This window comes from Pseudomonas sp. TMW22090 (assembly GCF_022496665.1).
GTDB classification, from domain to species: Bacteria; Pseudomonadota; Gammaproteobacteria; order Pseudomonadales; family Pseudomonadaceae; genus Aquipseudomonas; species Aquipseudomonas gregormendelii.
On the sequence record NZ_SCFH01000006.1, the window covers coordinates 397626 to 452079 of the forward strand.

Sequence of the window (54454 nt, forward strand, 5' to 3'; positions counted from 1 at the left end):
TCGCCTAGGCCTGATGGCCCTGACACTATGCCTCGGTATCAGCGGCTGCACTTCGGTGGTTAACGCCAGCCGTGAGGCGCCGATTAATGATGACCGCGGGACCCGCACCTTCGGCAGCAAGATCGATGACACCCTGATCGAAACCAAGGTCGGCGTGAACATCGCCAAGGCCGACCCCGCCCTGGACAACGATTCGCACATCGTAGTCACCAGCTTCAACGGCGTGGTATTGCTGGCCGGGCAAACGCCTACCGCAGACCTGAAGGCCAAGGCCGAACAGGCCGCCTCTTCGGTCCAGCGCGTGAAGACAGTGCATAACGAACTGCAGGTACTGCCACCTTCAGGCTTCCTCGCTCGCCAGAACGACACCTGGCTGACCTCCAAGATCAAGACCCAGATGCTGACCGATGCGAGCATTCCGGGCTCGCGCATCAAGGTTGTCACCGAGAATGGCATCGTCTACCTGCTGGGCCTGCTGACCAAGCAGGAAGCGGCCCAGGCGACCAATCTGGTGCAAGGCGTGTCTGGCGTGCAGAAGATTGTCAAATTGTTCGAGTACATCGATTGATGCGCCACGATCTGTAGGAGCTGTCGAGTGAAACGAGGCTGCGATCTTTTGATCTTTGGAAAAATCAAAAGATCGCAGCCTTCGGCAGCTCCTACGGGTTTGAGAGTGGTGAAGTAATAAAAAAGGCGATCCATCCGGATCGCCTTTTTTATTACTTCACCACCTTCAAACTCGGCCTTCCGCTTGGTCGCGGCGGCTCGCTGTCGGGCGGCGGAACATCGTCATCCGGCTCGATCTCTTCCTCGTCTTCCATAGGCGATTCCAGATCAAACACCATGCCCTGACCGTTCTCCCGAGCGTAAATGCCCAGGATCGATGCGATAGGCACGTACAGGGTGTGCGGCACGCCACCGAAGCGCCCTTCGAAGCTGACCGCTTCGTTGTCCATGTGCAAATGCCGCACGGCTGCCGGCGATACGTTCAGGACAATCTGTCCTTCACTGGCAAAACCCTGAGGCACCTGCACCGATGGGTACTCGGAATTGACCAGCATGTGCGGGGTGCAATCGTTATCTACAATCCACTCATAGAGCGCGCGGACCAGATAAGGTCGACTGGAGTTCATAGCGGCTCCTTAAGCCTTAGCGCATATCGCGTTCGACACCAGACAGACTCGCCTGGAAAGCCTCACGCGCAAACGAGCGCTCCATATAATCAAGCAGCGGCTTCGCAGGCCGCGGCAATTCAATACCCAGAATCGGCAAGCGCCAGAGTATTGGTAATAGGCAGCAATCCACCAGACTTTGTTCCTCACTGAGGAAAAACGGCTTGTCCGCGAACAGCGGCGACACGCCTGTCAGGCTCTCGCGCAGCTCCTTGCGGGCCACGACGCGGGCTGCTTCCTTGGTCCGCGAATCCAGGATCAGATCCACCAGGCCACACCAGTCACGCTGGATCAGCAGACGGCTGTTGGCACGCGCCACGGGATAAACCGGCAGTAGCGGCGGGTGCGGGTAACGCTCATCCAGATATTCCATCACTACGGTCGATTCCCACAACGCCAGGTCACGATCAACCAGGGTGGGCAAACTCCCGTAAGGGTTCACTTCGATCAGTTTAGGCGGCTGGCGACCCGCTTCCACATAAATGATCTCGGCGCTGACACCCTTCTCTGCGAGTACGATGCGTACCCGGTGGGAATAGTGGTCGGCGGGGTCGGAGTAACAGGCCAACCGATTGGTCACGCCCATGGCGGTCCTCCTCGCTTGTTGAAATTTCGAAAGCGGAAAAAACGAGCGCGCCCAGAGGGCGCCTCTCCGTAACCTCTGGATAACCAGATACGTTACATCTTCAGAGACGCCCTTGGGCGCGCGCGATTAACAGCAATTGCTTGAAGCGTTATCAGTGCACGTCTTTCCAGTATTCGCGCTTGAGCAGGTAAGCGAATACGAAGAAGAACGCCAGGTACAGCAATACGTACGTACCGATGCGCTGATGTTGCAGCTTAACCGGGTTAGCCGAGTAAGCGAGGAAGGTTACCAGATTCTTGACCTTCTCATCGAACTGCTCTTCAGTCAGCGCCCCACTTTTCGGCACGATGGTCAGTTGATCACATGCTTCATGCGTCAGCGGCGTACCCGTCAGAGGGTCGTATTGCTTCTTGCCGTCCTCGACGATCTGCACCTGCTTGCAGCCGACAACCTGGCGACCTTGCAGGCCGACCAGCACGTTAGGCATGCCGACGTTCGGGAAGACCTTGTTGTTGACGCCCCAAGGGCGCGCAGGATCTTCGTAGAACGACTTCAGGTAACCATAGAGCCAGTCGGTGCCACGCACGCGGGCGACCAGGGTCAGGTCGGGCGGTGCCGCACCGAACCAGGTCTTGGCATCTGCCGGTTGCATGCCGATGCTCATATGGTCGCCGATCTTGGCACCCGTGAACACCAGGTTCGAGAGCATCAAGTCATGCGGGATACCCAGGTCGTCGGCAACTCGCTCGTAACGCTGAAACTTGGCGCTGTGGCAACCCATGCAGTAGTTGGCGAACGTACGCGCGCCGTCTTGCAAGGCAGCCTTGTCGGAAACGTCGATGTCGACCTTTTCCAGCTCTGGACCGCCGTGCTCAGCGGCAAAGGACAGCACAGGCAATGCAGCAAGAATCAGTACAGCAAATAGCTTTTTCATCAGCCAGTCACCCTATCCGGAACCGGTTTGGTCTTCTCGAGCCTGGTGTAGAAAGGCATCAGAATGAAGTAGGCGAAGTACAGGAAGGTACACACCTGCGACAGCAAGGTACGGCCCGGAGTCGGAGCCAGGACACCGAGGATGCCCAGGATCACGAACGACACGCAGAACAACACCAGCCAGATCTTGCTCAGCCAGCCCTTGTAGCGCATCGACTTGACCGGACTGCGATCCAGCCACGGCAGCACGAACAGCACCGCGATGGCCGCACCCATGGCGATTACGCCCAGGAGCTTGTCTGGAACCGCGCGCAAGATCGCGTAGAACGGAGTGAAGTACCAGACCGGAGCAATGTGCTCTGGGGTCTTGAAGGCGTTGGCCACTTCAAAGTTCGGCTTCTCCAGGAAGTAGCCGCCCATTTCCGGGAAGAAGAATACGATCGAGCAGAAGATGAACAGGAACACCACCACGCCGACGATGTCTTTCACGGTGTAGTACGGGTGGAAGGCAATGCCGTCCAGCGGTACGCCGTTTTCGTCTTTGTGTTTCTTGATGTCCACGCCGTCCGGGTTGTTCGACCCGACTTCGTGCAGCGCCAGGACGTGCAGCACCACCAGACCAAGAATCACGATCGGCAAGGCCACGACATGTAGCGCAAAGAAGCGGTTCAGGGTGATGCCGGAAATCAGGTAGTCACCACGGATCCACTGGGTCAGGTCGTCACCGATGACCGGGATCGCACCGAACAGCGAGATGATCACCTGGGCACCCCAGTAGGACATCTGGCCCCAAGGCAGCAGGTAGCCCATGAAGGCCTCAGCCATCAGCGCCAGGTAAATCAGCATGCCGAAGACCCACACCAGCTCCCGCGGCTTCTGATACGAACCGTAGAGCAAGCCACGGAACATGTGCAGGTAGACCACGATGAAGAACATCGAGGCACCCACCGCGTGCAACAGACGCAGGATGGAGCCGTACTCGACGTCACGCATGATGTATTCGACGGAGGCAAAGGCTTCTTCCGCCGACGGGGTGTAGCTCATGGTCAGCCAGACACCGGTGACGATCTGGTTGACCAGAACGAGCAGTGCGAGGGAGCCAAAGAAATAGAAGAAGTTGAAGTTCTTCGGAGCGTAATACTTGCTGAGATGGTCTTCCCACATTTTAGTGGCAGGAAAGCGCGCATCCACCCAATCCATGAACTTGCTCATCACGCGTTCTCCGTATCGACGCCGACGACAATGATCTCATCGGTCTCATAGGAATGCGGGGGAACTGGCAGGTTCAAAGGCGCAGGTTGCGACTTGTAGACGCGGCCAGCCAGGTCGTAGTGGGAACCGTGGCAAGGGCAGAAATAACCACCTACCCAATCCTTGCCCAGATCTGCGGGAGCCACTTCCGGACGGAAAGTCGGCGAGCAACCCAGGTGCGTGCAGATCCCGATCAGCAGCAGTACCTCTGGCTTGATCGAACGCGTTTCCGGGTCGACATAGGTCGGTTGTGTCGAGTTCTTGGAGGTCGGGTCAGACAACTGGCCCTCGATCTTCTTCAGATTCCCCAGGATTTCCTCGGTACGGCGGACGATGAACACCGGCTGACCGCGCCACTCAGCAATCATCTGCTGACCTGGTTCGATTTTGCTGACATTCACTTTCACCGGTGCACCTGCGGCTTTCGCCTTGGCACTGGGAAACCATGACCCCACGAACGGGACCGCAGCCCCCACCGCTCCTGCAGCACCCACCACGGATGTGGCTGCTACCAAGAAGCGACGCCGGCCTGCATTCACGCCGTCATTGCTCATTCAGTCCTCTCCCATCAGCTTTGTGGCCTGTTAAATCAGGCATCTACTAAGTAAATCTATGTACTTATAAAAATTTTGCCGAATGGTAATGAAAAGCCCCAATTCTGACAAGGTAATTACCCAAGAGCTCCACTGCCAAGCCTTGCAGTATAGGGCCTCTGCGGCTGTGGCAAGTTGTCACAGAGCAATTCTTTGATAAATCGCGGCCATAAAAAAACGCCCAGCTCCGTGAGGAACTGGGCGTTCTTTTTTGAACGTGGAAGCGAATTAACGCTTCGAGTACTGCGGACGCTTACGCGCTTTACGCAGACCAACTTTCTTACGTTCAACTTCACGAGCATCGCGAGTCACGAAGCCAGCTTTGCGCAGAGCGCCACGCAGGGTTTCGTCGTACTGCATCAGAGCGCGAGTGATACCGTGGCGGATTGCGCCAGCTTGACCACTTACACCACCGCCGATCACGGTGACGTAGATGTCGAACTTCTCGACAGTCTCAGTCAATTCCAGCGGCTGACGAACTACCATGCGGGCAGTTTCGCGGCCGAAGAAATTATCCAGCGAACGGTTGTTGATGGAGATGTTACCAGTACCCGGACGCAGGAAAACGCGTGCGGTTGCGGTCTTGCGACGGCCAGTGCCGTAATTTTGAGTCGCCGACATAATGAACTATTCCGTTAAAACTTCAGTTCTTGGGGCTGCTGAGCAGTATGAGGGTGTACAGCGCCCGCATAGACTTTCAGCTTACGATACATGTCGCGACCCAGCGGGTTCTTAGGCAGCATGCCTTTGACCGCGGTCTCGATCACGCGCTCAGGGGCTTTAGCGATCAGCTTTTCAAAGTTGATCGACTTGATGCCGCCCGGGAAACCGGAGTGGGAGTAGTAGATTTTGTCGGTGGTTTTAGCACCGGTTACACGAATCTGCTCGGCGTTGATAACGACGATGTAGTCGCCGGTGTCAACGTGAGGAGTGTACTCAGCTTTATGCTTGCCACGCAGACGGCTCGCGATTTCGGTGGCCAGACGACCCAGGGTCTGACCTGCAGCGTCGACGACAAACCAGTCGCGCTGTACTGTTTCCGGTTTAGCAGTAAAAGTTTTCATTCTTTATAGCCTCAGGGGCCGCCCTGTAAATTAGACGGCGGATCTTACTGAATAGTGCGTACTTTGACAAGTCAAAGGCAGCCGGATACAGACGCTTTCGGGGGCTCGGGTCGGCGCGTCCGTTCAACGGCAAGATTCTTCGGCGGCGGCGCATCACTTCCACTGCAGAAAGAGGTGCGCAATTATGCAGATTGCGAAAAATATTTCAACCTGCTTTTATGATTGTTTTGCCCAAGGAGCACCTGATGGACTATCGACAGCTAGGCCGGACCCATCTGAACGTGAGCGCGATCTGCCTCGGAACCATGACCTGGGGCGAGCAAAACAGCGAGGCTGAAGCCTTCGCACAGATCGAACGGGCCAAAGGCGCCGGGATCAATTTCATCGACACCGCGGAGATGTACCCGGTGCCACCCAAAGCCGAAACCTACGCCACCACAGAGCGCTACATAGGGAATTATTTCAAAAGCCGCGGCGATCGCGCCGACTGGATCCTGGCCAGCAAGATCGCCGGCCCCGGCAATACGATCGACTACATCCGCGACAAGAACCTGCGGCACAACCGCCAGCACATCACCGAAGCCGTAGATGCGAGCCTCAAGCGCCTGCAGACCGACTACATCGACCTTTACCAACTGCACTGGCCGGAGCGCAGCACCAACTTCTTCGGCCAGCTGGGCTACAAGCACCAGACCGAAGCCAACCTCACACCCTTGGAAGACACCCTCGAAGCGCTGGACGAGCAGGTCCGGGCCGGCAAGATCCGCCACATTGGCCTGTCCAATGAAACCCCGTGGGGCACCATGCGCTTCCTGGCGCTGGCCGAGGCCCGTGGCTGGCCGCGCGCCGTGTCGATCCAGAACCCCTACAACCTGCTCAACCGCAGTTTCGAGATAGGCCTGGCGGAAATCGCCATCCGCGAACAATGCGGCCTGCTCGCCTATTCGCCGCTGGCGTTCGGTTTCCTGTCGGGCAAGTACGAAGGTGGCGCCCGCCCGCCAAAAGGCCGCCTGAGCCTCTACAGCCGCTTCAGCCGCTATTTCAACCCGCAGTCGGAAGCGGCCTGCAGCCGATACGTGGCATTGGCCCGTGAGCACGGCCTGGACCCTGCGCAAATGGCACTGGCGTTCGTCAACCAACAGCCGTTCGTGACCAGCAACATCATTGGTGCCACAACCCTGGAGCAACTGGAGAGCAACATCGCCAGCTTCGAGCTGAAGCTGTCGGATGAAGTGCTTGAAGGGATTGAGGCGATACACAAGGATCACCCGAATCCTGCACCTTGATTAATCCTTAAAACCAATCGCGGGCAAGCCACGCTCCCACAGGTTCGGTTATTCCTGTGGGAGCGTGGCCTGCCCGCGATGGCGGCCTGACAGTCACCGCAACATCAAAGCGACCGGGCAATGATCTCCTTCATGATCTCGTTGGTTCCGGCATAAATGCGCTGCACTCGCGCATCCGCCCACGCCCGGGCCACCGGGTATTCCCACATGAACCCGTAGCCGCCATGCAACTGCACGCACTCATCGAGCACCTTGCACTGCAGGTCGGTACCCCAATATTTGGCCATCGCCGCCGTCGGCACATCCAGCTTGCCCTGCAAGTGCAATTCCAGGCAGCGATCAACGAAGACCCGGCCAATCTGAATTTCAGTGGCCATTTCCGCCAGCTTGAAACGAGTGTTCTGGAAGTCCGCAATGGCCTTGCCGAATGCCTTGCGCTCACGGGTGTAGTCGAGCGTCCACTGCAGCGCCGCTTCAGCCGAGGCCAGGCCGCCAATAGCCACCGTCAGCCGCTCCTGGGGTAATTCCTGCATCAGATAGACAAAACCCATCCCTGCTTGCCCCAGCAGGTTTTCCTTGGGCACGCGCACGTCCTGAAAGAACAGCTCCGAAGTGTCCTGGGCCTTCATGCCCACTTTCTCCAGGCGCTTGCCCTTGTCGAAGCCAGGCGTATCGGCCTCCACCAGAAACAGACTGGTGCCCTTCGCGCCGGCTTTCGGATCGGTCTTTGCCACGACAATCACCAGGTCAGCCAGAAAGCCGTTGGTGATGAAAGTCTTGGAGCCGTTGATCACATACTCGTCGCCATCCAGCACCGCAGTGGTCTTGACCCCCTGCAAGTCGGAGCCAGCTCCTGGCTCGGTCATGGCAATCGCCGTGACCATTTCCCCAGAGACCAGTTTCGGCAGGTATTTGTGCTTCAACGCCTCGCTGCCGTAGTGCAGGATATATGGCGCAACAATGTCCGAATGGAGAGAAAAACCGATACCGGTCAGCCCGAGCCGACCCACTTCTTCGATGACCACCGCGCTGTATAGGAAGTCCGCCCCCAGCCCGCCATATTCTTCCGGCAGATGCGAGCAGAGCATCCCCGCCTCCCCCGCCTTGTTCCAGAGTTTACGGTCGATGTAGCCCTGTTTCTCCCATTGCGCATGAAACGGTACCGCCTCCTTATCGAGGAACGATCGAACGCTGTCGCGAAAGAGTTCGTGCTCGGAACTGAACAAGGTTCTGGGGATCATGCGGCACCTGTCGTTATTGTTGGAAGGATGGGACCTTCAGAGACTATGCCTCGGCTTCGACACAGGACACTGGACACATCAGACAAAAAATAAGACGATCCAGCCGTCTGGTGACCACTTTCCCTTATAAAAATAAAGTTGAATTATGTCCAACCAAGCCTCCACGCCTCTAAGGCGCGTCAGCATCCTGGCTATCGACCGGGTTTTCGCTTCCACCCTCATGCAAGCCAAGGATTTCTTCCACCTTGCCAGCCTGCGCTATGGCAAACAGCTCGGCCATGGTCTCGTCCCGGCCTTCGAGACTCGTCTGGTCAGCCCGGATGGCAAGCCAGTGAACAGTTTCAGTGATGTCATCATGCCGGTGGACGGCGGCCTGGAAAACGCCGACATCATCGTCCTGCCGGCGTTCTGGGACGACTTCGAGACGCTTTGCCAGCGCTACCCGCAAGTCCTGCCGTGGCTACGCCAGCAACATGCCCGCGGCGCCGTGCTGTGCGGCGAGGCGACCGGCGTATTCTGGCTCGCCGAAGCCGGGCTGCTCGACGGCAAGGAAGCCACGACCTACTGGCGCTTCTTCAACGCCTTCGCCGAACGCTTCCCCAAGGTCCAGCTCAATCAGGACAAGCACCTGACCGACGCCGACAACCTGTACTGCGCCGGCGGCACCACCTCAGCCTGCGACCTGTACATTTATCTGATCGAACGCTTCTGCGGCGCCAACGTGTCACAAGCCGTGGCCCGGGACATCCTTTATGAAGTGCAGCGCAGCTACTCCCCCGGCCGCATCGGCTTCGGCGGACAAAAATTGCATCAGGACGTAATCATCCTGCAGATCCAGCACTGGCTCGAAGAACACTTCGCCGACAAATTCCGCTTCGAAGACGTTGCCCGCGAACACGGCATGAGCATCCGCAACTTCATGCGCCGCTTCCAGACCGCCACCGGCGACAAACCACTGCACTACCTGCAACGCCTGCGCATTGAAACCGCCAAGGGGCTGCTGTCCGGCAGCCGCAAAAGCATCAAGACCATCAGTTACGAGGTGGGCTACGACGATGCAAGCTTCTTCGCCCGCTTGTTTCGCCAACACACGGATCTGTCGCCGAATCAGTATCGGCAGCAGTTTCAGCAGGCAGCGTAGCCCCGAGAAAAATACAAGACCTGTGGGAGCTGGCTTGCCAGCGATAGCGATTTGTCAGCGCAATGAATACTGCCTGACACGACGCCATCGCGGGCACGCTCGCTCCCACAGGGTTTGCAGTGCCTTCGCGTTTTTCTTCAGCACAAAATCAAAAAGGGCCTGCAATTGCAGGCCCTTTTTATAAGCTGAAGATCTGTTTAAGGCTTATGCGCCCTGGACAGGAATTCATGGGACTGCATTTCCAGCAGGCGGCTGAGGGTGCGCTGGAACTCGAAGTTCAGGCGACCGCCGGTGTAGAGGTCTTTGAGCTCGACTTCGGCGGAGATGATCAGCTTCACGTTACGGTCGTAGAATTCGTCGACCATGTTGATGAAGCGCCGGGCGATGTCGTCGGTGGTGACGCTCATCTGCTCGACGCCGCTGAGCAATACCGCGTGGAAGATCTTGCCCAGTTCGATGTAGTCGTTCTGGCTGCGCGGGCCGTCGCAGAGTTCGCGGAAGTCAAACCAGGCCACGTCGTCACAGGTACGCAAGGCGCGGATTTCGCGATTTTCGATCATCAGCACGTCGTTCTCGACCGCTGCGGTGCATTCCGGCGTCAGGGCGCGGAAGCTCTTGCGCAGGCTTTCGTGTGACGCCTCGTCCAGCGGGAAGTGGAACAGCTCCGCTTGCTCGAGGTGGCGCAGGCGATAATCGACGCCACTGTCGACGTTGACGATCTCGGTATTCTGCTTGATCAGCGCGATGGCCGGCAGGAAACGCGCACGCTGCAGGCCGTCCTTGTACAGGCCGTCAGGCACGATGTTCGAGGTCGCGACCAGGGTCACGCCATTCTTGAACAACTCTTCCATCAGCGTGCCAAGGATCATGGCGTCGGTGATGTCGGAGACGAAGAACTCATCGAAACAGATCACCCGGGACTCGTCCGAGAAACGCTTGGCGATGATGGTCAGCGGGTTTTTTTCGCCGCCCAGGGTCTTCATTTCTTCGTGCACGCGCTTCATGAAGCGGTGGAAGTGGGTGCGGGTCTTTTCCTTGAACGGCAGCGCTTCGAAGAAGGTGTCGACCAGGTAAGTCTTGCCACGACCTACGCCGCCCCAGAAATACAGCCCCTTGATCGGGGTCTGGTCTTTCTTGCCGAACAGTTTCCCGAGAAAACCGGGTTTGTTCTGCGAGGCCGCCACCAGATCGTCGTACAGGCGCTGCAAATGACGCACGGCAGTTTCCTGCGCGGCATCATGAAAGAATTCCGGGCGTTTCAGATCAGCTTGATATCGTTCTAGAGGCGTCATAATTCGTTAGCAAGGCAACAAAAACGGGCCGTCACTGTAGCGACGGCCCGTCGGAATGGCAATCAGCCCTTGGTCGGACCGAGCCGTCGATTTATTCCTGAACCGGGGTCAGCGCGATCCGCAACGCATCAATGCCGGCATCGCGAGCGGCGCCGTCAGCGAACGTGGCGCTGTCGGCCACACACTCGCCTTCGAGCCAGACGCTGAAGCTCAGGTCTTCGCTGCGCACGTCCAGAGCCTGGCCCGCTTGCAACTGTTTGGTTACCTGACCTGCGGTTTTACCGTCAGCAAAGTTGCGCGACAGCAGCAACTGCTCACCATCAGCCGCCAGCAGGCGGAATCGGAAGCTGCCGTCGTCTTCGCGGAAGCTGACGAAGCGCGCGGCCTTGGTGGCTTTCTTTTTCGTGGTGGCAGCCACTTGCGTCTGGGCGACGAACGAGCGCAGACCGACCGCTTCACGCAGCTCGTTGAGGAACGGCGTGGCCACGGCACGGGCCTTCTTGGCGCCGATCTGCAGCATGTCTTCCAGGTCTGCCGGGCGTTCGATCAGTTGATGATAACGCTCGCGGGATTCACCCAGTTCGCTGTCCAGCAGCTGGAACAGACGGTTCTTCGCCTCGCCCCATCCCAGGCCCTGCAGCAGTTCACTGCGGAATTCGTCGGACTGCGCCGGGGTGGCGAAGGCCTGGAACAGCGTGAACAGGTGCGAGTTGTCCGGATCTTTCGCTTCGCCCGGTGCTCGGGAGTCGGTCACGATGCGCGAGATCGCGTCCTTCATTTCCTTGGCGCTGCTGAACAACGGGATGGTGTTGTCGTAGCTCTTCGACATCTTGCGACCGTCGAGGCCTGGCAACGTGGCGACGCTTTCTTCGATCAGCGCCTCGGGCATGGTGAAAAATTCCTTGCCCTGGCCAAACAGGTGGTTGAAGCGCTGGCCGATGTCCCGAGCCATTTCCACGTGCTGAATCTGGTCACGACCGACCGGCACCTTGTGCGCGTTGAACATCAGGATGTCCGCGGCCATCAGCACCGGGTAGCTGTACAAGCCCATGGTGATGCCGGCATCCGGGTCTTCACCGCTCTCGACGTTCTTGTCCACCGAGGCCTTGTAGGCGTGCGCACGGTTGAGCAGGCCCTTGGCGGCGACGCAGGTCAGCAGCCAGGTCAGCTCGGGGATTTCCGGGATGTCGGACTGGCGATAGAAGGTCACGCGCTCTACATCCAGGCCACCGGCCAGCCAGGTTGCGGCAATTTCCAGGCGCGAGCGCTGGATGCGCAACGGGTCATCGCATTTGATCAGGGCGTGATAGTCGGCCAGGAAATAGAACGAATCGGCGTTGCTGTCACGGCTGGCGAGGATCGCCGGACGGATGGCGCCGGCGTAGTTGCCCAGGTGTGGCGTGCCGGTGGTGGTGATGCCGGTGAGGATACGGGTACGAGTCGTCATGGGTTATCGCTTGTCAGACTGCAATCAGTTCGAGAGACGCGGCAGGATCAGATCCTTGAGATCGGTCAGCTTGCCATGAAAAAAGTGTCCGCATTCTGCCACTTTCAGCAGCTCATGGGGACGCTGGAGTTTCCCGGACCAGTCGTAGACCAGTTGCGGATCGATGACCTCGTCGGTTTCCGGCTGGATCAGCGTCAGTTCGCCCTGCAGCGGCACCTGATCCTGATCCCCCAGGCGCATGACGGCCGGCGCTACCATGAACAGATGCTTGAGCTGTTCACCCTGGGCTTCCAGGCGCCCGCCGAGACTTGCTGCAACAAAACCACCAAAGGAGAAACCCAGCAGCGTCAGAGGTAGATCAGGATGTTTCGCCCGCAACCAGGCAGCGGCGGCCTGGGCATCATCGACCTCGCCGGTACCCATGTCATGGGAGCCGGCGCTGGCACCTACGCCCCGGTAATTGAAGCGCAGGGTCACCAAACCGGCGTCGCGGGCCGTGCGCTGAAGGGTCGAGACCACTTTGTTGAGCATGGTGCCGCCCTGCACCGGGTTCGGATGGCAGATCAGCGCAATGCCGCGCGGCTGCTCATTATCCAGGTACAAACTTTCCAGTTCACCGACTGGGCCATCAATCACTACAGGGGTTTCGCGCATAAGCAAGGAAGGAACTCCGTGACCTCGAATCGGGTCGACTCGTCTAGCAATTTGTCTGTGCCAATCTATCTGCGAGAGAATCGCGGTATACAGCGCAGGTTCGAGCCGTTAACGTAAAGCAAAGCCGTTTATAGAGGAAGGACTCGTGGAACACTCGCTCTTAGTTTGGTTGTTGCCGACTCTTGCCCTGGTTGTGGGTGTCGCCATTGGTTTCCTGATCGCTCGCCTGGTGCCGAATGCCGCGCCTAACAGCACGCAACGTCAGCTGGATGATATTCAGGAACGTTTCGACAGTTATCAAAACGAGGTGGTCACCCACTTCAACAGCACCGCGACCCTGGTCAAGAAAATGACCCAGAGTTACCAGGAAGTGCAGGATCATCTCGCCGATGGCGCAAACCGTCTTGCCCTGGATGAGCAGACTCGCCAACGCTTGCTCGCCGCCCTGCATGCCGATGCAGCCCAGGCGCCTCGTGAGCGCCTGACTCCGCCGCGCAACCAGGAGCCGCCTCGCGATTACGCGCCCAAAGCGCCAAACGCACCGGGCATGCTCGATGAGCATTACGGCCTGAAGAAGTAATCAGGTTTCGCGCGACATGAAAAAGCCCCCGGATGAGTGATTGTCCGGGGGCTTTTTTCACACCTGATATTCAGCCAAACGCTTATGGGTACTGCTGAACATTACCTTGCTGCTGACCACCATATTGCTGGCCCGGAATCGCCTTCAGGTTGACCTCAACCCGACGGTTCTGCGCCCGACCATTGACGTCAGCGTTGCTGGCTACCGGGTTATCCGGACCGGCGCCACGGGCTGTGAGGTTGGCACTGCTGACGCCTTGGGACGTCAAATAGGTCGCCACGCTCTGAGCGCGCCGCTGGGACAGGTCCATGTTGTGCTGGCGGCTGCCGGTGCTGTCGGTGTAGCCGACGATTTCGATCTGGTTCTGGTTAAACTCCTTCAACGAGCCTGCGAGGTTGTTCAACGGTTGATAGAAGCTCGAGGCGATATTCGCCGAATCGGTGGCGAACGTGATGTTACCCGGCATGATCAGCTTGATCTGATCACCCTGGCGCTGCACTTCCACGCCAGTGTTGGCCATGCTCGCACGCAGCTTCTTCTCCTGCTGATCAGCGTAGTACCCGTAACCGGCAGCGGAAGCACCTACCACGGCGGCGCCGATCAGCGCGCCCTTGCCACGATTGTTGTGGTCAATGGCGGCGCCCGCCAGCGCCCCGGCCAGAGCGCCGAGGCCGCCGTACTTGGCGGTTTTGCTCATGCCCTGGGAACCGCTATCGGCCTGACCCTGGTTGTCATACGGGTTCGGCGAAGCGCAGCCAGACAGCACGGCGATGGCAGTAGCGGCAATAATCAGACGAGGCGTGGTGAACATGAAGAGCTCCTACTTTTTTTGCATTCTGTGGTGCAACGGACTTAAGCATTGAACCTTTGCCGGCGTTGGATCATTTTGCGCGATAAAAATTCCGTCAGGCAGACATCAGGCGCGCACGAACGGGTTCTCCCGCATTTCGTCACCCAGTCGCGTGTCCGGTCCATGCCCGGTGATCACGGTCGCCTCTTCATCGAGGGTATACAGGCGCTGCTTGATCGACCGCACGATGGTGGCCTGATCCCCGCCCCATAAATCCGTGCGCCCTACCCCGCGACGAAACAGGGTGTCACCGGCGATGAGCAGCTTAGCGTCAGCAAACCAGAAACTCATAGAGCCGGGTGTGTGACCGGGTGTGTGCAATGCCACGCCACAGCCGCAAGCCAGTTCTTCATCGTCGGCCAACCAGCGATCTGGCGGGGGTACCGGCGTGTAAGGCACGCCGAACATCTGGCATTGCATCTCCAGGTTGTCCCAGAGGAACTGGTCCTCCTTGTGCAGATGCAGGGTCGCCCCGGTTTTCTCTTTCATCTGACCGGAAGCCAGGAAGTGATCCAGGTGTGCGTGGGTGTGGATGATGCTCACCACCTTGAGCCCGAGGGCGTCGAGTCGCGCCATGATCAACTCAGGGTTGCCACCGGGATCGACGACGATGGCCTTTTTCGTGATCGGATCGCCGATGATCGTGCAGTTGCACTGCAACGGGCCGACGGGGAAGGTTTCGCGGATGAGCGCGGGGCTGGCAGCGACCATGGTGGTTCCTGAAATTAATGGATGGCCTATTCTGGCACAGGCTGGCGGGCCCGACAGCGTCACCCCAATACACCCAACTCCTTCGCCCGCGCCACCGCCTGAGTCCTGCGCTCTACCCCCAGCTTGCTGTTGATATGACTGGCATGCGTCTTCACCGTATGCAGCGAAATAAACAGCTGATCACTGATCTCCTGATTTGAGCACCCTTGGGCAATCAGCTTCAGGACGGCCAGTTCCCGGGCACTCAGTTGCTCGCAGGCGTGGGATGGCTCCGAGGCTATGCGCGGTGGTATGGCGGGCAGATGCTCTGCCAGGGCGGCGCAAACTGCGGTCCTGGCATTGTGCTGGAGTTGCTCGCGCAACCAGGCTGGATGTTTGCTCAGCAAGCCGTCGAAAGGTTGCACCACGCCACCAATCGCAGCATCGAGGGCCTGAGTGAGGCTTTGCCGGGCTTCAGGTTCGCGGTTGCTGGCCAGTAGCAGCTCGGTCTTCTGGGTCAGCACCATGACGCTGAGCATCTGCCGCCCGGTTTGCTGGCCGTTTTCCAGCAGTGCGTTCAACCGCCCCTCGGCCAGCATCAACTGGCCCTGGATGACCTCCAGCAAAGCCTGCTGCAATTCGATATGCAAGGGCAGTTGCGGATGAAATTCCGGCGGCGCAGCGGGGTTTTCGCCGTTGTAGGTCTGGCTCAGACGCGCCAGCCAGGCTTCGGCCAGGTCGGTGCGGCCCTGGGCCAGCCATAGCTCGCATTTGACCAGGGTAATCATCGCCAGGTAATAAATCGGCGGCACGTCCCAGATATGCATCAGGCGCTCGGCTTCGGCGAGTTCGGCGAATGCCTTGGCAAACTCGCCGCTGCTGCCTTCGATTCGGGCAATCACGCAATGGCCGATCAACACGCTGATATCCCGGCAGGCTCGTGCTTCGCTGAGGCCAGCCTGCAGTCGAATGCGCGCAGCCTGTGGCTGCAGGCGCATGGCCAATAGAAATCCTTCGTATAACGTCAGGCGTGCGCGAACGGCATAGAGGCGTTGCGGCGACAGCCCTTGCAGGCGCTGCAGGCCCTGGCGCACCTCATCCAGCGCCCGCAGGATTTCCCCGCGGGCCTGGAGCACTCGGGCACGGTCGTAATGCGCCAGCGCCTCGAACAATGGATTACCCACCCGCTGTGCCAGCTCCAGGGAGTCGCGGTTCAACCCGCGTGCACGCCACAGGTCGCCGTCGGCGATGGCCAGGTTGGACAAGGTCGACAGGCACATCAAGCGTTGGCCATAGCGCTTGGACGGCAGGCTCTCCAGGGCTTCAGTGCAATACAGCAGGGTCAGTTCACGGTTGCCCCGTCCGCGGGCGATAATCCCGCTCAGGGCCAGCCACTGCGCCAGCATGGACTTTTGCGCCGTGGCCGAAGGGGCCGGCAGAAAGCGGCTCAGATGACTGGCCAGTTCTTCGGCAGCGTCCAGTTGGCAGGCCAGCCCCAGGGCCCAGCTGTACAGCACGATCAGGCGCGGCGTACTGATCAGCAGGCTGTCGGGCAAGTCCATCTTCCAGCGCAGCAACATACCGACGTTCTGTTCGGCCAGCAGCTGCTCTTCGGACAGGTTCTGCACCAGATTCGCTGCGACGTCCAGGTGACCGGCACGCAACGCCTGTTCCACCGCTTCATCGAGTAGCCCCTGGGCGTTGAACCAGCGGCATGCGCGCAGGTGCAGGCTCGCTGCCGGCACGATGGCCTGGGCGGTGGGGCGGGTGCGCAGCAGATCGGAAAACAAATGGTGATAACGATACCAGTGGCCCTGCTCGTCCAGGGGCACCAGGAACACCTGGTGAGCCAGCAGGAATCGCAGGATCTCTGCGCTGTCGTGAGCCTCGCGAACGGCGTCGCACAGTTCGCTGCAGAAGCGCTCCTGGGGGGCGGTGTCGTAGAGGAAGGCCTGCACTTCGGCGGGCAGGCAATCGATGACTTCCTCAAGCAGGTAATCGCGGATCAGCCCTTCCCCACCATGCAGGGACTGAGGCAATGCACCGTCACTGCCCGCTTCGGAGGCGGCCAGCAGCCAGAAACGCAGGCCAGCGACCCAGCCTTCGCTGCGCTCTATGAGGTTTTCCAGAGCTTCGCCGCGCAGTGAGGTGCTGTGGCGATCAAGCAGGGTCTGGGCTTCGTCGTGAGTCAGGCGCAAGTCCTGCTCGTGCAGTTCGAGCAATTGCCGGGACAGGCGCAGGCGCGCCAGATGCCAGTCCGGGCGCTGGCGGCTGGTCACCATCACCAGCAGGCCGTCAGGCAAATGATTGAGGAAAAATTGCAGGCAACGGTCGAGCACCGGCCCCTGGGCCAGGTGGTAGTCATCGAGCACCAGCAACAGTGGAGCGGTTGGCAGCAAGTGCACGGCCAGCTCATCGAGCAAGCCGTCCAGCCACTCCTCGAAAGCAAATGGCTGATGGCGCTGGCGCATTTTCAGCAGGCCAAGGGACTGGCTGCCAAGCTTGGGATAAAAATCCTGGAGACCTTCGAGCAGCCGCTCAAGAAACCGCCCAGGGTCGCTGTCACGCGGACTCAGGCCAAGCCACAGACTCTGCCAGTGCGCGGGCAGACCTTGGCAGAATTCCACGGCCAGGGAGCTCTTGCCGAACCCTGCCGGGGCGCTGATCAGCAACAGCCTGCCGCCAAGCCCGGCACTCAGTCGCTCGCACAGACGCGGCCGCAGCACGTGGCCATCAGGCAGCGGCGGGCGAAAAAAACGTCCGTCCAGTGCCGCGACGGCAACGCTTGCAGGGCCCGGGATGGGGGACAGATCAGTCATGGCCGGCTCTTGTTTGATGGCGGGTGGCGGCGTTGCAGATGTCCGCAGACTAGCGGTAAACGAAGAGGTAATGAAGGTTATTGCTACAAATGGCTACAAAAAGGCCATCAAGCTCTACGCCCGAATGCATACAGGCCCTGTAGGAGCGAGCTCGCTCACGATGGTCGTAAACGATGACGCGGGTTGCCTGACTCCCCGCAGAGCCCTCAGGTTTTTCGCGAGCAAGTTCGCTCCTACAGGAGCGATAGGCAAAAAAACGCCCCGAGCCAGTCGGGGCGTTTTCAGAAGGTGAGGCCTCTGTTCAGTACAGCTTAGCGAACACCATCCTGACGCAATGCAGCAGGGGTGAAGTCGCTGGTGGTGGCAGTGAAGCCGAAATCATATGCCGACTTCTCTTCGTTTTTCATGCCCAGCGCCAGATAACGACCCGATTGCAGGTCATACAGGGTTTCCAGGGCGTACCACGGCACTTGTTTGTCGTAGTAGTTCTCGGCGTGGGCTTCCGCAACGCGCCACAGTTGATTACGACCGTCGTAGTGGTCGATCACCGCCGCCTGCCAGGTGTCTTCGTCTATGTAGAAGTCACGCTTGGCGTAGATATGGCGCTGACCTTCCTTCAGGGTTGCAACCACATGCCACACCCGGCGCAGCTCGTATCGAGCCAGGTCCTGGTTGATGTGGCCGGCCTTGATGATGTCGACGTACTTGAGCTTCGGATCGTCGAGCTTGTAGCTGTCGGAGGCGATGTACATCTCTTTCTTGCCTTCGAGTTTCCAGTCGTAGCGATCTGGCGCGCCGTTGTACATGTCCAGGTTGTCAGAGGTACGCAGGCCATCGGCGGCAGTACCCGGCCCGTCATAAGACACTTGCGGGGCGCGACGCACCCGACGCTGACCGGCGTTGTAGACCCACGCCGAACGCGGCTCCTTCACTTGGTCGAGGGTTTCGTGCACCAGCAGTACACCACCGGCCAGACGTGCCGGCGCGGTCACTTTCTGCTTGAAGTAGAACAGGATGTTGCCCGGGTTCGCCGGATCGTAATCCTTCATCTTGTCGCGGAACACGAACTGGTCCTGGAAATACACCAGGCTGAACGAGCCGTTAGGCTGTGGCGTGGCCTGGGTGACCAGGCGAGTCACGCTGCCGCCGCGATAACGGGTGATGTGGTTCCAGATAACCTCAACGCCGGTTTTCGGAATTGGGAACGGGACGGCAGTCTCGAAGTTTTCCAGGCCGTTACCACCGGACACCAGTTTGGTGTTGACGGCGTTTTTCTTGATGGAGGCGAACACTTCATCCGGCACGGTGGCACCGCGATGAGACGGGTAGACCGGCATCTTGAAGGTTTCCGGGTAACGCTTGAACATCGCGTACTGGCCCGGGGCAAGCTTCTCTTTGTACTGATCCACGTTCTGCGCGGTGATGGTGAACAGCGGTTTTTCACTGCCGTACGGGTTGGACAGGAAGCCCTTGCTGTCGACTGTGCCCGCATTTTTGGCCATGGGTTTCCAGGCCGGGATCGAACCGTCGGCGTTACCCGCCATCTCGGCGCCCATCGGTGTCAGGCTCTTGCCCAGCTTGTCCGCCTCGGCAGCGGGAACCGCCGCCATGACGCTGGTCGCCAGCAGCGAAAGTCCCAGAACACCGGCTTGGAACAGACTCTTTGTTATTTTCATATGTGTGTTCGTCCTGAAAATACTGTGCTTAGAAGTTCACGCCGACGCTGAGCGCAACAAAGTCGCGATCGTCCACAGTGGTGTATTTGCCGTCGAAGAAGTTGGTGTACGCCAGGCTCGCGGTGTAGGTGTTCTGGTACTCGGCATCAACACCCAGGCTGACCGCTTTGCGACCTTCCTCGAAGTTACCGCCTGGGCCAGGCGAGTAGCCGCTCACGTCATGGGACCAGGCCACGTTAGGCTTGAGGTTCACGCCGGCGAATACGTCGTTGTATTCCCAGATCGCACGACCGCGGTAGCCCCACGAGGTTGCGGTGGTGAAGCCTTCGTTGGTGCAATTGCGACTGCGGTTGTTCTGCGGCGAACCAGCACCTGCACCGTTGATGGTGCTGGCGTTGAGGATGTTGGCGCAGGTGTCGGTACCGGCAGGGCCAGTCGGTGGCAGTTCACCTGGACCGTAGACCGGATCGCGGCCGTAGCGCACGTCAGAAGAGCTTTCCAGGCCGCCGACGTGAGTCACGCCCACTTCACCTACCAGGGTCAGACGGCTGGCGCCCATCACTTGATCGAAGAAGTGCGTCAGGGTGGTCTGGAACTGGGTGATTTCCTTGCGACGATAACCGTGCAGGTCCTGGCCAGGAACGCCAGTCAGCAGCGAAGCATTGCCCAGGGCGCCGCCCAATGGACGTACACCGGCGAACAGGATGTCGGTGGAGTTGAGCTGCACCGGCGCGTTTGGACGATAGCTGATCTCACCGCTCCACGCCGTACCGGTAGGCAGGGTGGTGGAGAAGCTCAAGCCGTACAGGCGAATGTCTTCGGGGTATTCGATGAAATACTGCGAGTTGCCCGCCACCAGCAAAGGTGCCAGTGCAGCGAATGGACCCGGCAGGCCCGCGGCGGTGTTGTACACCGATTGCGGGGCACCCGTGGCGCTGAAGATCGGCGCACGGCTGTGGTAGTTCATGAAGTAGGCACCGAATTCGGTGTCCAGCGGATCGAACATGTACTTCAGGGACGCGCCCCATTGGCCGCTGTCCCGCGCATCGCGATCGGGGCCGCGACGGACCAGCACACCTTCCTCGTTGACATCTACGCCAGCACCAGCCAACGGGCCCAGGGCAATGGCCGGGATGGTCGAGCGTTTGTTCAACACCCGCAGGTTGCTGTCACAGCCATCGGCAACGATGTCCGGCTGGGAGAAGAAGGTGCCGCAGTTGTCGACGACGGTCTGGTCCCATTCCAGCTGGTAGAACGCTTCAGCCGAGAGATTCTCGGTGAGGCTCTGGGAGACGTAGAACATGTTGACCGGGATCAGGCCTTCCTTGATCTCGGCACCCGGACGACGGAATGCGGATACGTCGATCGGGTTGATCGAGTTGATGCCACCGCCGATGAACGTACTTTCGCCCCAGCTCACTACCTGCTTGCCCAGACGCACGGAGCCCGGCTGATCGGCGATGGAGTAGTTGTGGTAGACGAACGCATCGAGGATCTGGCCGCCGGAGGATTTGGCGCCTTCCTTGCGGTTGTCGTTGCTGACGTTCTTGAATTCAAGGTCTTCGTTTTGCAGTGCGAAGTCGTACCAGTATTTGCCCCGCACGAACACACCGGTGTCGCCGTATTTCAATTCAAGGTCATGGATACCCTTGAAAATCTTCGAGAAGGCCTGGCCGCTCTTGAAGTTCAGGTGACCGTCATCGGAAGTCTGGGACAGCCCGTGGCCGCCGTTGTTGACCCCGATGAGGTTCTTGTTCGGCGACTGGGTGGAAACGCTCATGCCCAGGGAGAGAGAAGAGTCGAACTGACCTTCGATTTCACCAATGTTGAAACTGACGCCGAATGCGGGCCCGGCGAGCGTAGAAGCAAGACTGACCGCCAAAGGCAATTTCGCCCGGCGCCAGAACTGGTTTACTGATGTCATCGACGCTACTCCATGTGCATTATTGTTATGGCAGTGAGTACTTTTAAAAACGTTGTGGCTGACCGGACGCCAGGGCGTTCCGAATTCAATCCAATGTGCATCGCCCCGTTTGTGCGTTTGCGCTCGTTCTTAAAAATCCTTGAGCGGACTATAGCCAGCAGGTAGTAGAGCTTGATCCCTCTAAAGTGTGATTTGCAGCTGCCAGCCACTCTGGAACAGTCCTTTCGCCAGTCCGACAACTGTCGGCACGGGAAGAATGGCTGAAAATTCAGATTTCACAAGCCAAGCGCTTGCTTGGTGGGGCTGGCGTGCCTTTTCGGGCACGCCAGGATCGCTTAAAGCGTCGAGAGGAAGGTGCTGTTGTTGGCCTGCCATTCGGTAATGTCGAGGCGGATTTTTTTCTTGTCCAGCTTGCCGACGCTGGTCTTGGGAATTTCGGTAACAAGAGCAATCTGGCTCGGGATCGCCCACTTGCTCAGGTGTCCCAGTTCCACGAATGGCTTGAGGTGTTCCTTGAGTTCCTTGGCCCCGATTACGTGGCCTTCGCGGATCACCAGCAAGGCGAACGGGCGCTCGCCCCACTGCGGATCGGCGATGCCCACCACTGCTACTTCGCGTACCGCTACATGTCGGCTGATCAGGTCTTCGAGGTCCAGGGAAGAAATCCACTCGCCGCCGGTCTTGATCACGTCCTTGATGCGGTCGCGAATATCGATCACGCCCATGGTGTCCAGGGTCGCCACGTCGCCGGTATGCAACCAGCCGCCCGCCCACAGCTCGGCGCCCTTCTGCGGTTCATTGAAATAGCCTTCGGTGAGCCATGGCGCGCGCAGTACCAGTTCCCCCTGAGTCTCGCCATCGGCCGGCAGGAAATTACCCTCGGCGTCGACGATCGCCGCCTCCACCAGCGGGCCCGGCACACCGGCCTTGATGCGGTAAGTAGTGCGCTCGTCTTCAGTGCCTGCCATCAGTTCGTCGTTGAGGTGCGCACAGGACACCAGCGGGCCGGTTTCCGACATGCCATAGGCTGCGGTCAACTGAATGCCCTTGGCCTTGGCGGCCTCATACAGCGCCCGGTTCAGGGCACTGCCGCCGATGACAATTTTCCAGCCGCCAAAATCGGTGTTCTGCGCGGCCTTGGCATTGAGGACCATCTGCAGGATGGTCGGTACGCAGTGGGAAAAAGTGACCTTCTCCCTGCGCCACAACTCCACCAGAAATTCCGGGTCGTAACGACCGGGGTAAACCTGCTTGAGCCCGAGCATGGTCGCCACGTACGGCAAGCCCCAGGCATGCACGTGGAACATGGGGGTGATCGGCATGTACACATCATTGGTGCCCAGCAGGCGCACGCTGTCGATGGCGCCCATGATGGTCGACACCCCCATGGTGTGCAGTACCAGTTGCCGATGGGTGAAGTACACGCCCTTGGGGTTGCCGGTGGTGCCGGTGGTGTAGAAGGTGGTGGCGACCGAGTTTTCGTCGAAATCCTCGAAATCGTATTGGGCGCTCGCTGCCGCCAGCAGTTGCTCGTATTCCCCCACGAGATTGGGCAGGTCAGCAGTTTTTTCCGGCAAGTCGGTCAGCAGCAGGGTGTTCTCGACGGTGGTCAGGTGACCGGCGATCGCGTTGTACAAGCCCACGAACTCGCTGTTGACCAGCACGAAGCGGTCTTGAGCGTGGTTCATGGTGTAGAGGATCTGTTCCGGTGAAAGACGTACGTTGATGGTGTGGATCACCGCGCCGATCATCGGGATGGCGAACATGCATTCCAGATAGCGATGGCTGTCCCAGTCCATCACCGCCACGGTATCCCCCGGCTTGACGCCGGCGGCGGTCAGTACGTTGGCGAGCCGTGCCACGCGCTCGATCAGGGTCGGGTAGCTGTAGCGCAATTGATCGCGATAGACGATCTCGCGGGTCTTCTCGTAGCGGGCACCCGACATCAGCAGGCGTTTAATCAGCAGCGGGTATTGGTAAGCGCCTTCGGCTGGGGGGATAACGCGAGTCTGCAACATAAGAATCCCTTTTCCTGACTGCACGGTCGTGGCTGAAAGCAGCACTCTAATGCGCCGGCCCGGGCATCAAATCAGCCAAAGGAATGATTTCATCGAAGGGTCAAATGCTAGCTTTGCGCCATCACCCACAGCCTCTGGCGGCCAAGCTTATTGCCTGCGCCGGGCAACTTGTAATGGATGCCAGCAGGGTTTCGTGCGAGCCTATGCACTTTTACCGACACAATGACAGCGATGAATACTGAAGTGACCGACCCTCTGGATTGCTCCAGTAAACAAGCGCCCCTGGTTTCCATTGTGGCGCCTTGTTACAACGCGGAAAAATACCTGGAAGAGGCGATCGCCAGCATCTTCGCTCAGGATTACCCGAATTTTGAAGTCATCATCGTCGACGATGGCTCAAGCGACAACAGCATCGCGATGCTCAGGCAATTGCAGCAAACCCATGACTTCCAGCTGTATACCCAGGCCAACCAGGGCGTCAGCGCGGCCCTCAACCACGGCTTGCGTTATGCCAAGGGCGACTACGTTTCCACGCCGGACCTGGACGACATCATGCTGCCGCAGTCCGTGCGCATCCGGGTGGATTACCTGGACCAGCACCCGCAAGTTGGCTGTGTGGGGGCGCTGATCATCTACATGGACAGCGACGGCAATACCATCAAGCAGCAACAACGCGACGAGATCCGCACCTACGACTTCGACAAGGTGCTCAGCGGCGCCGTGGTGATCGGTGCTCCGGTTGCGCTTTATCGCATGAGCGCCATGCGCAGTGCCGGCTTTTATGCGCCAAGCCTGCGGGTCCAGGATTTCCAGATGACCCTGCGCATCGCCCGCGTGGGTTACGAGGTGCATGAGCTGCCGGTGTGCGTGACCCGCTATCGCCGTCACCCCAACAATCTGTCGAGAAAGTACAAGGTGCTGCTACAGGCGGACCTTGAAGCCATCGCGCCGTACCTGGACCACCCCGCGTACCAGAGCGCTCGCACGCAACTGGTGAACAAGGCCCTCAAGTACGCGGTAGTCGAAGACAAGAAGGAAGCCTGGAAACTGTTGCGCTCCATTCCCTGGCGTCACCTGAACCGAACCAGCTTCCGCCGTTTGAAACGCCTGATGCTGCATCGCTGAGCGCCCCTCCCCGTTTCCAGGCCTGGTCATGAAATTTCTCGAAAAACTCAAACAACGAAAAATCCGCAAGCACCTCAAGCGCCTGGAAAAACTGCAACGGGCGCCAGAGAAAATTCGCCTGCGCTACCCCCGCTATGAAATAGGCGTGGGGACCTATGGCATTCCCGAGGTCATGGAGTTTGGTGACGATACGATCCTGAAGGTCGGCTCCTACACCTCGATAGCCGAAGGCGTGCAGATTCTGCTCGGCGGCGGGCATCGCACCGACTGGGTCAGCACCTACCCGTTCCCGTTGATGATCGACGAAGCACGGGATATTCCCGGCTGCAGCCCGACCAAGGGTGATGTGGTAATCGGCAGCGACTGCTGGATCTGCGCCAATGTGCTGATCCTGTCGGGCGTCACCATCGGTCATGGCGCAGTAGTCGCTGCGGGGGCCGTGGTCACCCGTGACGTGGAACCCTATGCGATCGTTGGCGGCAACCCCAGCCGGCACATTCGCTGGCGCTTCGAGGAAGACGTGCGCCAGGAACTGTTGGCATCTGCCTGGTGGGACTGGCCGATGGAAGAGGTGAAAACTGCGTCACGGTTGCTGTGCAGCAGCGACATGGACGGGTTTCTGGATTACGTCCGCCAGCGCCAGTCGAAACAACCCGGGTAACGGATTGGCCGCGACAAGATGGCGCGGCGCTCGCCAGTTCCTTCAATGCATTTCGGTAAACGCCAGTTTCACCCCGATGGCAATCAGCACCGCGCCCATGGTCCGATCGAACCAGTGGCCCATGCGCGCAAATCCGGCGCGCACTCGCTGCTGGCTGAACAGCATCGCCACCAGGCAGAACCAGATCGCCGTGGCCACCGCCAGATAGACGCCGTAGCCAGCCTGCACCGACAACGGCGTGTGCGGGTTGATCACCACCGTAAACAGCGACAGGAAGAACAGCGTGGCCTTCGGGTTCAGACCATTGGTCACAAAGCCCGAAGTGAAGGCGCCACGGGCAGTGCGCTCACCGGCTTCCTTGTGCAGGTCGTCGGTCACCTGCTTGGCCGGTTGCGCACGCAGCGCCTTGAATCCGATGTACAGCAGGTAAGCGGCGGCGGCCCATTTCAAGGCGTTGAACAGCACGATCGATTGCGACACGATCAGCCCAATGCCCAGCAGCGAATAACCCACATGCAGGAATATCGCCGAGCCAACCCCCAGTGCAGTCCAAGTGCCGGCGCGACGACCGTGGGTCACGCTTTCGCGCACCACCACCGCAAAGTCCGGACCGGGGCTGGCCACGGCGAGCAGGTGAATGAGGGCAACGGTCAAGAACTCTGTCCAATACATGCGCAAATCCTTAGTGGCAGGCCTGGCGAAATCCAGCGGCGTATAGGCCAGCCCTGCGATGAGTAACTGATTGTTTCATCTGTTAGGCTCGGCAGATTACGCCTTCAGATCAATGCACAAAAGGTACAGTTGATGACGAACACTCACCGCGCAGTTTTCCTCGACCATCCTTCCCTGGACCTGGGCGACCTCGACCTGGCACCGTTGCGCGATTGCTTCAGCGACTTGCAACTGTTCGCCCAGACAACGCCAGACCAGGTGACCGAGCGACTCAAGGGCGCGACTGTCGCCATTAGCAACAAAACCGTGATCGATGCAGCCGCCATCGCCGCGAGCACCGAGCTGAAGCTGATCCTGATTGCCGCCACCGGCACCAACAATGTCGATCTGGCCGCCGCGCGCGCCCACGGCATCACCGTGTGCAACTGCCAGGGATACGGCACACCCTCGGTGGCGCAACACACCATCATGTTGCTGCTGAACCTGGCGACCCGCCTGGCCGACTACCAGAAAGCCGTCGGCGAAGGACGCTGGCAACAGGCGAAACAGTTCTGCCTGCTGGACTATCCAATCGTCGAGCTTGAAGGCAAGACGCTTGGCTTGCTGGGGCATGGCGAACTGGGTGGCGCCGTCGCCCGCCTGGCGCAGGCATTCGGCATGCGCGTGCTGCTGGGCCAGATACCGGGGCGCCCTGCCAGGCCGGATCGCCTGCCACTGGCAGAGCTGCTGCCGCAGATCGACGCCCTGACCCTGCACTGCCCACTGAACGAACACACCCGTCATTTCATTGGAGCCCCGGAACTGGCCTCGATGAAACCCGGCGCTTTTGTAGTGAACACGGCCCGAGGCGGCCTGATTGACGAGCAGGCGCTGGCCGACGCCTTGCGCAACGGCCACCTCGGCGGCGCGGCCACCGACGTGCTCAGCGTAGAGCCACCGACCGCAGGCAATCCACTGCTGGCCGACGACATCCCTCGCCTGATCGTCACCCCGCACAACGCCTGGGGCAGTCGTGAAGCGCGCCAGCGGATCGTCGGCCAACTCACGGAAAATTCGCAGGGATACTTCAGCGGTAAAGCGCTGCGTGTCGTCAGTTGATAGACTGCGGCACTTTTTTCCAGGGAGCAGATTATGGATCCGCGCAGTGAAGTACTGCTTCGTCAGGCCGAGTTATTCCAGGGGTCGGTATTGCTCGCCGGGTTGCCCGCCGATGATCTGCTGGGACGCCTGCCCGATGCCCACGGCTGGTGCTGGCACGCTGGCGATCAAGCAGCCCTCGATGCCCGCTTCGCCGGGCGCAGCCACTTTGGGGTGACCGCGCCAGAGCACGAGTTCGCTACAGCAGTGGTATTTCTGCCCAAATCCAAGGACCTCACCGACTACATTCTCAACGCCCTGGCCTCGCGCCTGGCCGGTCGCGAGCTGTACCTGGTGGGCGAGAAGCGCAGCGGCATCGAAGGCGCCGCCAAGCAACTCAATCCTTTTGGCAAACCGCGCAAGCTCGACAGCGCGCGCCACTGCCAGCTGTGGCTGGTCACCGTGGCCGATGCGCCGCAGGCCAAATCCCTGGAAAGCCTGGCCCAGACTTATGAGCTGGACCTGTCTGAAGGACCGCTGACCGTCATCAGCCTGCCCGGGGTGTTCAGCCACGGCCGCCTGGATCGCGGCAGTGCGCTGCTGCTCGAGCACCTCGACAAGTTGCCAAGCGGTCATCTGCTGGACTTTGGTTGCGGTGCCGGTGTGCTGGGGGCGGCGGTCAAGCGCCGCTATCCGCACAATCAGGTGACCCTGCTCGACGTGGACGCCTTCGCGGCCGCCAGCAGTCGGCTGACGCTGGCCGCCAACGGCCTTGAAGCAGACGTGATAACCGGTGACGGTATCGATGCTGCACCTATGGGTTTGAGCGCGATTCTGAGCAACCCGCCGTTCCATGTGGGCGTGCATACCGACTACTTCGCCACCGAGAACTTGCTGCGAAAAGCGGCCAAACATCTGAAAAACGGCGGGGAACTGCGCCTGGTTGCCAACAGCTTCCTGAAGTACCAGCCGCTGATCGAAGAGCACCTTGGAGTATGTGCAATCAAGGCCGAAGGACAGGGCTTCAGGATCTATCGCGCCAAGCGCGGCTGAAATCTTTTCTGCCAAAAGAGACTTGCTCATTTGGATTTGCCTAGGCAGAATCCGCTCCGTCCTAGGGGAGTAGTCTCCCACGAGCGCCACGCTCGTCCGGCATACGTCAACATACTTGGTCCTCAGACCATGGCGTATGCGACCTCAAGGTCCGCACAGACGGACCTCAGGGTTTGACAAGACCTATGACACGAACACCTTACCCGGGGCGGGGAGGCTGTACGTGTCATAGCCGTGTCGACCCGCCCCTTAGGAAAATCCCTGATGCTGGACTCTCTACTCGTTCCAACCGCAATCGTTGCCTTGGCCGAAATCGGTGACAAGACGCAACTGCTCGCCCTCATTCTCGCCGCGCGTTTCCGCAAGCCCTGGCCAATCATCGCCGGCATCGTCGCTGCCACCCTGGCCAACCATGCGGCTGCCGGCGCAGTGGGCGCATGGGTCGGCAGTTTCTTCTCGGATGCGATGCTGCACTGGATCCTGGCCGCGAGCTTCGCCGCCACTGCGCTGTGGACCCTGGTGCCGGACAAGATGGATGACGACGAAGCCAGCACCGCACGCAAGTTCGGGCCGTTCGTGACCACGCTGATCGCGTTCTTCCTCGCCGAGATTGGCGACAAGACCCAGATCGCCACCGTCATACTCGCAGCGCAGTACCCGGAATTGTGGCTGGTAATCATTGGTACCACCCTGGGCATGTTGATTGCCAACGTGCCGGTGGTTCTGGCGGGTAACTTTGCCGCGGAAAAACTGCCATTGACCCTGATTCGCCGCCTGGCGGCTTCGGCGTTCTTCATCCTGGCGATCGTTGCGGTGTACAAGGCGATGCAGAGCAGCGGGTGGGTTTGACAAGGTAGGTCGCTAGACCGCGTTATCGTTCATCGCGGGCAAGCCTTGCTCCCACAGGGTTGGTGTTGATCACAAAATTCGTGGCCACCACGGGACCTGTGGGAGCGCTAGCCCGCGAAGGCGTCAGCGGCATCACCCCATGACTATCAAGACTTCGGCGCTTTCTCGTACAGCGGCATCACCTTCGGAATCGCTGCTTCCAGCGAAGCGATCCGGCTGGTCGAAGCCGGGTGAGTACTCATGAACTCCGGCGGCGAGCCTTCCGAGACCTTGCTCATCTTGTTCCACAGGGTAATCGCTGCATTCGGGTTGTAGCCGGCCCGAGCGGCCAGTTCCAGGCCGATCAGGTCCGCCTCGTTTTCGTTGGAGCGACTGTTGGGCAAGGTCATGCCGTAGTTGGCCACGGTGTCCGCCAGCGCCAGGCTGTCCTGGCCCAGGCCGAACAGCGCACCGGCGCCCTGCTTGGCCATCTCGATACCATAGGCTTTGGACATTGCTTCACGCCCGTGCTCGCGCAGGGCGTGGGCGATTTCGTGGCCCATGATCGCCGCGATTTCATCGTCGGTGAGCTTCAACGTGTCGATCAGCCCGGTGTAGAAAATGATCTTGCCGCCCGGCCCGCAGTTGGCGTTGAGTTCGTCGCTCTTGATCAGATTGACTTCCCACTTCCACTGCGCCGAATCCGGACGGAACACCGGCGCCTGGGCGATCAGCCGGCTGGCAATCGCCTGGACGCGCTTGGCATCATTGCTGGTTTTGTCCAGGACGCCCTGGGTGGTCGCTTCGCCGACGGTCTTCTGGTAGGACTGGGCATACATCTGGTTGACCTCGTCGGTCGACAGCATGCTGAACATGTACTGCTTGCGCTCAACACCTACCGCGCCACCGCTGGTGGTGTTGACCGACTGACAACCGGCGAGCAGCAGACCTGCGCTCAGTGCACACAAAACCAATGTCTTGTTCATCGAAAAGCTCCTTGAAAACATGCCGGTATCCTAGGCGCGGAATGTCATCGGCGCCAGATACAACAGACATACAGACGCTCATTTGAGGAAAAGGTCCTAGCCCGAGCAGAAAATTGCCCATGGCAGCGCCTAACCCGGCGTCAAACACTCCGGGCCATTGAGCTTTGGATCGTTTATGAGGTTGGCCAGCACCCGCTCGCGCAAGGGCGAAGGCTCGCTCGCCAGCAGGGCCTGCAAGGCATGCAACGGCGTCTCTGGATCGAGCCACGCTTGCTGCCCGGCGGCATCCAGAATCAATGGCCGACGCTGGCTCGCGGCCGGCTGCGTGATCACCGCCGTACTCAACCACACCTGTTCCTGCACCGGATATGCCTCCCAGATTGCCGCGAAAAACAGCGACGCGCCCTCACCCGGCGTCAGCCAGTACGGACGCTTGCGCGCGGTGCCGCGCCATTCGTAGAACCCGTTGGCCGGCAACAGGCAACGGCGCAGGCGCAGGGCTTCGCGGAACATGGGTTGTTCGGCCACGGTTTCAGCTCGGGCATGCGCGGGCGTGCGGGAAAGATCGGTCAGCCACGGCGGGGTCAGCCCCCAGCGCGCGCGCGCCAACTCGCGCTGGCCATCAGCGCCAGCGCGCAGCATCAGCACCGAATCGGTAGGGGATATGTTCCACTGGGCCTGCTGATCAACGGGAAAACCAGGCAGGGCCGCGAAGGCGGGGTTCCAGCGAAACAGGGCATAACGTCCACACATGGGGCAGCACAACTCTTGATCAAACGAACGCCAGCCTAACAGACCAGCGTGCCGGGGAAACTCTCCGGTTCATCCCCGGGCAGCGGCAGCGCGGCATTGTAAGCGCTGATCAGCTCACGCGCGTAGGCCGCCTGGTCATTGTCAACCGACAGCCCGAGCAACCCGTAGATGGGCAATTCTCCCGTACCTCCGACCAGGTCCCGCCCCACCAGGTGGGCCTCGATCCCCTCGCTGGCCAGCATGCCTTGCAGCAACTCCCCTTCCATCAGGTTTTCCGGTTCGTAGATTCGCTGCATGTCATGCCCCTTTCACTCGTTTTCGCTATGGACTTCCAGCAACCATTCCTGACCATCGGTCTGCAGTACAAAGGTTATCGGGCGACAACACACCGGACAGTCCTCGATATAGGTCTGATCCCCACCGGACAAGTCCAGTACAGCCTCGGCTTGCTCACCACAATATGGACATTCGTAGCGCTCGGTTTCCAGCATCGCGGTCTCCCAGGTGACTTGTGCGTATAATCGCCGGTCTATTTGCAGGGCTATTTTTGTCTGTCTATTTTTCAGACCGTGCCCCGTTGGTTTGATCAAAACCTTTACTTACCCTAGCCGTTTCCAACAAGAGAGCATGATGGGCGAATTCGATACCATCCGACCTTACGACGACAGCGAAGTCCCGGCGGTGCTGGCACGGCTGCTCAGCGACAAGGCGTTTCTAGATATCCTCACCCACTTCCGCTTCCCGCGCTTTGCCGGAGCCCTTGGCTGGGCGCTCAAACCTCTTATAGCTCATCGGTTGCGGCGTGAGTTCGCCGGCGTGAATTCAGTAGCAAGCCTGCAGGATAAAGTCGAAGTGTATGTCGACCACACCATTGAGCGTGCTACCGACGGCGTCACCTACAGCGGCGTCGAGCAATTCAAGTCCGGCAGCGCCTACCTGTTCATCGCCAACCACCGCGATATCGTGATGGACCCGGCTTTCGTCAACTATGCCGTGTACCACGCGGGACTGCCGACCCCACGTATCGCGATTGGCGACAACCTGCTGCAGAAACCCTTCGTCAGCGACCTGATGCGCCTGAACAAGAGCTTCATCGTGCATCGCTCGATCACCGGTCGCCGGGAAAAGATGGCGGCGTACCAGTTGCTCTCGGCGTACATCAATCACTCGATCCGCAACGACTGCGCCTCGATCTGGATCGCCCAGGCTGAAGGTCGGGCCAAGGATGGTGATGACCGGACCGAGTCGGCGATCCTCAAGATGTTTCACATGAGCCGCAAGGACGAGCCGTTCGGCGAGGTCATTCGGTCTCTGAACCTGACTCCGGTATCGATCAGCTACGAATATGACCCCTGCGACCAGGCCAAGGCCCGCGAACTGTACATACGCGCCACCACTGGCACCTACACCAAGGTGCCGGGCGAGGATGATGTCAGCATTGCCAAGGGAATCACCGGGTACAAGGGCCGAGTGCATGTGAACTTTGCAGCGCCCATCACCCAGGTCTTCGACGACACCAAGCAATTGGCGATCGAGATGGACAAGCAGATCCTCGGGGGGTATCGGCTGTTTCCGGTGCATTACCTGGCCTACGCCCAATGGCAGGACGCGGATCCGCAACTGCAGGTGCCAGACGCGGCCAAGGTATTCGCGGCGGATGAGCTGGCCAAGGCTCGGGAGGAGTGGCAGCGGCGCCTGGACGAATGCCCTGCGGACCATCGTCCGTACCTTATCCAGCAGTATGCGACGCCGGTGCGTAATCAGTATCGGGTCAAGGCCGGATTGCCCCTATAGGCAGGAGCTGCCGCAGGCCGCGATCTTCTCTTAGAGGTTCAAAACTGCGTGCTGACCCACGACACGACCAGCGCCAGCGCCAGGCATGCAAAACCAAAGCGATAGAAAAACCGGTTCATGCGCAAGGTCGCCCAATCCAGGGTCGGCTCCACGCTTGGCCGGCTCTGGCGCTGGGCCTCGATACTGGCCAGTGCGCGCTGCTCGCGGCGACGGGTGGCATGCAGCAGCCAGCTGCCCGGGAAGGCGAGCAGCAGGGCCAGCAGGTTGATCAACTTGGCGGGATGGGCGATAAACAGCGTCATCAAATGCAGCGACATCACGAACCTCTGGCGAATCGGATATGGCAAGTCGCCAGATCGACGACTGCGGCGCGGATTCTACCGAAAGGCCGCCCACCTGCCCCCACCTTTCCGACAAATAACGAAAAACTGAGCAAATGCTGTTCTGTGTCACGGCGACGTCATCTGACTGGGTCAGTCTGGCGCCCCTCGAAACCGACACGGAAAACGTCATGCTGCACGCCGAAAACCAGGATCGCCTCTACCTGATCGCCCCAAGCGAAGAACAGCAGAACCTTGTGGGAAGCCTGTCCTTTAATGTCCAGGACCGCCACTGGCTGGTGTATTGCGCATTGGGCGGGCATCAGCATGAGGACTTGCCTGAGACGGATTTGCTCACGGGGATCAGCGTGCTGGATTTCTATTCCCAGGCGGCCTGACATAAAAATGCCCGGTCCATTTCTGGTCCCGGGCATGTTTTTTCCATCTCGCGAACGCTTATTGGCCCAGCACCTGACCCACTGTCGGGTCTTTGAACAGGCGCGTCAACGCATCGCTCAACACATCGCTGACCAGCTTGGTGTTGGTTTCCTGATTAGGTGCCATGCCGAAACGCTGGTCCAGGGAGGCGCCGTAGCGACCGCTGTAGCGACGATTGGCATTCTGCACATCGGAACGGAACGTGGCGCCGATAGTAGCCTCGGTCACGTACATGCCTTCCTTGGGCGACTGATACTTGAGCTCGGCCAGGGTCACAGTCAATTGCGGCGCGTTATTGGCGCTGGAAACCGGGGTGAAGCCCAGCAAACGCACGGCTGCTTCAGCCTGGGCCTGCAACTTCGGCAGGATCTGCGCACCTTGCACGGTGATCGCGCTGGTCTCCGGGTACATGCCACCGCGGGTACCCAGGGTTGGCGAAGGACGGCCATCCACCACCCGCACCACCACCTGCTGGCCATGGCCAACGGGCGCGAGCTGCGTGGTCAGCTTCGGCTCCGGGCTCAGTTGTTGCGGGCTGTGGGCGCAGCCGACGAGGGTCAAACTGGTCACAGCGATCAAACCGAACAACAAGCGTTGCAACATGCTCTTCTCTCCAGAATCAGGCACAAACAAGGTCGCAGTATAGCTGTGCGCCATGACAGGGAACCAGCGCCACAAATAAGGAAAAGCCTGAAGTGCATTCAGGAATCATTGTCTGTCACACACCTGTCATCGCTCATACACCGTCCCGTCACCGCTCAATGCCAACCTTCAGGCAACCCCAGGAGGAATCTTGCCATGCGCTTTCTCATTTCGCTGTTCGCCCCCCGCCCCCTGCACCGCTGTTTTGCCCTGCTCGACCGCCAGGGTCGCTGCCAGGCGTTCAAGCAGTGCAGCCTCCAGCCAATGGGGGACGGCTGGGTCGAAATCGACGAGATCCGCCTCAACTGGTTGCACCAGCCACTGCCTCAAAGTGCCCGGGTGATCCAGCGTCAGCCACGTGCGCGGGCGCCGCGTATGTTGACCACCTGACCGGACGCCGAACAAAAGTCATAAAACACGACCATTTCCCTGCGTTTCTTCGCTACAATCTCCCCCCGATTATAAGGACGTCTCCTGATCGGGCCCCGCAACATTGTCAATGCGCCTGTATTGACCCTCGACATCGCCCACAGAGAGCCGCCCACACAGATCGAGTGAAGCTGGCGTGCTGCTGTTTCCTGAGCAAAACCCCTACTTTTCGCGAATCTGCAGAGCTGTCGTTACGCTCGGTCACTGAGCTGTTTGCCCGTTTTGCCTGTCATGCACTCCATGAAGGCGATCCAGGCACGGTGCCAGGCTGGGACAGCCCTTTTTGAGGTTCACGTCTTCAAAAGAGCGTGAAAAAAACGGGTTTTCACAACTTCACAAGAGTGTGGCGAGCAAATGAATAGTTTTGCGTCTGAACATGCACCATTAGCGTCTGAAACAGCCCAACGACACAGGACCGAGTACTCCTCGAACACCGGAGCCTGAAGCCTGTCCGCTACGGATTTGGTTGCACAAACGGATGTATCGACCATAAGTCGAATTGCCTCCCGCGCGCTGAAATGAGTTCATGTAGCTCATAGGCCCGGCCGGTAGCGTCCGTCGAAGTTGCGATAAATTGCGAAGATTCGGACATGGAGATCCTGGCCATGAGTACCTGGGGCATCACTGACACGCCCCGGAACACCTGGCAGCCATGCCGACAATTTGGTGCTGCAGATTTTGGAGACGCGTTAAATGGCGCATAACGAAGCAGTCGACGTAGTACTGGTAGGGGCCGGCATCATGAGTGCCACCCTGGCCGTACTGCTCAAAGAGCTCGACCCCGCAATCAAGCTGGAAGTCGTCGAGCTGATGGATTCCGGTGCCGCGGAGAGTTCCAACCCGTGGAACAACGCCGGTACCGGTCATGCCGGGCTGTGTGAGCTTAATTACACGCCGCAGGCCGCCGACGGCACCGTCGACATCAAGAAAGCCGTGCACATCAATACCCAGTTCGAGGTGTCGAAGCAGTTCTGGTCCTACCTGACCCGCAAAGGCACGTTCGGCTCATGCAAATCGTTCATCAGCCCGGTCCCTCACCTGAGCTTCGTGCAGGGTGACAGCGGCGTGTCTTTCCTCAAGGAACGTTTCAACATCCTGAGTAAGCACCACGCGTTCTCGGACATGGAATACACCGAAGACAAGGCCACCATGGCCGAGTGGATGCCGCTGATGATGCCCGGCCGTCCAGCCGGCGAAGTGCTTGCCGCCACTCGCGTGATGAATGGTACCGACGTCAACTTCGGCGCCCTGACCAATCAATTGCTCAAGCACCTGACCAGCGCACCCGATGCCCAGGTCAAGTACTGCAAGCGCGTTACCGGTCTCAAGCGTAATAACGGCGGCTGGACCGTCAGCATCAAGGACGTCAACAGCGGCAGCACCCGTGAAGTCGACGCCAAATTCGTCTTCCTCGGCGCGGGCGGCGCGGCCCTGCCGTTGCTGCAAGCGTCCGGTATCGAGGAAAGCAAAGGCTTCGGCGGCTTCCCGATCAGCGGCCAGTGGCTGCGTTGCGACAACCCGGAAGTGGTCAAGCACCACCAGGCCAAGGTCTACAGCCAGGCTGCCGTGGGTTCGCCGCCAATGTCCGTGCCGCACCTGGACACTCGCGTGGTCGACGGCAAGAAGTCGCTGCTGTTCGGACCTTACGCCGGTTTCACCACCAAGTTCCTCAAGCACGGCTCCTTCATGGACCTGCCGCTGTCGGTTCGCGCCGGCAACATCGGCCCGATGCTGGCCGTGGCGAAGAACAACATGGACCTGACCAAATACCTGGTCAGCGAAGTGATGCAATCGATGGAACAGCGCCTGGAATCCCTGCGCCGCTTCTACCCTGAAGCGAAAGCCGAAGACTGGCGCCTGGAAGTGGCCGGCCAACGGGTGCAGATCATCAAGAAGGACCCGAAAAAAGGCGGCGTCCTGCAGTTCGGTACCGAGCTGGTTGCAGCCAGGGACGGTTCCCTGGCAGCACTGCTGGGTGCTTCGCCGGGCGCATCGGTGACTGTTTCGATCATGCTCGAGCTGATCGAGAAGTGCTTCCCGAACAAGGCGTCCGGTGAATGGGCGGCCAAGCTGGCGGAAATTTTCCCGGCTCGGGAAAAGGTTCTGGAAACCGATGCTGCGCTGTATCGCAAGATCAATGCGCACAACAACGTTGCGCTGGAACTGGTTGAAGCCAGTAACGAGACCGAAAGCTACGCTTGATTCGGCCTCACAAAAAAACGCCCCATTGGGGCGTTTTTTGTTGGTAACAGATGTTAACCGCGAGCTTTTTCGATCAGCTCGATGTATTCGGCCGCGTTGCGCTGATCCTTGATCACCGCAACGAAGTCATTGCCCTGCTCATCCTTGCCATCGAGGTCATGCCCGGCCTCGACGAAAAACGTCAGGAAGCGCTCGAAATCATCGATGCGCAAGCCGCGGTAGGCCTTGATCAGTTTGTGCAGCGACGGCGAAGTGGCGTCGACCGGCTCGAAATCGAGGAACAACTTGATCTGCTCATCGCCAATCTCGTCACCAATCACTTGCTTCTTATCTTTACGCATTGCCGACTCCAGCTCGCAGACATTTCACGGGGCGGGCAGTTTACCCCTCACTTGGCGCCGTACTCAACGCGGACGAACGCTGCCCGTGTGCAGGTCGGCCCAAACGTGGCCGTTGGCGTAGCTGAGGAACTGGCAATACACGGTGTCGTTGCGCAACAAGTCGATCACCACCCGATATTGCGCCATTGGGTAGAAAAGCGTCAGGGTCTTGCTTGAGCCGTCGTAGGTCGGCTTCTTCAGGCTTTTGCTTTCGCCGTCGAAGTTGACCAGCACCTGATTGATGGTCGCACCTTTGTTCAAGGACTTGCCCTTGAGGCGGATCATCAGTGGCGAGGTGACGGGAATGGGCTGCTGGTTCGACTGGCGCTGGCTGCCCACCACCACCGAGTACTCGGTGACCTGGAGCAATTGCTGTTGCTCAGGTTCGGCGTCACGCACGTTCAGGTCATCGGGGGGCAGGAACTGCGAGTGCATCGGCGCAGGGGCTGCGGCCAGGGGCAGGCTTGCGGTCAGTAACAGGACGGCGCAGCTGCGAATCAAAAGGCTCATGACGGGCTCCGAAGAAGAGGCCAGCACTTTAGCATGAGCCAACATCATTCATTGTGAGAGCGAGCCTGCTCGCGATAGCGTCAGGCCAGGCGACATCTACGCGGCTGACACACCGCTATCGCGAGCAGGCTCGCTCCCACAGGGATCGAAGATCAATCGAACTGCGCGCGCATCCAGGCGTGGTATTCGGCCACACCTGGCTCGCCTTCACGGGGAGCCCAATCCGGGAGTTCGCCTTCACCTACCGGGCGATACGGGCCGGCCTTGCACTCGAACATCAGGCTGTCGGCTTCCAGCACCACCAGGCCATGAAACACGCCCGTGGGCAGGTCAACGCCAATGCTGTCGCCACCCGCCTGGAGGATACGCTTGCTCACCACCGCTCCGGACTCATCAAAGATCAACAGCCCGAGACGCCCCTTGAGTACCAGCAGGGTTTCCGCCTTGTTGTCACCCAAATGCCGGTGAGGCGGAATGTATGTGCTCGGCTGCAGACCTACCGCCATGCGGTGGCAGGCATCTTCCATCTGATGAAAGTTATGATGCTGGCGCCCGCGCGGATTCGCCGCCGCTTTCTCGGCCAGTTCAGCGAACAGCGTGTTATCAAGAAAGCTCGGCGTGGTCATTGCTTACATCCCCTTGACGGCAAAAATCCCATTGGCGTTGCGCCAGTAACCCTTGTAGTCCATGCCGTAACCGAAGATGTAGCGGTCGATGCACGGCAGGCCGACAAAATCGGCCTTGAGGTCCGGACGGGCCTTGCGGTCGTGGTCCTTGTCGATCAGCACGGCGGTGTGCACCTTGCGCGCTCCGGCGTGCTTGCAGAAGTCGATGATCGCTCCCAGGGTATGACCTTCATCGAGGATGTCGTCGATGATCAGCACGTCACGGTCGATGAACGACACTTCCGGCTTGGCTTTCCAGAACAGATCGCCACCGCTGGTTTCGTTGCGATAACGGGTGGCGTGCAGGTAGGACGCTTCCAGCGGGAACTGCAGGTGAGTGAGCAGCTTGCCGGCGAAAATCAGGCCGCCGTTCATCACGCAAAACACCACCGGATTGCTTTCAGCCAGTTGCTCGTTGATGTGCGCACCGACGCGGGCGATGGCCGCCTCGACTTCAGCTTCGGTGTACAGGCAGTCAGCCTCTCGCATGATTTGACGGATATGCTCGAGATCAGCGGACATGGCGCTCTCCAAGGGTGGCGGATTCGGGAAAAGCGGGCAAAGGTACGCATCAAGCCAGGCCAGATCAAGCGTTTGTGGACTAACGTACTCTATGTCTATAGGACAACACCCTCGGATAGATTAATCTAGGCCGGTTTTTTTGCCCGCCGCCGGAGCTTTTCCCATGCCCATCCTCGAGATCCGCCATCCGCTGATCCGTCATAAACTCGGCCTGATGCGCCGTGCAGACATCAGCACCAAGAACTTTCGCGAGCTCGCTCAGGAAGTCGGTGCCCTGCTGACCTATGAAGCCACCAAAGACCTGCCCCTGGAAGCCTACGATATTGAAGGCTGGTGCGGCACCGTGTCGGTCGAGAAAATCGCCGGCAAGAAAATCACCGTGGTACCGATCCTGCGCGCCGGCATCGGCATGCTCGAAGGCGTACTCAGCCTGATCCCGGGCGCCAAGGTCAGCGCCGTGGGCGTGGCCCGCAACGAACAGACGTTGCAGGCTCACACCTACCTGGAAAAACTGGTTCCGGAGATCAACGAGCGCCTGGCGATGATCATCGACCCGATGCTGGCCACCGGCAGCTCCATGGTTGCGACCATCGACCTGCTGAAGAAAGCCGGTTGCCGCGACATTCGCGCCATGGTGCTGGTTGCGGCGCCCGAAGGCATTGCCGCTGTTGAGAAGGCTCACCCGGACGTGACCATCTACACCGCTTCGATCGACGAAAGACTGAACGAACACGGCTACATCATCCCGGGCCTGGGCGATGCCGGTGACAAGATCTTCGGCACCAAGCAGAAGGACGCTTGAGCATGCAGGATGAGTTCAACGATCCGCTCTGGCGCACGGTGCTGTCCGGCGCGCAGATGCTGTTCGTGGCCTTCGGCGCCCTGGTTCTGATGCCTTTGATTACGGGTCTGGACCCTAACGTGGCGCTGTTCACCGCAGGGTTGGGGACGATCCTGTTCCAGATCGTCACCGGTCGTCAGGTCCCGGTATTCCTGGCGTCGAGCTTTGCCTTCATCACTCCGATCATTCTCGCCAAAGGCCAGTTCGGCCTGGCGGCGACCATGGGCGGCGTGATGGCAGCAGGTTTTGTCTACACCTTCCTCGGCCTCGCCGTGAAGATCAAAGGCACCGGCTTCATTGACCGCCTGCTCCCACCGGTGGTGATTGGCCCGGTGATCATCTCCATCGGGCTGGCCATGGCGCCGATTGCCGCCAACATGGCGATGGGCAAGGCCGGCGACGGTGCCGAGCTGATTCCTTACCAGACGGCAATGCTGATCTCGATGCCCGCCCTGCTCACCACCCTGATCGTGGCGGTATTCGGCAAAGGCATTTTCCGCCTGGTGCCGATCATCTCGGGTGTCCTGGTGGGGTTCGCCATGGCGTTCTATTTCGGCGTGGTCGACACCGCGAAGATTGCTGCCGCGCCCTGGTTCGCGATCCCGCACTTCACCGCACCGGAGTTCAACTGGCAGGCGATCCTGTTCATCGTCCCGGTGGCCCTGGCGCCAGCGATCGAACACATCGGCGGTGTCATTGCCGTCGGCAGCGTGACGGGTCGTGACTACCTGAAGAAGCCGGGCCTGCATCGCACCCTGCTGGGTGACGGCATTGCAACCACGGCAGCCGGCCTGTTCGGCGGCCCGCCCAACACCACTTATGCCGAAGTGACCGGCGCGGTGATGCTGACCAAGAACTACAACCCGAAGATCATGACCTGGGCGGCGGTCTTCGCGATCAGCCTGGCGTTCGTCGGCAAATTCGGCGCGCTGCTGCAAAGCATTCCGGTACCGGTGATGGGTGGGATTCTCTGCCTGTTGTTCGGCTCGATCGCGGCAGTGGGGATGAACACGTTGATTCGCCACAAGATCGATCTGGGCGAAGCGCGCAACCTGGTGATTGTGTCGGTGACACTGGTATTCGGGATTGGCGGGGTGCTGGTCGGCACAGGCACAGGGCCGGACGATTTCGGCCTCAAAGGCATTGCGCTGTGCGCGGTGGTGGCCATTGCCCTTAACTTGCTGCTGCCAGGGAATGACAGCTGGAAGCACAAAAAGGCGGATGAGCCTCTGCTGTAAGCCAGGCTTGAAATCGCCATCGCGGGCAAGCGTTGCTCCCACAGGTACTCAGTCGAACCACATGGATGCGCACTGACATGAATCTGTGGGAGCAAGGCTTGGCCGCAATGCTTTTACAGCGCCAAAGGCGCTCGCTCGCACAACGTGCTCAACGCCCTAGCCCACTGCGGGTCATCGTTCAGGCACGGCACCAGCACCAACTCCTCTCCCCCCGCTTCACGGAACTGCTCCAGCCCCCGGTCGCCGATCTCTTCCAGGGTCTCGATGCAATCGGCGACAAACGCCGGACACATCACCAGCACCTTCTTAACCCCCATTCCGGCCAACTCATCAAGGCGGGCTTCGGTGTAAGGTTCGATCCACTTCGCCCGACCCAGGCGCGACTGGAATGACACGGACCACTTGCCGTCCGGCAGCCCCATCCGTTTGGCGAACTCCGATGCGCTGCGCAGGCATTGGGCCCGATAACAGGTGGCCAACACTTCTGGCGAAGCGTTCCTGCAGCAGTCTTCATTCTTGAAACAGTGCTGTCCCGTGGGATCCAGCTTGGTCAGGTGGCGCTCGGGCAAGCCGTGAAAACTCAGCAACAGGTGATCGTAATCCTGCTCCAGGTATGGCTTGGCACTGGCAACCAGCGCGTCGAGGTACTCCGGCTGATCGTAAAAAGGCTGCAGCACCGAGAACTGCACATCCAGCTGGTGCTCGCGCACGACCCGCCGCGCCTCTTCAATCACCGTGGTCACGGTGCTATCGGCAAACTGCGGATACAGCGGTGCGAGGGTAATTCGCTTGTGGCCCTGAGCAACCAGTTGCAACAGTTTGGACTCGATCGACGGCTCGCCGTAACGCATGGCCAGCTCAACCGGCCCCTGGGTCCAGTGCGCAGTCATGGCCTGCTGCAGACGACGGCTGAGCACCACCAGCGGCGAGCCCTCCTCCCACCAGATCGAAGCGTAGGCGTGCGCCGACTTTTCCGGGCGCTTGATCAGGATCAGCGAGACCAGCAGGCGTCGCACCGGCCAAGGCAAGTCGATTACATACGGGTCCATCAGAAATTGATTGAGGTAACTGCGCACATCCGCCACCGAAGTGGAGGCCGGGGAGCCCAGGTTGACCAGAAGCAATGCGTGATCGGTCATGCAACGTCCTATTTCAAAGGCGGCTGGACAAGTCGTCCAAAGCCGCACGCAAATCGGTGAACTGGAAGGTGAAACCCGCTTCCAGCAAGCGGACCGGCATGGCCTTCTGGCCACCCAGCAACAACAGGGACATTTCCCCCAGGCACACTTTCAACGCCAGGCTCGGCATTGGCATGAACGCTGGACGATGCAGCACCGCGCCCAGGGTCTTGGCAAACTCGCTATTGCGCACAGGTTTCGGTGCGCAGGCATTATAAGGACCGCTGGCGGTGTTCTGGTGCAGAAGAAAATCAATCAGGCCGACCTGATCCTTGATATGGATCCACGGCATCCACTGCCGACCATTACCCAGAGGCCCGCCCATCGCGAGTTTGAAGGGCAGTAACAGGCGCGACAAAAAGCCGCCATCGGCCGACAACACCAACCCGGTGCGGATCAGGATAACGCGCAGGCCCAAGGCCTCGGCACGCTGGGCAGTTTCTTCCCAGGCAATGCACAGCTGACTGGCAAAATCGTCAATCACCGGTGCCGACTCCTCGGTCAACTCGCGCTCGCCTCCGTCGCCATACCAGCCGACCGCAGAACCGGAGATCAGCAGCGCCGGTTTCTGTTCACGAGTTTCCAGCCAAGCCAGCAAGGATTCGGTCAGGGTGATGCGGCTGCTCCACAACAGCGCCTTGCGTCTGGATGTCCAGGGTCGATCAGCAATGGGCGCGCCTGCCAGATTGATGATGGCATCCAAAGGTGCCTGCCCGAGGTCTTCCAGCCGGGCAATTCCACGGACCTGGGCGCCGCATATTTTCGCGACCTTTACCGGTTGGCGGCTCCAGACGGTCAGCGTGTGTCCCTGGCTCAACCAGTGTTGGCAGAGTTGGCGTCCTATCAAACCAGTACCGCCGGTCAGCAATATGTGCATGACTTCTTCCTCGCGTGGCCTTTTATCCTGCTCACTAGTCTATTTTTATAAGCAGGGATCTTTGGTATCGGGCAGTGTCTGTTTAAACAATAGGCCAACCTGTCAGAACTAGAACGCTAAAAGTTATACCAAAAAACAATATTGTACAGGTTTAAACCACGGCGTAGTCTGTACAGAAAGGTAAACGAGGCCCCTATGACTGTACCTATCGCAATCATCGGCACCGGCATCGCCGGGCTCTCCGCCGCTCAAGCCCTGACAGAGCTCGGGCATGTTGTTCAACTTTTCGATAAAAGCCGCGGCAGTGGCGGTCGCATGTCGAGCAAGCGCAGTGATGCGGGGGCTCTGGACATGGGCGCGCAGTATTTCACCGCCCGTGACCGCCGCTTCTCCACCGAAGTGCAGCGCTGGCAAGCCCAGGGCTGGGTCGCCGAGTGGACGCCACAGCTGTACACCTTCCACGGTGGCCAACTGAACCTGTCGCCGGATGAACAGACCCGCTGGGTTGGCACACCGCGCATGAGCGCCATCACCCGCGGCCTGCTGGGCGACCTGGAAGTGCAGTTCGGTTGCCGGATTACCGAGGTCTACCGCGGTGAACAGCACTGGCACCTGCAGGACGCCGAAGGCTTTACCCATGGCCCATTCAGCCACGTGGTCATTGCCACCCCCGCACCGCAGGCGACTGCCTTGCTCGCCTCGGCGCCGAAGCTCGCCGGTGCCGCCGCCGGGGTAAAAATGGACCCGACCTGGGCCATCGCACTGGCGTTCGACCAGCCGCTGGACACACCTATGGAAGGTTGTTTCGTGCAGGACAGCCCGCTCGACTGGCTGGCGCGCAACCGCAGCAAACCCGGGCGTGACACCGCGCTGGACACTTGGGTGCTGCACGCGACCAGTGCCTGGAGCCGGCAACACATCGACCTGCCCAAGGAAGCCGTGATCGAACAATTGCACGGCGCATTCGCCGAATTGCTGCACAGCGCCATGCCGGCGCCCACTTTCAGCCTGGCCCACCGCTGGCTCTACGCCCGCCCAGCCAGCAGCCATGAATGGGGCACCCTGGCTGACGCCGATCTGGGACTCTATGCCTGTGGCGACTGGTGCCTGTCGGGTCGCGTCGAAGGCGCCTGGCTCAGCGGCCAGGAAGCCGCCCGTCGTCTGCACGAGCACTTGCAATGAATCGCATCAACCCAAGTAAACTGCTGCTGTCGAAATGGACGGCAGCACAACCGCAACACCGCGAAAAACACTTTATGGTGACCGAGCTGTTCCGTGATGAGGAAGGTGTGGTGCTGGAAATTGAGTTGCAGGCGGTATTAACCAAACGCAATCAACGTCTGGATTGGCAAGCCCTGAAAAATAGCGATGCCTGGATTTTGGGCTGGAATTAACCCCTGCAGGAGCGAGCTTGCTCGCGAAGAAATCCAAGACGCCGCGTTCATCCAGATTCCCCACGTCGTTGTTCACCACCCTCGCGAGCAAGCTCGCTCCTACAGAGTCCTGGCGTTCAAACGCCGCCCGTGCCCCCCCCCCCGCCGGCAGCGCATGCATAAGCTCCTGACAAAACCTGTACAAATGATTTGACTTGTACAGCTTCGAATCTATGATGAAGTCATGTTGTACACATCTTCGGGTTTGTACAGGTCTGGATTCGAGGTGCCCTGATGTCCCACTCCGCCGTGAAACCGAAAATTGCCATCAGCGCCTGCCTGATGGGCGCCGAAGTTCGCTTCAACGGCGGACACAAGGAATCGCGGCTGTGCAGTCGCACTCTCACCGATTACTTCGAGTTTGTACCGGTCTGCCCTGAAGTGGCGATAGGCCTGGGTATCCCGCGCCAACCGATTCGCCTGATTGGCGACCCTGAACATCCTCAAGCAGTCGGCACGGTCAATCCGGACCTCAATGTCACTGAGCCGCTGGCCGCCTATGGCGAACAAATGGCCGCTGAACTGGGCGATATCTGCGGCTACATCTTCATGCAGAAGTCGCCTTCCTGCGGCCTTGACCGGGTCAAGGTCTACCATGCCAACGGTGCACCGGTAGATGGCGGCGGACGCGGCATCTACGCCCAGGCCTTTTGCGAGCGTCATCCGGATTTGCCGGTGGAAGAAGACGGCCGGCTCAACGATCCGGTACTGCGGGAAAACTTCCTGACTCGGGTGTTCGCCTATAGCGCCTGGCAACAATTACTGCGAGAAGGCCTGAGCCGTCGTGGCCTCACCGAATTCCACTCACGCTACAAATACCAGCTGATGGCTCATAACCCGGTGCAGTACAAAACCCTGGGCAACCTGCTGGGCACCATGGGTCAGACAGAGCCGGACACCATCGGCCCGCGCTACTTCAGCGAGCTGATGGCAGCCTTGAAAAAATGCGCCACGCGGCGCACCCACAGCAATGTCCTGCAGCACATCAGCGGTTATCTCAAACAGGCGATAAGCGCCGAAGACAAACAGGAAATGCAGCACGTTATTGGCCAGTACCGCCACGGCATCGTGCCATTGGTGGTCCCCATGACCCTGCTCAAGCACCACTTCCGCCAACACCCGGATCCTTACATCGCGCAACAGGTTTACCTGCAACCGCACCCGGAAAACCTCAGCCTGCGAAATGCGATTTAATGACTAACCAACTCGACACCAGCGCCAGCGAAGACCTCGGCGACGATTTCAAGAAAGCCTTGGACGAAGGCTGGCTGCCGATCCGTGAAGTGGCCCGGCAAACCGGCGTGAATGCCGTGACCTTGCGAGCCTGGGAACGGCGTTACGGCTTGATCGTGCCGCAACGCACGCCCAAGGGGCATCGGCTGTTCTCGGCTGAACATGTGCAACGCATCCTGACCATTCTCACCTGGCTCAATCGTGGCGTGGCCGTCAGCCAGGTCAAGCAACTGCTCGACACTCCACAAGTCACCAGCGAACCGATCGAAAACGATTGGCATGTGCTGCGCCAGACCTTGCTGCTGGCAGTCACCGGACTGAACGAACGGGCCCTCGACGACGCCGTCAATCAGGCGATGGCGCTGTACCCACCGCGAACCTTGTGCGAGCAACTGTTGCTGCCGCTGCTCAAGGAGCTGGAACAACGCTGGCAGGGCCAGTTTGGCGCGCAGATGGAGCGAGGTTTCCTTTACTCCTGGTTACGCAGCAAGTTCGGCGCGCGCATTTACCACAACAACCGGCAACTACGCAGCGCGCCTGTGCTGCTGGTCAATCAGTCAGACCTGCCACTGGAGCCGCACCTTTGGCTGACCGCCTGGCTCATCAGCAGCGCCGACTGCCCCGTCGAAGTTTTCGACTGGCCGCTACCGAACGGGGAGCTGGCCCTGGCGGTTGAACACCTGCAAGCCCGTGGCGTGCTGCTGTATTCCAGTAAAGCGATGAACCTGAGTCAGTTACCGAAACTTTTGAATGGCATCGGTTGCCCAAAATTGATCGCCGGACCGACCGTCTGCATTCACCACGTCGAGTTGTCCGCAAAAACCTCCGGTATTCCCGAGCTGTTCCTGGCCGAAGATCCCCTGTCGGCGCACCAGGAACTGATCCTGCGGGGGGTGATCTGATGAGCTCAACGGACACCCGCATGCAACTGATCTGGCTGCGCAGCGACCTGCGCCTGCACGACAACACCGCGCTCTCGGCCGCTGCTGCCCGTGGCCCGTGCGTGGCCGTCTACCTGCTGAGCCCGCAGCAATGGCTGGAGCACGACGATGCCGCGTGCAAGGTGGATTTCTGGCTGCGCAACCTGGCAGTGCTCAGCCACTCGCTGGGCGAACTGAACATACCCCTGCTGATCCGTACCGCTACCCACTGGCATCAAGCGCCACAAGTGCTGCTCGAGCTGTGCCAGCAACTGCAGATCGAAGCGGTACACGTCAACGAGGAGTACGGCGTCAACGAAACCGCTCGGGACGCTGCAGTGGCAGAGGCGCTCGAGGCCAAAGGCATCGATTGGCATAGCTACCTCGACCAACTGTTCTTCAAGCCAGGCAGCGTGCTGACCAAGACCGGTACTTACTTCCAGGTCTTCAGCCAGTTCCGCAAGGTCTGCTACGAACGCCTGCACCGCTCTTTGCCGGCCCGAGTCCCGGCACCCGCGCTACAAACCGCGCTGGACATCGAGAGCGACAAAGTCCCGGCCCAGGTAGAAGGCTTCGAAGCGCCTGGCGAACACTTGCGTTCGTTCTGGCCGGCGGGTGAAGCCGAAGCCCGGCGCCGCCTGGATGCCTTCGTCGATACCCAGATCGACTACTACAAAAGCGAGCGGGACTTCCCTGCCAAACCCGGTACCAGCCAGCTGTCGGCCTACCTGGCAGCCGGCGTGATATCCCCGCGCCAATGCCTGCACGCGGCCCTGCAAAGCAATCAAGGCGAATTCGAGAGCGGCAAGGTCGGGGCAGTCACCTGGATCAATGAACTGCTGTGGCGCGAGTTCTACAAACATATTCTGGTCGGCTACCCGCGGGTCTCTCGCCACCGGGCGTTCCGCCCGGAAACCGAGGCCCTGGCCTGGCGCGACGCGCCTGAAGAGCTCCTCGCCTGGCAGGAGGCACGCACCGGTTTGCCGATCATCGACGCCGCCATGCGCCAGTTGCTTGAAACCGGCTGGATGCACAACCGGCTGCGCATGGTAGTGGCCATGTTTCTGACCAAGAACTTGCTGATCGACTGGCGTGAAGGCGAGCGCTTCTTCATGCGCCATCTGATCGACGGCGACCTGGCGGCGAATAACGGTGGCTGGCAGTGGAGTTCCTCCACCGGCACCGACTCCGCCCCCTATTTCCGCATCTTCAATCCGCTGAGTCAGTCGGAGAAATTCGACACTGAAGGCCTGTTCATCAAGCAGTGGGTACCAGAACTGAACGGGTTGAATAAAAAGGAAGTGCACAACCCGGCCGATCTTGGTGGGCTGTTCGGCGTTGCCGACTATCCATCGCCGATCGTCAATTTGAGCACCTCGCGCCAACGGGCGCTGGCTGCATTCAAGAACCTGCCGTCGAGGCAGGACGCAGGAGGCGGCCATGCATGATGTAGCAGTGAGCCTTGCCACACAGTTTGCACTGGGCCCGGTGATCGCCGGGCTGCAAAGGAGGATGGGATGAGCCTTACACCTGCACGCCGTTATTGGTTGACCGGCGCCAGCAGCGGCATTGGCGCCGCATTGGCCGAAGAGATCCTCAAGACTGGCGCGCACCTGGCCGTCAGCTCGCGCTCCATGGCGCCGTTGAAAGCGCTGGCGCAACGGTATCCCGGTCAAGTCCTGATCGTGGCGGGCGACCTGACCAACAGCCAGACGGTCCGCGAGATAGGCGAGCAGATCACCGAGCAATGGGGGTCGCTGGACACCGTCATCCTCAATGCCGGCACTTGCGAGTATGTCGACGCCCAGCAGTTCGATGCCTCGATCATCGAATACGTGGTGCGCACCAACCTGCTCGCCAGTGCCTACTGCGTTGAAGCTGCGCTGCCCCTGTTGCGCGCGGGCACCGCGCCGCACCTGGTGGGAGTGGCCAGTTCGGTCACCTACCTGCCACTGCCACGGGCCGAGGCCTACGGCGCCTCGAAGGCGGGTTTGCGTTACATGTTCGAATCCCTGCGCATCGACCTGGCGCGCGAAGGCATCGAAGTCACCGTGGTCAGCCCGGGCTTTGTCGATACACCGCTGACCGCCAAAAACGACTTTCCGATGCCCCTCAGCTGGCCTGTGGATAAAGCCGCCCGGCATATTTTCGCCAAGCTGAATAACCGACCACTGGAAATCGCTTTCCCGGCGCTGTTCATGGCCGCCCTGTGGCCACTGTCGAAGATGCCCAACTGCGTCAAGCTGGCGATCGGCAAACGCATGGTGCGCAGCAATCCACCGATACAGGACATCCCGTGAAAATAGCCATCATTGGCAGCGGCATTTCGGGGCTGACCAGCGCCCACCTGCTCAACCGCAGCCACGAGATCACCCTGTTCGAAGCCAGCGACTGGATCGGCGGGCATACCCACACGGTGGATGTCACCGTGGATGGGCGCAATTACGCCGTGGACACGGGTTTTATCGTGTTCAACGACTGGACTTACCCCAATTTCATTCGCTTGCTCGGTTTGCTTGGTGTGCGCTTTAAACCCACCACCATGAGCTTTTCCGTGACCGACCCGGACAGCGGCCTGGAATACAACGGCAACAATTTCAACAGCCTGTTCGCCCAGCGCAGAAACCTGGTCTCCCCCGGGTTCTGGGGCATGTTGCGCGACATTGTGCGCTTCAACAAAGAGGCGCTGCGCGACCTGGAAGAACAACGGATCAGCGCTGATACCACCCTGGATCAATACCTCAAGGCCGGCAAATACGGCGAACGGTTCATCCTGCATTACATCGTGCCCATGGGCTCGGCGATCTGGTCGATGTCCATGGCGGACATGCTGGCTTTCCCACTGCAGGCGTTCGTGCGGTTTTTCAAGAACCACGGCCTGCTGTCGGTGACTCACCGCCCGCAGTGGCAGGTGATCGAGGGCGGCTCGAGCGCCTACGTGGCACCCTTGATCGCGCCAATGGCTGACCGGATCCGCGTCAACTGTGCGGTCACGCGAGTCGAGCGTGACGCCGACGGCGTCGTTATCCACAGTGCTGCCGGCGTCGAGCGCTTTGATAAAGTGGTGTTCGCCTGTCACAGCGATCAGGCGCTAAAACTGCTGTCCGCCCCGAGTGCCGCCGAGCAATCGATCCTCGGCGCAATGCCCTACGCCGATAACGAAGTGGTGTTGCACACCGATACTCGCCTGCTACCCGAATGCGAGCTCGCCCAGGCGGCCTGGAATTATCGGCTTGGAGGGCCCGGGCACACGTCAGCGGCCGTCACTTACGACATGAACCTGCTGCAGGGCATCGACAGCCCTACCCGGTTCTGCGTCAGCCTGAACCAGAGCGCCGGCATCAGCCCATTCAAGGTACTGGCCAAGTACACTTACGCCCATCCGCAGTTCAGCCTGTCTGCGGTTGCCGCCCAGGCTCGCTGGGAAGAGCTCAACGGTGCGAACCATACCTGGTACTGCGGGGCTTATTGGGGCAACGGATTTCATGAGGATGGCGTGGTCAGCGCACTGCGCGTGGCTGGCGCGTTGGGTGAAACCCTGTGAACAGCGCCCTCTACAGTGGCTGGATTGCTCACCGACGGTTCAGTCCGCGGCAGCACCAATTTCGCTACCGGATCGGCTTGCTCTACCTGGACCTCGACGAGCAGGACGCGGTACTCGCACTGTCGCCGCTGGCGGGCCGCAGCCGCCTGGCGCCGTTCTCGTTTCGTGAAGGTGATTATCTCAAGGCCTTTACCGGTACCGGCATGCGCTTGATCGACGCGGTGCGCCAACAGGTCGGCCAGGCCATCGGCCATGAGCCGCAAGGGTCGATCTGCCTGCTGACCCAAGTACGCAGTTGGGGCCTGGCGTTCAACCCGGTCAGTTTTTTCTACTGCCACGAAGCCGACGGCCAACTGGCGGCGATTCTCTGCGAAATCACCAATACCCCCTGGCGTGAACGCTATCACTACGTACTGCCGGCCAGGCCGCCGGAAAACCTTGGGGATTTCCATCAGCATTTCGCGGTGGCCAAGGCCTTTCATGTATCGCCTTTTTTACCCCGGGACCTCGAGTACCGGATGAGTTTCAGTCCTGCCGCAGCAAAACTGGGCGTGCACATGGCGGACTGGCAAGGCGAGCTGAAGTTGTTCGACGCCACGCTCAACCTGGAGCGCGAAGCCCTCGATCGCACCAGCCTGCACCGCTACCTGCGCCGCTTTCCATGGATGACCGGGAAAACCTGCCTGGCAATCTACTGGCAAGCCGTACGCCTGCTGTTCAAGGGCACCCCTGTTTTTGCTCATCAACCTGCCGATGGCAGTGTTCAAACCGCCACTGTTGTCCCCAAGGACTGCCGCCATGAAATCCTCTAGCGTTTCGGCCAAGGCCCCGTTGTTCAATACCAATGGCATCACAGGCCTGTTGTTGCGTCGCGGGGTACTGCGGCAACTGGCGCACCTCAAACACGGACAGCTGGTGGTCGTTGAAGACGGCGAGCGTCAGATGTTCGGCACGCCAGGCAGTCATTTGCTCGGTGAAATCCATATTCTCGACGCTGCGGCCTGGGGCCTGGTGGCGAGCAACGGCTCGATCGGCGCCGGTGAAGCGTTCATCCATGGTTATTGGAGTTCGCCGGACCTGACTGCCGTAGTGCGGGTCTTCGTCAGCAATCTTGACGTGCTGGACGCCCTGGAAGGCGGCCTGGCAAAGTTGGGGCGGCCGATGGTGCGCGGTTTGCACTGGGTCAACCGCAACACGCGCAAGGGCTCGCAGAAGAACATCGCCGCGCATTACGACCTGGGCAATGAGTTGTTCGAACAGTTTCTCGACCCGACCATGATGTATTCGGCGGCACAGTTCCTCACGCCCGAGGACACCCTCGAGCAGGCGCAGTTGAACAAGCTGGAACGAATCTGCCAGAAGCTTGCGCTCAAACCGACCGATCACCTGCTGGAGATTGGTACGGGCTGGGGCAGCATGGCGCTGTACGCAGCGCAGCAATATGGCTGCAAGGTCACCACCACCACACTGTCCAAAGAGCAGTTTGCATTTACCGCGCAACGGATCGAGGCGCTCGGGCTGCAAGATCAGGTCACGCTGCTGCTGTCGGACTACCGCGACCTCACTGGCCAATACGACAAGCTGGTGTCGATCGAAATGATCGAAGCCGTCGGCCACCGCTTTCTGCCGACTTACTTCAAGCAATGTGCGCAGTTACTCAAGAGCAACGGCCTGATGCTGTTGCAAGCCATCACCATTCGCGACCAGCGCTACGAGCAGGCCAAGAGCAACGTCGACTTCATTCAGCGCTACATTTTCCCCGGAGGCGCCCTGCCCTGCGTGCAGAAAATGCTCGAGATCGTCAGTCGCGACACCGACATGAACCTGCTGCACATGGAAGACTTCGGCCTGCACTACGCCAAGACCCTGCGCCTGTGGCACGAGAATTTTCGTCGGGCGCACAACCGCCTGAGCGAAATGGGTTACGACGATCACTTCCTGCGGCTGTGGGAGTTCTACCTGTGCTACTGCGAAGGTGGCTTCCTGGAACGCACCATCGGTACCGCGCAAATGCTGCTGGCCAAACCAGCGGCAATCACTGAGCCGCTGCTGGGTCGATTTGATGCTTGAGCGCTTTGCCAATGCCGTGCTCTTCCAGGTGGGCTGGTTTGCTTGCGTAATGGGTGGCGACAGTCTGTGGTTACTGGTGCCACTGGCGGCATTGGTGATCCATCTGCTGTGGATAAGTCGCTGGAGCGATGAAGGTCGCTTGATTCTCAGTGTGGTCCTGCTGGGGACCACAGTGGACAGCACACTGCGCTGGCTGGGGGTGTTCGACTTCACCGACGTCGCGCCATTGATCCCCCTGTGGCTGATGTTGCTCTGGGCACTGCTGGCCACGACCTTGCGCCACTGCCTGGCCTGGAGTGCAAAACCGTGGTGGCTTGCCAGCATTCTGGGCGGCCTTGGTGGGCCGCTGTCGTATTACGCCGGCAGCCAACTGGCCGGCGTGCAGTTTCCCTATGGACCCTGGCCGACCCTTGTGGGCATCGGCCTGCTCTGGGCGCTGCTGTTTCCGGCACTGCATTTCATGGCCCGACGGCTGGCGTCGAACACTCCATACTAAACGTCTGTCAGGGCTTTCACACTCATGCAGCCCACTGCCTTACACTGCGCACCATGAAAACCATTCCCCTCACACCCGTTGCCGAGCCTGCGGTCACCTGCTCGACTTGCGCAGCCTGCTGCTGCCAGCTCGAAGTCATGCTGATTACCGACACGGGCGTGCCCGAGCGTTTTATCGACACCGATGATTGGGGTGGGGAAGTCATGCTGCGTCTGGATGACGGCTGGTGTGCGGCGCTGGATCGCAACAGCATGATGTGCACGATCTACGAGAAGCGTCCGTTGATCTGCCGGGAATTCGAGATGGGGGCACCGGAGTGCATCGAAGAACGCCGGGGCATTACCACGGCGTATCGTTGAACGCATATTCGTGCGGGAACCGGCAAGCCCGTTCCCGCATGAATTAATCCCGCAGTTACAGCGGCATCGTGTAATGCAGCGCGTAGCTTTCAACACCGTCGTTATTGCTGCTCAGGCCGGCATTGGAATAGTGCGTGGCACGAATCCCGACCTCATGACCGCCCGTGAAGCGCAGGCCGAAACCGATGCGGTCTTCGAACTGGAAGGACTGGCCAATGTTGTTGTCTTCAAGCTGGGTGTCGGAGAAAAACGCCACACCTACGCCAGCTTCGATGTACGGCTTGACGTTCTGGCCGGCAAACTCGTAGACGAACACGGGTGCAAACGACAGGCTGTTGTTACTGGAAGTCTTGTCACCCTCCCAGTAGGTATACGCGCCGCTCCAGAAACCGGTGAGTCGACCGACGTCGGTCTGCCACCAGCTCTTGTCCCAATCAAACTGCATGCCCAGCCGATAGGTCATGGTTGAATCGCTGGTCGCTCCGACCCCGAACTCCACGCCTGCCGCCTGTGCGGTAAAACTGTGCCCCAATAGTGTGGCCGCAAGCGCAGCCAAGCAGAATAGTCGCTTCACTAGAAACATCCTTTTCCGAACGAATTCGTATGGTTTTTTTGGTGTCGCCATCAATCACAGCTATAGAAGTCTGCGCCTACCCAGAAGTTCAGACTATTCCGATACATTTCACATTTTTTTTACAAGTCGAAACTACGCACTACGCCGGCGGAATTCCAGAGTAATGGCAAGATATTACTGAAATGCTTTGGATTGGCACTGGTCCAGAACTGCGCAGCCCGGGCCGGGCCTGCGGCAAGCAGCTCGCGTTCGGCCAATAAACGCTGAAGCTGGCGTGCTACTGCAGCCCCGGTATCGATCAGGCTGATGTGCGCCGGGATCATCTGCTTGAGCAGCGGCTTGAGGAAGGGATAGTGGGTGCAGCCGAGAATGATCGTGTCGCAGCCGCCGTCGAGCAAGGGCCGCACGTAGCCGAGTAACAGCTTGCACAGCACCGGGCTGTGCAGGTCGCCGTCCTCAATCAGCTCCACCAGGCCCGGGCATGGCTGGGTGATCACTCGTACGTCGGTGGCAAAACGGTCGAGCAGCGCGGCAAATTTGGCGCTTTGCAACGTACCGGTAGTGGCGAGTACACCGACCACACCACTGCGGGTCGCGGCCGCTGCGGGCTTTACTGCGGGCTCCATGCCGACGATGGGCCACTGAGGGTAGTCACGGCGCAAATCGGCCACGCCTGCCACCGTGGCGGTATTGCAGGCCAGCACCAGCGCCTTGGCGCCCTGTTGCTGAAAAAAGCGCGCCATGACACTGCAGCGCTCACGGATGAACTCCGGCGTTTTCTCGCCATAGGGGACGTTGCCGCAATCGGCGACGTACAGCAAAGTCTCGTCGGGCAGCAGGCGCTGGATCTCGGCCAGTACCGATAACCCGCCGACACCGGAATCGAATACGCCAATCGGCGCCTCACGCACAGGCAGGGCCACAGACCGCACAGCCCGGATCGCGCTTGACCCGAAGTTCACGAAAGCGCGTACCCAGGGCATCGATCAGCAACAGGCGCCCCACCAGCGGTTCGCCAAACCCGGCCAGCAGCTTGAGCGCTTCGAGTGCTTGCAGGCTGCCGACCAGGCCCACCAGCGGGCCGATGACCCCGGCTTCGCTGCACGTCAGTTCGGCTTCACTGCCGTGGCCATACAAGCAGTGGTAGCAGGGACTGTCCGGACGTCTTGGATCGAACACCGACAATTGTCCTTCGAGGCGAATGGCGGCACCGCTGACCAGGGGTTTGCCCGCCAGCACGCAGGCGGCGTTGACGGCTTCGCGGGTGGAAAAATTGTCCGAGCAGTCCAGCACCAGGTCCACCGCAGCCACTGCGGCGGCCAGGGAGTCTTCATCGAGGGCGGTGCGCAGGGCTTTGAGCTGGATTTCGGGATTGATCGCGCTCAGTCGGCGGATCGCCGAGTCGACCTTGCTCACG

At 59.8% G+C, this 54454-nt stretch carries 59 protein-coding genes, 1 pseudogene and 1 riboswitch (2 of these 61 only partly in view); of the genes and pseudogenes, 27 read left to right on the forward strand and 33 right to left on the reverse strand.

Annotated features, from left to right (window positions below; genetic code table 11):
• Window positions 1-568: the 3' portion of a BON domain-containing protein gene (locus tag EQV97_RS19110; protein WP_122838782.1), read on the forward strand. 11 nt of this gene lie to the left of the window's left edge; only the last 568 of its 579 coding nucleotides appear in the window; its start codon lies off the left edge, out of view; its stop codon occupies window positions 566-568.
• Window positions 569-719: 151 nt separating this feature from the next.
• On the opposite strand, the gene EQV97_RS19115 is transcribed toward EQV97_RS19110, so the two are convergent.
• From EQV97_RS19115 to rplM, 7 genes are all read right to left on the reverse strand, one after another.
• Complete coding sequence (locus EQV97_RS19115; protein ID WP_045059276.1) at window positions 720-1133, reverse strand: ClpXP protease specificity-enhancing factor; 414 nt, start codon at window positions 1131-1133, stop codon at window positions 720-722.
• Window positions 1134-1149: 16 nt separating this feature from the next.
• On the reverse strand, window positions 1150-1758 hold the full coding sequence (locus tag EQV97_RS19120) for a glutathione S-transferase N-terminal domain-containing protein (RefSeq protein WP_240889532.1): 609 nt from the start codon (window positions 1756-1758) through the stop codon (window positions 1150-1152).
• Window positions 1759-1909: 151 nt separating this feature from the next.
• The gene (locus EQV97_RS19125; protein ID WP_045059275.1) at window positions 1910-2692 is read right to left on the reverse strand and encodes a cytochrome c1; all 783 of its coding nucleotides are present in this window, start codon (window positions 2690-2692) and stop codon (window positions 1910-1912) included.
• Window positions 2692-3903, reverse strand: a complete 1212-nt coding sequence (locus EQV97_RS19130; RefSeq protein ID WP_045059274.1) for a cytochrome bc complex cytochrome b subunit — start codon at window positions 3901-3903, stop codon at window positions 2692-2694. Before EQV97_RS19130 ends, EQV97_RS19125 begins: the two co-directional genes overlap by 1 nt.
• The gene (gene petA / locus EQV97_RS19135) at window positions 3903-4496 is read right to left on the reverse strand and encodes a ubiquinol-cytochrome c reductase iron-sulfur subunit (protein ID WP_045059273.1); all 594 of its coding nucleotides are present in this window, start codon (window positions 4494-4496) and stop codon (window positions 3903-3905) included. The genes EQV97_RS19130 and petA overlap by 1 nt, the downstream gene beginning before the upstream one ends.
• Before the next feature lie 267 nt (window positions 4497-4763).
• A complete protein-coding gene (rpsI, locus tag EQV97_RS19140) occupies window positions 4764-5156 on the reverse strand; it encodes a 30S ribosomal protein S9 (RefSeq protein WP_002555064.1) in 393 nt (130 codons plus the stop codon).
• 14 nt (window positions 5157-5170) lie between these two features.
• Window positions 5171-5599 (reverse strand): 50S ribosomal protein L13, encoded by a 429-nt coding sequence (rplM, locus tag EQV97_RS19145; protein ID WP_007905295.1) that lies wholly within the window; start codon window positions 5597-5599, stop codon window positions 5171-5173.
• A gap of 245 nt (window positions 5600-5844) precedes the next feature.
• On the opposite strand from rplM, the gene EQV97_RS19150 reads away from it, so the two are divergent.
• A complete protein-coding gene (locus EQV97_RS19150; protein ID WP_045059272.1) occupies window positions 5845-6885 on the forward strand; it encodes an NADP(H)-dependent aldo-keto reductase in 1041 nt (346 codons plus the stop codon).
• 104 nt (window positions 6886-6989) lie between these two features.
• Here the strand turns inward: EQV97_RS19150 and EQV97_RS19155 are convergent, their stop codons facing one another.
• Entirely contained in the window at window positions 6990-8126 is a 1137-nt protein-coding gene (locus tag EQV97_RS19155; protein ID WP_240889535.1) for an acyl-CoA dehydrogenase family protein, read from the reverse strand.
• 220 nt (window positions 8127-8346) lie between these two features.
• Here EQV97_RS19155 and EQV97_RS19160 point away from each other — a divergent pair, with 220 nt between their 5' ends.
• Entirely contained in the window at window positions 8347-9267 is a 921-nt protein-coding gene (locus tag EQV97_RS19160; RefSeq protein ID WP_177328543.1) for a GlxA family transcriptional regulator, read from the forward strand.
• A gap of 197 nt (window positions 9268-9464) precedes the next feature.
• Here EQV97_RS19160 and zapE read toward each other — a convergent pair whose 3' ends face one another.
• The 3 genes from zapE to EQV97_RS19175 form a co-directional block, all read right to left on the reverse strand.
• A complete protein-coding gene (gene zapE, locus EQV97_RS19165) occupies window positions 9465-10559 on the reverse strand; it encodes a cell division protein ZapE (protein WP_122838779.1) in 1095 nt (364 codons plus the stop codon).
• Window positions 10560-10650: 91 nt separating this feature from the next.
• Window positions 10651-12006: a tryptophan--tRNA ligase gene (locus EQV97_RS19170; RefSeq protein WP_122838778.1), complete on the reverse strand. Its 1356-nt coding sequence runs from the start codon at window positions 12004-12006 to the stop codon at window positions 10651-10653.
• A 24-nt stretch (window positions 12007-12030) separates the two neighbouring features.
• Window positions 12031-12660, reverse strand: coding sequence for an alpha/beta fold hydrolase (locus tag EQV97_RS19175; RefSeq protein WP_122838777.1), 630 nt, complete (start codon window positions 12658-12660; stop codon window positions 12031-12033).
• 145 nt (window positions 12661-12805) lie between these two features.
• Here EQV97_RS19175 and EQV97_RS19180 point away from each other — a divergent pair, with 145 nt between their 5' ends.
• Entirely contained in the window at window positions 12806-13240 is a 435-nt protein-coding gene (locus EQV97_RS19180; RefSeq protein WP_225569536.1) for a DUF1043 family protein, read from the forward strand.
• Between the two features lie 82 nt (window positions 13241-13322).
• Here EQV97_RS19180 and EQV97_RS19185 read toward each other — a convergent pair whose 3' ends face one another.
• The 3 genes from EQV97_RS19185 to EQV97_RS19195 form a co-directional block, all read right to left on the reverse strand.
• The gene (locus EQV97_RS19185) at window positions 13323-14051 is read right to left on the reverse strand and encodes an OmpA family protein (protein WP_122838775.1); all 729 of its coding nucleotides are present in this window, start codon (window positions 14049-14051) and stop codon (window positions 13323-13325) included.
• A 105-nt stretch (window positions 14052-14156) separates the two neighbouring features.
• The gene (locus tag EQV97_RS19190; RefSeq protein ID WP_122838774.1) at window positions 14157-14801 is read right to left on the reverse strand and encodes an MBL fold metallo-hydrolase; all 645 of its coding nucleotides are present in this window, start codon (window positions 14799-14801) and stop codon (window positions 14157-14159) included.
• Window positions 14802-14860: 59 nt separating this feature from the next.
• Complete coding sequence (locus EQV97_RS19195; protein WP_122838773.1) at window positions 14861-17599, reverse strand: LuxR C-terminal-related transcriptional regulator; 2739 nt, start codon at window positions 17597-17599, stop codon at window positions 14861-14863.
• A 124-nt stretch (window positions 17600-17723) separates the two neighbouring features.
• Here EQV97_RS19195 and EQV97_RS19200 point away from each other — a divergent pair.
• A pseudogene (locus tag EQV97_RS19200) lies at window positions 17724-17837 on the forward strand (outer membrane lipoprotein carrier protein LolA); the annotation flags it as partial.
• Between the two features lie 73 nt (window positions 17838-17910).
• Here EQV97_RS19200 and EQV97_RS19205 read toward each other — a convergent pair.
• The 3 genes from EQV97_RS19205 to EQV97_RS19215 form a co-directional block, all read right to left on the reverse strand.
• Window positions 17911-19275 (reverse strand): DUF1329 domain-containing protein, encoded by a 1365-nt coding sequence (locus tag EQV97_RS19205; RefSeq protein WP_122838771.1) that lies wholly within the window; start codon window positions 19273-19275, stop codon window positions 17911-17913.
• A gap of 28 nt (window positions 19276-19303) precedes the next feature.
• Window positions 19304-21199: a DUF1302 domain-containing protein gene (locus tag EQV97_RS19210; RefSeq protein WP_122838770.1), complete on the reverse strand. Its 1896-nt coding sequence runs from the start codon at window positions 21197-21199 to the stop codon at window positions 19304-19306.
• Window positions 21200-21534: 335 nt separating this feature from the next.
• Window positions 21535-23217 carry a fatty acid--CoA ligase gene (locus EQV97_RS19215; protein ID WP_122838769.1) on the reverse strand — a complete coding sequence of 561 codons (1683 nt, stop codon included), beginning with the start codon at window positions 23215-23217 and terminating at the stop codon, window positions 21535-21537.
• A gap of 231 nt (window positions 23218-23448) precedes the next feature.
• Here EQV97_RS19215 and EQV97_RS19220 point away from each other — a divergent pair, with 231 nt between their 5' ends.
• On the forward strand, window positions 23449-24342 hold the full coding sequence (locus EQV97_RS19220) for a glycosyltransferase (protein WP_240889537.1): 894 nt from the start codon (window positions 23449-23451) through the stop codon (window positions 24340-24342).
• Between the two features lie 28 nt (window positions 24343-24370).
• The gene (locus EQV97_RS19225; RefSeq protein WP_122838767.1) at window positions 24371-25003 is read left to right on the forward strand and encodes a CatB-related O-acetyltransferase; all 633 of its coding nucleotides are present in this window, start codon (window positions 24371-24373) and stop codon (window positions 25001-25003) included.
• Window positions 25004-25045: 42 nt separating this feature from the next.
• Here the strand turns inward: EQV97_RS19225 and EQV97_RS19230 are convergent, their stop codons facing one another.
• The gene (locus tag EQV97_RS19230) at window positions 25046-25675 is read right to left on the reverse strand and encodes a LysE family transporter (RefSeq protein WP_225569541.1); all 630 of its coding nucleotides are present in this window, start codon (window positions 25673-25675) and stop codon (window positions 25046-25048) included.
• 132 nt (window positions 25676-25807) lie between these two features.
• Between EQV97_RS19230 and EQV97_RS19235 the strand changes: the two genes are divergently transcribed.
• The 3 genes from EQV97_RS19235 (at window position 25808) to EQV97_RS19245 (ending at window position 28654) form a co-directional block, all read left to right on the forward strand.
• A complete protein-coding gene (locus EQV97_RS19235; protein ID WP_240889539.1) occupies window positions 25808-26773 on the forward strand; it encodes a 2-hydroxyacid dehydrogenase in 966 nt (321 codons plus the stop codon).
• A 33-nt stretch (window positions 26774-26806) separates the two neighbouring features.
• A complete protein-coding gene (locus tag EQV97_RS19240) occupies window positions 26807-27805 on the forward strand; it encodes a class I SAM-dependent methyltransferase (RefSeq protein WP_122838764.1) in 999 nt (332 codons plus the stop codon).
• Window positions 27806-27857: 52 nt separating this feature from the next.
• Window positions 27858-27979: riboswitch (yybP-ykoY riboswitch) on the forward strand.
• Between the two features lie 90 nt (window positions 27980-28069).
• Window positions 28070-28654 (forward strand): TMEM165/GDT1 family protein, encoded by a 585-nt coding sequence (locus EQV97_RS19245; protein ID WP_045059254.1) that lies wholly within the window; start codon window positions 28070-28072, stop codon window positions 28652-28654.
• 146 nt (window positions 28655-28800) lie between these two features.
• Here EQV97_RS19245 and EQV97_RS19250 read toward each other — a convergent pair whose 3' ends face one another.
• From EQV97_RS19250 to EQV97_RS19265, 4 genes are all read right to left on the reverse strand, one after another.
• Window positions 28801-29619 carry a M48 family metallopeptidase gene (locus EQV97_RS19250; protein WP_045059253.1) on the reverse strand — a complete coding sequence of 273 codons (819 nt, stop codon included), beginning with the start codon at window positions 29617-29619 and terminating at the stop codon, window positions 28801-28803.
• A gap of 129 nt (window positions 29620-29748) precedes the next feature.
• Window positions 29749-30372, reverse strand: coding sequence for an SOS response-associated peptidase (locus EQV97_RS19255; protein WP_240889541.1), 624 nt, complete (start codon window positions 30370-30372; stop codon window positions 29749-29751).
• Between the two features lie 35 nt (window positions 30373-30407).
• On the reverse strand, window positions 30408-30668 hold the full coding sequence (locus EQV97_RS19260) for a DUF2007 domain-containing protein (protein WP_045059251.1): 261 nt from the start codon (window positions 30666-30668) through the stop codon (window positions 30408-30410).
• 12 nt (window positions 30669-30680) lie between these two features.
• Window positions 30681-30863, reverse strand: coding sequence for a CPXCG motif-containing cysteine-rich protein (locus EQV97_RS19265; protein ID WP_122838762.1), 183 nt, complete (start codon window positions 30861-30863; stop codon window positions 30681-30683).
• A gap of 139 nt (window positions 30864-31002) precedes the next feature.
• Between EQV97_RS19265 and EQV97_RS19270 the strand changes: the two genes are divergently transcribed.
• Window positions 31003-32166, forward strand: coding sequence for a 1-acyl-sn-glycerol-3-phosphate acyltransferase (locus EQV97_RS19270; protein WP_205940063.1), 1164 nt, complete (start codon window positions 31003-31005; stop codon window positions 32164-32166).
• A gap of 38 nt (window positions 32167-32204) precedes the next feature.
• Here the strand turns inward: EQV97_RS19270 and EQV97_RS19275 are convergent, their stop codons facing one another.
• Window positions 32205-32483: a hypothetical protein gene (locus EQV97_RS19275; protein WP_045059248.1), complete on the reverse strand. Its 279-nt coding sequence runs from the start codon at window positions 32481-32483 to the stop codon at window positions 32205-32207.
• Window positions 32484-32677: 194 nt separating this feature from the next.
• Between EQV97_RS19275 and EQV97_RS19280 the strand changes: the two genes are divergently transcribed.
• Window positions 32678-32884, forward strand: coding sequence for a hypothetical protein (locus EQV97_RS19280; RefSeq protein ID WP_122838833.1), 207 nt, complete (start codon window positions 32678-32680; stop codon window positions 32882-32884).
• 58 nt (window positions 32885-32942) lie between these two features.
• On the opposite strand, the gene EQV97_RS19285 is transcribed toward EQV97_RS19280, so the two are convergent.
• Window positions 32943-33527, reverse strand: coding sequence for a YajG family lipoprotein (locus EQV97_RS19285; protein WP_122838760.1), 585 nt, complete (start codon window positions 33525-33527; stop codon window positions 32943-32945).
• 195 nt (window positions 33528-33722) lie between these two features.
• Between EQV97_RS19285 and EQV97_RS19290 the strand changes: the two genes are divergently transcribed.
• Entirely contained in the window at window positions 33723-33956 is a 234-nt protein-coding gene (locus tag EQV97_RS19290) for a hypothetical protein (protein ID WP_045059246.1), read from the forward strand.
• A gap of 732 nt (window positions 33957-34688) precedes the next feature.
• A complete protein-coding gene (gene mqo, locus EQV97_RS19295) occupies window positions 34689-36197 on the forward strand; it encodes a malate dehydrogenase (quinone) (protein WP_045059245.1) in 1509 nt (502 codons plus the stop codon).
• Window positions 36198-36250: 53 nt separating this feature from the next.
• Here the strand turns inward: mqo and EQV97_RS19300 are convergent, their stop codons facing one another.
• The 4 genes from EQV97_RS19300 to EQV97_RS19315 all read right to left on the reverse strand — a co-directional run bounded on the left by EQV97_RS19300 (window position 36251) and on the right by EQV97_RS19315 (window position 38274).
• The gene (locus tag EQV97_RS19300) at window positions 36251-36538 is read right to left on the reverse strand and encodes a PA4642 family protein (RefSeq protein ID WP_122838759.1); all 288 of its coding nucleotides are present in this window, start codon (window positions 36536-36538) and stop codon (window positions 36251-36253) included.
• 63 nt (window positions 36539-36601) lie between these two features.
• A complete protein-coding gene (locus EQV97_RS19305; RefSeq protein ID WP_225569546.1) occupies window positions 36602-37087 on the reverse strand; it encodes a hypothetical protein in 486 nt (161 codons plus the stop codon).
• Window positions 37088-37239: 152 nt separating this feature from the next.
• A complete protein-coding gene (locus tag EQV97_RS19310) occupies window positions 37240-37713 on the reverse strand; it encodes a WbuC family cupin fold metalloprotein (protein WP_045059242.1) in 474 nt (157 codons plus the stop codon).
• Window positions 37714-37716: 3 nt separating this feature from the next.
• Window positions 37717-38274 (reverse strand): hypoxanthine-guanine phosphoribosyltransferase, encoded by a 558-nt coding sequence (locus EQV97_RS19315; RefSeq protein ID WP_007905841.1) that lies wholly within the window; start codon window positions 38272-38274, stop codon window positions 37717-37719.
• Between the two features lie 163 nt (window positions 38275-38437).
• Between EQV97_RS19315 and upp the strand changes: the two genes are divergently transcribed.
• Window positions 38438-39076, forward strand: coding sequence for a uracil phosphoribosyltransferase (upp, locus tag EQV97_RS19320; RefSeq protein ID WP_045059241.1), 639 nt, complete (start codon window positions 38438-38440; stop codon window positions 39074-39076).
• 2 nt (window positions 39077-39078) lie between these two features.
• Window positions 39079-40353: a uracil-xanthine permease family protein gene (locus EQV97_RS19325; protein ID WP_045059240.1), complete on the forward strand. Its 1275-nt coding sequence runs from the start codon at window positions 39079-39081 to the stop codon at window positions 40351-40353.
• A gap of 113 nt (window positions 40354-40466) precedes the next feature.
• Here EQV97_RS19325 and hemH read toward each other — a convergent pair whose 3' ends face one another.
• Both hemH and EQV97_RS19335 read right to left on the reverse strand, forming a co-directional pair.
• The gene (gene hemH / locus EQV97_RS19330) at window positions 40467-41492 is read right to left on the reverse strand and encodes a ferrochelatase (RefSeq protein WP_240889543.1); all 1026 of its coding nucleotides are present in this window, start codon (window positions 41490-41492) and stop codon (window positions 40467-40469) included.
• A gap of 13 nt (window positions 41493-41505) precedes the next feature.
• The gene (locus EQV97_RS19335; RefSeq protein WP_240889544.1) at window positions 41506-42408 is read right to left on the reverse strand and encodes a TIGR01777 family oxidoreductase; all 903 of its coding nucleotides are present in this window, start codon (window positions 42406-42408) and stop codon (window positions 41506-41508) included.
• A gap of 195 nt (window positions 42409-42603) precedes the next feature.
• Between EQV97_RS19335 and EQV97_RS19340 the strand changes: the two genes are divergently transcribed.
• From EQV97_RS19340 to EQV97_RS19390, 11 genes are all read left to right on the forward strand, one after another.
• On the forward strand, window positions 42604-43590 hold the full coding sequence (locus tag EQV97_RS19340; protein ID WP_045059237.1) for an NAD(P)/FAD-dependent oxidoreductase: 987 nt from the start codon (window positions 42604-42606) through the stop codon (window positions 43588-43590).
• Window positions 43587-43802, forward strand: coding sequence for a TIGR02450 family Trp-rich protein (locus tag EQV97_RS19345; RefSeq protein ID WP_122838753.1), 216 nt, complete (start codon window positions 43587-43589; stop codon window positions 43800-43802). Before EQV97_RS19340 ends, EQV97_RS19345 begins: the two co-directional genes overlap by 4 nt.
• Window positions 43803-44075: 273 nt before the next feature.
• Window positions 44076-45035 carry a DUF523 and DUF1722 domain-containing protein gene (locus tag EQV97_RS19350; RefSeq protein ID WP_122838752.1) on the forward strand — a complete coding sequence of 320 codons (960 nt, stop codon included), beginning with the start codon at window positions 44076-44078 and terminating at the stop codon, window positions 45033-45035.
• A complete protein-coding gene (locus tag EQV97_RS19355; RefSeq protein ID WP_122838751.1) occupies window positions 45035-45976 on the forward strand; it encodes a MerR family transcriptional regulator in 942 nt (313 codons plus the stop codon). The genes EQV97_RS19350 and EQV97_RS19355 overlap by 1 nt, the downstream gene beginning before the upstream one ends.
• A gap of 20 nt (window positions 45977-45996) precedes the next feature.
• Window positions 45997-47442 (forward strand): deoxyribodipyrimidine photo-lyase, encoded by a 1446-nt coding sequence (gene phrB / locus EQV97_RS19360; protein WP_225569550.1) that lies wholly within the window; start codon window positions 45997-45999, stop codon window positions 47440-47442.
• Between the two features lie 69 nt (window positions 47443-47511).
• Window positions 47512-48294, forward strand: a complete 783-nt coding sequence (locus tag EQV97_RS19365) for an SDR family NAD(P)-dependent oxidoreductase (RefSeq protein WP_240889546.1) — start codon at window positions 47512-47514, stop codon at window positions 48292-48294.
• Complete coding sequence (locus tag EQV97_RS19370; protein WP_240889548.1) at window positions 48291-49538, forward strand: FAD-dependent oxidoreductase; 1248 nt, start codon at window positions 48291-48293, stop codon at window positions 49536-49538. The genes EQV97_RS19365 and EQV97_RS19370 overlap by 4 nt, the downstream gene beginning before the upstream one ends.
• Complete coding sequence (locus EQV97_RS19375) at window positions 49535-50350, forward strand: DUF1365 domain-containing protein (RefSeq protein ID WP_122838748.1); 816 nt, start codon at window positions 49535-49537, stop codon at window positions 50348-50350. The genes EQV97_RS19370 and EQV97_RS19375 overlap by 4 nt, the downstream gene beginning before the upstream one ends.
• Window positions 50337-51608: a cyclopropane-fatty-acyl-phospholipid synthase family protein gene (locus EQV97_RS19380; RefSeq protein WP_122838747.1), complete on the forward strand. Its 1272-nt coding sequence runs from the start codon at window positions 50337-50339 to the stop codon at window positions 51606-51608. The genes EQV97_RS19375 and EQV97_RS19380 overlap by 14 nt, the downstream gene beginning before the upstream one ends.
• Window positions 51601-52104 carry a DUF2878 domain-containing protein gene (locus EQV97_RS19385; RefSeq protein ID WP_225569554.1) on the forward strand — a complete coding sequence of 168 codons (504 nt, stop codon included), beginning with the start codon at window positions 51601-51603 and terminating at the stop codon, window positions 52102-52104. Before EQV97_RS19380 ends, EQV97_RS19385 begins: the two co-directional genes overlap by 8 nt.
• A gap of 53 nt (window positions 52105-52157) precedes the next feature.
• The gene (locus tag EQV97_RS19390; RefSeq protein WP_122838745.1) at window positions 52158-52463 is read left to right on the forward strand and encodes a YkgJ family cysteine cluster protein; all 306 of its coding nucleotides are present in this window, start codon (window positions 52158-52160) and stop codon (window positions 52461-52463) included.
• Between the two features lie 55 nt (window positions 52464-52518).
• Here the strand turns inward: EQV97_RS19390 and EQV97_RS19395 are convergent, their stop codons facing one another.
• The 3 genes from EQV97_RS19395 to EQV97_RS19405 form a co-directional block, all read right to left on the reverse strand.
• Window positions 52519-53037, reverse strand: coding sequence for an acyloxyacyl hydrolase (locus EQV97_RS19395; RefSeq protein ID WP_122838744.1), 519 nt, complete (start codon window positions 53035-53037; stop codon window positions 52519-52521).
• Between the two features lie 119 nt (window positions 53038-53156).
• Window positions 53157-53948 carry a glutamate racemase gene (gene murI / locus EQV97_RS19400; RefSeq protein ID WP_240889574.1) on the reverse strand — a complete coding sequence of 264 codons (792 nt, stop codon included), beginning with the start codon at window positions 53946-53948 and terminating at the stop codon, window positions 53157-53159.
• Window positions 53941-54454, reverse strand: partial view of a molybdopterin-synthase adenylyltransferase MoeB gene (locus tag EQV97_RS19405; protein ID WP_122838743.1) — the 3' portion only. 242 nt of this gene lie beyond the right edge of the window; 514 of the gene's 756 nt are visible here — the last part of the coding sequence; its start codon lies off the right edge, out of view — the gene reads right to left on this strand; it ends in the stop codon at window positions 53941-53943. The genes murI and EQV97_RS19405 overlap by 8 nt, the downstream gene beginning before the upstream one ends.

What these genes read in the sequence shown, in the direction of transcription:
- EQV97_RS19230 (WP_225569541.1), bottom strand. Translation starts at nt 25,675, where the DNA reads ATGTATTGGACAGAGTTCTTGACCGTTGCCCTCATTCACCTGCTCGCC.
- EQV97_RS19240 (WP_122838764.1), top strand. Translation starts at nt 26,807, where the DNA reads ATGGATCCGCGCAGTGAAGTACTGCTTCGTCAGGCCGAGTTATTCCAG.
- EQV97_RS19255 (WP_240889541.1), bottom strand. Translation starts at nt 30,372, where the DNA reads ATGTGTGGACGTTATGCCCTGTTTCGCTGGAACCCCGCCTTCGCGGCC.
- EQV97_RS19175 (WP_122838777.1), bottom strand. Translation starts at nt 12,660, where the DNA reads ATGCGCGAAACCCCTGTAGTGATTGATGGCCCAGTCGGTGAACTGGAA.
- EQV97_RS19225 (WP_122838767.1), top strand. Translation starts at nt 24,371, where the DNA reads ATGAAATTTCTCGAAAAACTCAAACAACGAAAAATCCGCAAGCACCTC.
- EQV97_RS19170 (WP_122838778.1), bottom strand. Translation starts at nt 12,006, where the DNA reads ATGACGACTCGTACCCGTATCCTCACCGGCATCACCACCACCGGCACG.
- EQV97_RS19355 (WP_122838751.1), top strand. Translation starts at nt 45,035, where the DNA reads ATGACTAACCAACTCGACACCAGCGCCAGCGAAGACCTCGGCGACGAT.
- EQV97_RS19340 (WP_045059237.1), top strand. Translation starts at nt 42,604, where the DNA reads ATGACTGTACCTATCGCAATCATCGGCACCGGCATCGCCGGGCTCTCC.
- EQV97_RS19275 (WP_045059248.1), bottom strand. Translation starts at nt 32,483, where the DNA reads ATGTCGCTGCATTTGATGACGCTGTTTATCGCCCATCCCGCCAAGTTG.
- EQV97_RS19380 (WP_122838747.1), top strand. Translation starts at nt 50,337, where the DNA reads ATGAAATCCTCTAGCGTTTCGGCCAAGGCCCCGTTGTTCAATACCAAT.
- EQV97_RS19220 (WP_240889537.1), top strand. Translation starts at nt 23,449, where the DNA reads ATGAATACTGAAGTGACCGACCCTCTGGATTGCTCCAGTAAACAAGCG.
- EQV97_RS19270 (WP_205940063.1), top strand. Translation starts at nt 31,003, where the DNA reads ATGGGCGAATTCGATACCATCCGACCTTACGACGACAGCGAAGTCCCG.
- EQV97_RS19115 (WP_045059276.1), bottom strand. Translation starts at nt 1,133, where the DNA reads ATGAACTCCAGTCGACCTTATCTGGTCCGCGCGCTCTATGAGTGGATT.
- EQV97_RS19125 (WP_045059275.1), bottom strand. Translation starts at nt 2,692, where the DNA reads ATGAAAAAGCTATTTGCTGTACTGATTCTTGCTGCATTGCCTGTGCTG.
- EQV97_RS19280 (WP_122838833.1), top strand. Translation starts at nt 32,678, where the DNA reads ATGCTGCACGCCGAAAACCAGGATCGCCTCTACCTGATCGCCCCAAGC.
- EQV97_RS19290 (WP_045059246.1), top strand. Translation starts at nt 33,723, where the DNA reads ATGCGCTTTCTCATTTCGCTGTTCGCCCCCCGCCCCCTGCACCGCTGT.
- mqo (WP_045059245.1), top strand. Translation starts at nt 34,689, where the DNA reads ATGGCGCATAACGAAGCAGTCGACGTAGTACTGGTAGGGGCCGGCATC.
- EQV97_RS19190 (WP_122838774.1), bottom strand. Translation starts at nt 14,801, where the DNA reads ATGGTCGCTGCCAGCCCCGCGCTCATCCGCGAAACCTTCCCCGTCGGC.
- EQV97_RS19315 (WP_007905841.1), bottom strand. Translation starts at nt 38,274, where the DNA reads ATGTCCGCTGATCTCGAGCATATCCGTCAAATCATGCGAGAGGCTGAC.
- EQV97_RS19305 (WP_225569546.1), bottom strand. Translation starts at nt 37,087, where the DNA reads ATGAGCCTTTTGATTCGCAGCTGCGCCGTCCTGTTACTGACCGCAAGC.
- EQV97_RS19260 (WP_045059251.1), bottom strand. Translation starts at nt 30,668, where the DNA reads ATGCAGCGAATCTACGAACCGGAAAACCTGATGGAAGGGGAGTTGCTG.
- EQV97_RS19285 (WP_122838760.1), bottom strand. Translation starts at nt 33,527, where the DNA reads ATGTTGCAACGCTTGTTGTTCGGTTTGATCGCTGTGACCAGTTTGACC.
- EQV97_RS19150 (WP_045059272.1), top strand. Translation starts at nt 5,845, where the DNA reads ATGGACTATCGACAGCTAGGCCGGACCCATCTGAACGTGAGCGCGATC.
- EQV97_RS19350 (WP_122838752.1), top strand. Translation starts at nt 44,076, where the DNA reads ATGTCCCACTCCGCCGTGAAACCGAAAATTGCCATCAGCGCCTGCCTG.
- EQV97_RS19265 (WP_122838762.1), bottom strand. Translation starts at nt 30,863, where the DNA reads ATGCTGGAAACCGAGCGCTACGAATGTCCATATTGTGGTGAGCAAGCC.
- rpsI (WP_002555064.1), bottom strand. Translation starts at nt 5,156, where the DNA reads ATGTCGGCGACTCAAAATTACGGCACTGGCCGTCGCAAGACCGCAACC.
- EQV97_RS19300 (WP_122838759.1), bottom strand. Translation starts at nt 36,538, where the DNA reads ATGCGTAAAGATAAGAAGCAAGTGATTGGTGACGAGATTGGCGATGAG.
- phrB (WP_225569550.1), top strand. Translation starts at nt 45,997, where the DNA reads ATGCAACTGATCTGGCTGCGCAGCGACCTGCGCCTGCACGACAACACC.
- EQV97_RS19335 (WP_240889544.1), bottom strand. Translation starts at nt 42,408, where the DNA reads ATGCACATATTGCTGACCGGCGGTACTGGTTTGATAGGACGCCAACTC.
- EQV97_RS19235 (WP_240889539.1), top strand. Translation starts at nt 25,808, where the DNA reads ATGACGAACACTCACCGCGCAGTTTTCCTCGACCATCCTTCCCTGGAC.
- EQV97_RS19345 (WP_122838753.1), top strand. Translation starts at nt 43,587, where the DNA reads ATGAATCGCATCAACCCAAGTAAACTGCTGCTGTCGAAATGGACGGCA.
- EQV97_RS19160 (WP_177328543.1), top strand. Translation starts at nt 8,347, where the DNA reads ATGCAAGCCAAGGATTTCTTCCACCTTGCCAGCCTGCGCTATGGCAAA.
- EQV97_RS19155 (WP_240889535.1), bottom strand. Translation starts at nt 8,126, where the DNA reads ATGATCCCCAGAACCTTGTTCAGTTCCGAGCACGAACTCTTTCGCGAC.
- EQV97_RS19365 (WP_240889546.1), top strand. Translation starts at nt 47,512, where the DNA reads ATGAGCCTTACACCTGCACGCCGTTATTGGTTGACCGGCGCCAGCAGC.
- zapE (WP_122838779.1), bottom strand. Translation starts at nt 10,559, where the DNA reads ATGACGCCTCTAGAACGATATCAAGCTGATCTGAAACGCCCGGAATTC.
- EQV97_RS19325 (WP_045059240.1), top strand. Translation starts at nt 39,079, where the DNA reads ATGCAGGATGAGTTCAACGATCCGCTCTGGCGCACGGTGCTGTCCGGC.
- EQV97_RS19245 (WP_045059254.1), top strand. Translation starts at nt 28,070, where the DNA reads ATGCTGGACTCTCTACTCGTTCCAACCGCAATCGTTGCCTTGGCCGAA.
- EQV97_RS19310 (WP_045059242.1), bottom strand. Translation starts at nt 37,713, where the DNA reads ATGACCACGCCGAGCTTTCTTGATAACACGCTGTTCGCTGAACTGGCC.
- EQV97_RS19390 (WP_122838745.1), top strand. Translation starts at nt 52,158, where the DNA reads ATGAAAACCATTCCCCTCACACCCGTTGCCGAGCCTGCGGTCACCTGC.
- upp (WP_045059241.1), top strand. Translation starts at nt 38,438, where the DNA reads ATGCCCATCCTCGAGATCCGCCATCCGCTGATCCGTCATAAACTCGGC.
- EQV97_RS19215 (WP_122838769.1), bottom strand. Translation starts at nt 23,217, where the DNA reads ATGTTGCAGACTCGCGTTATCCCCCCAGCCGAAGGCGCTTACCAATAC.
- EQV97_RS19185 (WP_122838775.1), bottom strand. Translation starts at nt 14,051, where the DNA reads ATGTTCACCACGCCTCGTCTGATTATTGCCGCTACTGCCATCGCCGTG.
- EQV97_RS19205 (WP_122838771.1), bottom strand. Translation starts at nt 19,275, where the DNA reads ATGAAAATAACAAAGAGTCTGTTCCAAGCCGGTGTTCTGGGACTTTCG.
- EQV97_RS19195 (WP_122838773.1), bottom strand. Translation starts at nt 17,599, where the DNA reads ATGACTGATCTGTCCCCCATCCCGGGCCCTGCAAGCGTTGCCGTCGCG.
- rplM (WP_007905295.1), bottom strand. Translation starts at nt 5,599, where the DNA reads ATGAAAACTTTTACTGCTAAACCGGAAACAGTACAGCGCGACTGGTTT.
- hemH (WP_240889543.1), bottom strand. Translation starts at nt 41,492, where the DNA reads ATGACCGATCACGCATTGCTTCTGGTCAACCTGGGCTCCCCGGCCTCC.
- EQV97_RS19120 (WP_240889532.1), bottom strand. Translation starts at nt 1,758, where the DNA reads ATGGGCGTGACCAATCGGTTGGCCTGTTACTCCGACCCCGCCGACCAC.
- EQV97_RS19250 (WP_045059253.1), bottom strand. Translation starts at nt 29,619, where the DNA reads ATGAACAAGACATTGGTTTTGTGTGCACTGAGCGCAGGTCTGCTGCTC.
- EQV97_RS19385 (WP_225569554.1), top strand. Translation starts at nt 51,601, where the DNA reads ATGCTTGAGCGCTTTGCCAATGCCGTGCTCTTCCAGGTGGGCTGGTTT.
- EQV97_RS19130 (WP_045059274.1), bottom strand. Translation starts at nt 3,903, where the DNA reads ATGAGCAAGTTCATGGATTGGGTGGATGCGCGCTTTCCTGCCACTAAA.
- EQV97_RS19210 (WP_122838770.1), bottom strand. Translation starts at nt 21,199, where the DNA reads ATGACATCAGTAAACCAGTTCTGGCGCCGGGCGAAATTGCCTTTGGCG.
- petA (WP_045059273.1), bottom strand. Translation starts at nt 4,496, where the DNA reads ATGAGCAATGACGGCGTGAATGCAGGCCGGCGTCGCTTCTTGGTAGCA.